This window comes from Mucilaginibacter sp. 21P, from assembly GCF_019331605.1.
In the GTDB taxonomy this organism is placed as follows: Bacteria; Bacteroidota; Bacteroidia; order Sphingobacteriales; family Sphingobacteriaceae; genus Mucilaginibacter; species Mucilaginibacter achroorhodeus.
Genome location: NZ_CP063061.1, coordinates 2,305,028 through 2,362,698 on the forward strand (window position 1 = coordinate 2,305,028; position 57,671 = coordinate 2,362,698).

Annotated in this window: 56 protein-coding genes and 1 pseudogene (2 of these 57 running past the window's edge); 33 read left to right on the plus strand and 24 right to left on the minus strand. The window is 40.7% G+C overall.

Going from position 1 to position 57,671, the window contains the following annotated elements; all coding sequences use genetic code 11:
- On the minus strand, positions 1-113 hold the 5' end (the start) of the coding sequence (locus tag INP83_RS10540; RefSeq protein ID WP_146271772.1) for a DUF6089 family protein. It extends 1,243 nt beyond the left edge of the window; 113 of the gene's 1,356 nt are visible here — the first part of the coding sequence; its start codon is at positions 111-113; its stop codon lies off the left edge, out of view.
- A 340-nt stretch (positions 114-453) separates the two neighbouring features.
- On the opposite strand from INP83_RS10540, the gene INP83_RS10545 reads away from it, so the two are divergent.
- Positions 454-1,032 (plus strand): nitroreductase, encoded by a 579-nt coding sequence (locus INP83_RS10545; protein ID WP_219127414.1) that lies wholly within the window; start codon positions 454-456, stop codon positions 1,030-1,032.
- 176 nt (positions 1,033-1,208) lie between these two features.
- The gene (locus INP83_RS10550; protein WP_146271776.1) at positions 1,209-2,003 is read left to right on the plus strand and encodes a murein L,D-transpeptidase catalytic domain family protein; all 795 of its coding nucleotides are present in this window, start codon (positions 1,209-1,211) and stop codon (positions 2,001-2,003) included.
- A 51-nt stretch (positions 2,004-2,054) separates the two neighbouring features.
- Here INP83_RS10550 and INP83_RS10555 read toward each other — a convergent pair whose 3' ends face one another.
- Entirely contained in the window at positions 2,055-3,623 is a 1,569-nt protein-coding gene (locus INP83_RS10555) for a L,D-transpeptidase family protein (RefSeq protein WP_219127416.1), read from the minus strand.
- Between the two features lie 104 nt (positions 3,624-3,727).
- On the opposite strand from INP83_RS10555, the gene INP83_RS10560 reads away from it, so the two are divergent.
- Complete coding sequence (locus INP83_RS10560) at positions 3,728-4,255, plus strand: DinB family protein (protein WP_219127418.1); 528 nt, start codon at positions 3,728-3,730, stop codon at positions 4,253-4,255.
- On the opposite strand, the gene INP83_RS10565 is transcribed toward INP83_RS10560, so the two are convergent.
- From INP83_RS10565 to INP83_RS10595, 7 genes are all read right to left on the minus strand, one after another.
- Positions 4,248-4,868, minus strand: a complete 621-nt coding sequence (locus tag INP83_RS10565) for an HAD family hydrolase (RefSeq protein WP_219127420.1) — start codon at positions 4,866-4,868, stop codon at positions 4,248-4,250. The genes INP83_RS10560 and INP83_RS10565 overlap by 8 nt on opposite strands.
- Before the next feature lie 16 nt (positions 4,869-4,884).
- Complete coding sequence (locus INP83_RS10570; RefSeq protein WP_219127422.1) at positions 4,885-6,117, minus strand: MFS transporter; 1,233 nt, start codon at positions 6,115-6,117, stop codon at positions 4,885-4,887.
- Between the two features lie 76 nt (positions 6,118-6,193).
- Positions 6,194-7,285, minus strand: coding sequence for a chorismate synthase (aroC, locus tag INP83_RS10575; RefSeq protein ID WP_219127424.1), 1,092 nt, complete (start codon positions 7,283-7,285; stop codon positions 6,194-6,196).
- Between the two features lie 244 nt (positions 7,286-7,529).
- A complete protein-coding gene (gene aroA / locus INP83_RS10580) occupies positions 7,530-8,831 on the minus strand; it encodes a 3-phosphoshikimate 1-carboxyvinyltransferase (RefSeq protein WP_219127426.1) in 1,302 nt (433 codons plus the stop codon).
- Positions 8,832-8,937: 106 nt separating this feature from the next.
- Positions 8,938-10,065, minus strand: a complete 1,128-nt coding sequence (locus tag INP83_RS10585) for a chorismate mutase (protein ID WP_219127428.1) — start codon at positions 10,063-10,065, stop codon at positions 8,938-8,940.
- Between the two features lie 139 nt (positions 10,066-10,204).
- Complete coding sequence (locus tag INP83_RS10590; RefSeq protein ID WP_219127430.1) at positions 10,205-11,104, minus strand: prephenate dehydratase; 900 nt, start codon at positions 11,102-11,104, stop codon at positions 10,205-10,207.
- Positions 11,105-11,381: 277 nt separating this feature from the next.
- Positions 11,382-11,876 (minus strand): hypothetical protein, encoded by a 495-nt coding sequence (locus tag INP83_RS10595; protein ID WP_219127432.1) that lies wholly within the window; start codon positions 11,874-11,876, stop codon positions 11,382-11,384.
- 423 nt (positions 11,877-12,299) lie between these two features.
- Between INP83_RS10595 and INP83_RS10600 the strand changes: the two genes are divergently transcribed.
- The 17 genes from INP83_RS10600 to INP83_RS10680 all read left to right on the plus strand — a co-directional run bounded on the left by INP83_RS10600 (position 12,300) and on the right by INP83_RS10680 (position 30,923).
- Positions 12,300-13,484, plus strand: coding sequence for an ABC transporter ATP-binding protein (locus INP83_RS10600; protein ID WP_255563295.1), 1,185 nt, complete (start codon positions 12,300-12,302; stop codon positions 13,482-13,484).
- Entirely contained in the window at positions 13,471-14,382 is a 912-nt protein-coding gene (locus INP83_RS10605) for an FkbM family methyltransferase (protein ID WP_146271798.1), read from the plus strand. The genes INP83_RS10600 and INP83_RS10605 overlap by 14 nt, the downstream gene beginning before the upstream one ends.
- Positions 14,372-16,156 (plus strand): glycosyltransferase, encoded by a 1,785-nt coding sequence (locus INP83_RS10610; RefSeq protein ID WP_219127436.1) that lies wholly within the window; start codon positions 14,372-14,374, stop codon positions 16,154-16,156. Before INP83_RS10605 ends, INP83_RS10610 begins: the two co-directional genes overlap by 11 nt.
- Entirely contained in the window at positions 16,156-17,106 is a 951-nt protein-coding gene (locus INP83_RS10615; RefSeq protein ID WP_219127438.1) for a glycosyltransferase family 2 protein, read from the plus strand. The genes INP83_RS10610 and INP83_RS10615 overlap by 1 nt, the downstream gene beginning before the upstream one ends.
- Positions 17,106-18,260, plus strand: a complete 1,155-nt coding sequence (glf, locus tag INP83_RS10620) for a UDP-galactopyranose mutase (protein ID WP_219127440.1) — start codon at positions 17,106-17,108, stop codon at positions 18,258-18,260. Before INP83_RS10615 ends, glf begins: the two co-directional genes overlap by 1 nt.
- 64 nt (positions 18,261-18,324) lie before the next feature.
- A complete protein-coding gene (locus INP83_RS10625) occupies positions 18,325-19,401 on the plus strand; it encodes a hypothetical protein (protein WP_146271806.1) in 1,077 nt (358 codons plus the stop codon).
- A complete protein-coding gene (locus INP83_RS10630) occupies positions 19,392-20,609 on the plus strand; it encodes a glycosyltransferase family 4 protein (protein ID WP_219127442.1) in 1,218 nt (405 codons plus the stop codon). The genes INP83_RS10625 and INP83_RS10630 overlap by 10 nt, the downstream gene beginning before the upstream one ends.
- On the plus strand, positions 20,606-21,538 hold the full coding sequence (locus INP83_RS10635; RefSeq protein ID WP_219127444.1) for a glycosyltransferase: 933 nt from the start codon (positions 20,606-20,608) through the stop codon (positions 21,536-21,538). Before INP83_RS10630 ends, INP83_RS10635 begins: the two co-directional genes overlap by 4 nt.
- Positions 21,531-22,535 (plus strand): acyltransferase, encoded by a 1,005-nt coding sequence (locus tag INP83_RS10640; protein WP_219127445.1) that lies wholly within the window; start codon positions 21,531-21,533, stop codon positions 22,533-22,535. The genes INP83_RS10635 and INP83_RS10640 overlap by 8 nt, the downstream gene beginning before the upstream one ends.
- On the plus strand, positions 22,510-23,436 hold the full coding sequence (locus INP83_RS10645) for a hypothetical protein (RefSeq protein WP_219127447.1): 927 nt from the start codon (positions 22,510-22,512) through the stop codon (positions 23,434-23,436). The genes INP83_RS10640 and INP83_RS10645 overlap by 26 nt, the downstream gene beginning before the upstream one ends.
- Positions 23,418-24,395 carry a glycosyltransferase family A protein gene (locus INP83_RS10650; RefSeq protein WP_186458756.1) on the plus strand — a complete coding sequence of 326 codons (978 nt, stop codon included), beginning with the start codon at positions 23,418-23,420 and terminating at the stop codon, positions 24,393-24,395. Before INP83_RS10645 ends, INP83_RS10650 begins: the two co-directional genes overlap by 19 nt.
- Positions 24,392-25,423 (plus strand): glycosyltransferase family 4 protein, encoded by a 1,032-nt coding sequence (locus INP83_RS10655; protein WP_146271818.1) that lies wholly within the window; start codon positions 24,392-24,394, stop codon positions 25,421-25,423. Before INP83_RS10650 ends, INP83_RS10655 begins: the two co-directional genes overlap by 4 nt.
- 297 nt (positions 25,424-25,720) lie before the next feature.
- Positions 25,721-26,647, plus strand: a complete 927-nt coding sequence (locus tag INP83_RS10660; protein WP_219127449.1) for a glycosyltransferase family 4 protein — start codon at positions 25,721-25,723, stop codon at positions 26,645-26,647.
- Positions 26,634-27,842, plus strand: coding sequence for a hypothetical protein (locus INP83_RS10665; protein ID WP_219127451.1), 1,209 nt, complete (start codon positions 26,634-26,636; stop codon positions 27,840-27,842). Before INP83_RS10660 ends, INP83_RS10665 begins: the two co-directional genes overlap by 14 nt.
- A gap of 65 nt (positions 27,843-27,907) precedes the next feature.
- The gene (locus INP83_RS10670) at positions 27,908-29,137 is read left to right on the plus strand and encodes a glycosyltransferase (protein ID WP_219127453.1); all 1,230 of its coding nucleotides are present in this window, start codon (positions 27,908-27,910) and stop codon (positions 29,135-29,137) included.
- The gene (locus tag INP83_RS10675) at positions 29,134-30,303 is read left to right on the plus strand and encodes a glycosyltransferase family 4 protein (protein WP_255563296.1); all 1,170 of its coding nucleotides are present in this window, start codon (positions 29,134-29,136) and stop codon (positions 30,301-30,303) included. Before INP83_RS10670 ends, INP83_RS10675 begins: the two co-directional genes overlap by 4 nt.
- 212 nt (positions 30,304-30,515) lie before the next feature.
- Positions 30,516-30,923, plus strand: a complete 408-nt coding sequence (locus tag INP83_RS10680) for a hypothetical protein (RefSeq protein WP_219127455.1) — start codon at positions 30,516-30,518, stop codon at positions 30,921-30,923.
- A 127-nt stretch (positions 30,924-31,050) separates the two neighbouring features.
- On the opposite strand, the gene INP83_RS10685 is transcribed toward INP83_RS10680, so the two are convergent.
- Together INP83_RS10685 and INP83_RS10690 are read right to left on the minus strand one after the other, a co-directional pair.
- A complete protein-coding gene (locus INP83_RS10685; RefSeq protein WP_219127457.1) occupies positions 31,051-31,464 on the minus strand; it encodes a hypothetical protein in 414 nt (137 codons plus the stop codon).
- A gap of 302 nt (positions 31,465-31,766) precedes the next feature.
- Positions 31,767-31,946 carry a hypothetical protein gene (locus INP83_RS10690; RefSeq protein ID WP_219127459.1) on the minus strand — a complete coding sequence of 60 codons (180 nt, stop codon included), beginning with the start codon at positions 31,944-31,946 and terminating at the stop codon, positions 31,767-31,769.
- A gap of 117 nt (positions 31,947-32,063) precedes the next feature.
- Here INP83_RS10690 and INP83_RS10695 point away from each other — a divergent pair, with 117 nt between their 5' ends.
- The 3 genes and pseudogenes from INP83_RS10695 to INP83_RS21180 form a co-directional block, all read left to right on the plus strand.
- Positions 32,064-32,297 carry a hypothetical protein gene (locus INP83_RS10695; protein ID WP_219127461.1) on the plus strand — a complete coding sequence of 78 codons (234 nt, stop codon included), beginning with the start codon at positions 32,064-32,066 and terminating at the stop codon, positions 32,295-32,297.
- 2 nt (positions 32,298-32,299) lie between these two features.
- Positions 32,300-32,470: a hypothetical protein gene (locus INP83_RS21175; protein ID WP_255563297.1), complete on the plus strand. Its 171-nt coding sequence runs from the start codon at positions 32,300-32,302 to the stop codon at positions 32,468-32,470.
- A gap of 15 nt (positions 32,471-32,485) precedes the next feature.
- Positions 32,486-32,836 (plus strand): annotated as a pseudogene (locus INP83_RS21180) (lipocalin family protein); the annotation flags it as partial.
- A gap of 23 nt (positions 32,837-32,859) precedes the next feature.
- Here the strand turns inward: INP83_RS21180 and INP83_RS10705 are convergent.
- From INP83_RS10705 to INP83_RS10725, 5 genes are all read right to left on the minus strand, one after another.
- Positions 32,860-33,441, minus strand: a complete 582-nt coding sequence (locus INP83_RS10705) for a mechanosensitive ion channel family protein (RefSeq protein WP_219127463.1) — start codon at positions 33,439-33,441, stop codon at positions 32,860-32,862.
- 2 nt (positions 33,442-33,443) lie between these two features.
- Positions 33,444-34,703, minus strand: coding sequence for a hypothetical protein (locus tag INP83_RS10710; protein ID WP_219127464.1), 1,260 nt, complete (start codon positions 34,701-34,703; stop codon positions 33,444-33,446).
- 81 nt (positions 34,704-34,784) lie between these two features.
- A complete protein-coding gene (locus INP83_RS10715; RefSeq protein ID WP_255563298.1) occupies positions 34,785-36,350 on the minus strand; it encodes a DEAD/DEAH box helicase in 1,566 nt (521 codons plus the stop codon).
- Positions 36,347-37,078, minus strand: coding sequence for a DUF3891 family protein (locus tag INP83_RS10720; RefSeq protein WP_219127466.1), 732 nt, complete (start codon positions 37,076-37,078; stop codon positions 36,347-36,349). Before INP83_RS10720 ends, INP83_RS10715 begins: the two co-directional genes overlap by 4 nt.
- A gap of 210 nt (positions 37,079-37,288) precedes the next feature.
- Positions 37,289-37,672, minus strand: coding sequence for a hypothetical protein (locus INP83_RS10725; RefSeq protein WP_219127468.1), 384 nt, complete (start codon positions 37,670-37,672; stop codon positions 37,289-37,291).
- 375 nt (positions 37,673-38,047) lie between these two features.
- Between INP83_RS10725 and INP83_RS10730 the strand changes: the two genes are divergently transcribed.
- The 3 genes from INP83_RS10730 to INP83_RS10740 all read left to right on the plus strand — a co-directional run bounded on the left by INP83_RS10730 (position 38,048) and on the right by INP83_RS10740 (position 41,748).
- Positions 38,048-39,100, plus strand: coding sequence for a sensor histidine kinase (locus tag INP83_RS10730; RefSeq protein WP_219127470.1), 1,053 nt, complete (start codon positions 38,048-38,050; stop codon positions 39,098-39,100).
- Positions 39,097-39,849, plus strand: a complete 753-nt coding sequence (locus INP83_RS10735; RefSeq protein ID WP_219127472.1) for a LytTR family DNA-binding domain-containing protein — start codon at positions 39,097-39,099, stop codon at positions 39,847-39,849. Before INP83_RS10730 ends, INP83_RS10735 begins: the two co-directional genes overlap by 4 nt.
- A 78-nt stretch (positions 39,850-39,927) precedes the next feature.
- A complete protein-coding gene (locus tag INP83_RS10740) occupies positions 39,928-41,748 on the plus strand; it encodes a DNA topoisomerase 3 (RefSeq protein WP_219127474.1) in 1,821 nt (606 codons plus the stop codon).
- A gap of 1 nt (position 41,749) precedes the next feature.
- Here the strand turns inward: INP83_RS10740 and INP83_RS10745 are convergent, their stop codons facing one another.
- The 6 genes from INP83_RS10745 to INP83_RS10770 form a co-directional block, all read right to left on the minus strand.
- Positions 41,750-42,559 (minus strand): helix-turn-helix domain-containing protein, encoded by an 810-nt coding sequence (locus INP83_RS10745; RefSeq protein ID WP_146271844.1) that lies wholly within the window; start codon positions 42,557-42,559, stop codon positions 41,750-41,752.
- Positions 42,560-42,581: 22 nt separating this feature from the next.
- A complete protein-coding gene (locus INP83_RS10750; protein WP_146271846.1) occupies positions 42,582-43,553 on the minus strand; it encodes an aldo/keto reductase in 972 nt (323 codons plus the stop codon).
- A 167-nt stretch (positions 43,554-43,720) separates the two neighbouring features.
- Complete coding sequence (locus INP83_RS10755; protein ID WP_146271848.1) at positions 43,721-44,857, minus strand: TIGR03364 family FAD-dependent oxidoreductase; 1,137 nt, start codon at positions 44,855-44,857, stop codon at positions 43,721-43,723.
- A complete protein-coding gene (locus tag INP83_RS10760; RefSeq protein WP_146271850.1) occupies positions 44,854-46,164 on the minus strand; it encodes a DUF5690 family protein in 1,311 nt (436 codons plus the stop codon). Before INP83_RS10760 ends, INP83_RS10755 begins: the two co-directional genes overlap by 4 nt.
- The gene (locus INP83_RS10765; RefSeq protein WP_146271852.1) at positions 46,151-46,855 is read right to left on the minus strand and encodes an HAD-IA family hydrolase; all 705 of its coding nucleotides are present in this window, start codon (positions 46,853-46,855) and stop codon (positions 46,151-46,153) included. The genes INP83_RS10760 and INP83_RS10765 overlap by 14 nt, the downstream gene beginning before the upstream one ends.
- A 74-nt stretch (positions 46,856-46,929) precedes the next feature.
- On the minus strand, positions 46,930-47,517 hold the full coding sequence (locus INP83_RS10770; protein ID WP_146271854.1) for a helix-turn-helix domain-containing protein: 588 nt from the start codon (positions 47,515-47,517) through the stop codon (positions 46,930-46,932).
- A gap of 159 nt (positions 47,518-47,676) precedes the next feature.
- Between INP83_RS10770 and INP83_RS10775 the strand changes: the two genes are divergently transcribed.
- The 4 genes from INP83_RS10775 (at position 47,677) to INP83_RS10790 (ending at position 54,490) form a co-directional block, all read left to right on the plus strand.
- Positions 47,677-48,270, plus strand: coding sequence for a phosphonate degradation HD-domain oxygenase (locus INP83_RS10775; protein WP_219127476.1), 594 nt, complete (start codon positions 47,677-47,679; stop codon positions 48,268-48,270).
- 178 nt (positions 48,271-48,448) lie between these two features.
- Positions 48,449-51,733, plus strand: coding sequence for a SusC/RagA family TonB-linked outer membrane protein (locus INP83_RS10780; RefSeq protein ID WP_219127478.1), 3,285 nt, complete (start codon positions 48,449-48,451; stop codon positions 51,731-51,733).
- Positions 51,734-51,751: 18 nt separating this feature from the next.
- Positions 51,752-53,350, plus strand: coding sequence for a SusD/RagB family nutrient-binding outer membrane lipoprotein (locus INP83_RS10785; protein WP_219127480.1), 1,599 nt, complete (start codon positions 51,752-51,754; stop codon positions 53,348-53,350).
- 48 nt (positions 53,351-53,398) lie between these two features.
- On the plus strand, positions 53,399-54,490 hold the full coding sequence (locus INP83_RS10790) for an alkaline phosphatase family protein (RefSeq protein ID WP_219127482.1): 1,092 nt from the start codon (positions 53,399-53,401) through the stop codon (positions 54,488-54,490).
- Between the two features lie 67 nt (positions 54,491-54,557).
- Here the strand turns inward: INP83_RS10790 and INP83_RS10795 are convergent, their stop codons facing one another.
- Positions 54,558-54,926, minus strand: coding sequence for a chorismate mutase (locus INP83_RS10795; protein WP_146271863.1), 369 nt, complete (start codon positions 54,924-54,926; stop codon positions 54,558-54,560).
- Between the two features lie 10 nt (positions 54,927-54,936).
- A complete protein-coding gene (locus tag INP83_RS10800; protein ID WP_146271865.1) occupies positions 54,937-55,236 on the minus strand; it encodes a hypothetical protein in 300 nt (99 codons plus the stop codon).
- A gap of 701 nt (positions 55,237-55,937) precedes the next feature.
- Between INP83_RS10800 and INP83_RS10805 the strand changes: the two genes are divergently transcribed.
- The 3 genes from INP83_RS10805 to INP83_RS10810 all read left to right on the plus strand — a co-directional run.
- Positions 55,938-56,852, plus strand: a complete 915-nt coding sequence (locus INP83_RS10805; RefSeq protein WP_219127484.1) for a hypothetical protein — start codon at positions 55,938-55,940, stop codon at positions 56,850-56,852.
- Positions 56,853-56,854: 2 nt separating this feature from the next.
- Positions 56,855-56,989 carry a hypothetical protein gene (locus INP83_RS21185; RefSeq protein WP_255563299.1) on the plus strand — a complete coding sequence of 45 codons (135 nt, stop codon included), beginning with the start codon at positions 56,855-56,857 and terminating at the stop codon, positions 56,987-56,989.
- 220 nt (positions 56,990-57,209) lie between these two features.
- Positions 57,210-57,671, plus strand: the 5' end (the start) of a protein-coding gene (locus INP83_RS10810) for an IS630 family transposase (protein ID WP_219127486.1). 1,002 nt of this gene lie beyond the right edge of the window; 462 of the gene's 1,464 nt are visible here — the first part of the coding sequence; its start codon is at positions 57,210-57,212; its stop codon lies beyond the right edge, outside the window.

Genomic DNA, 57,671 nt, shown 5'->3' on the forward strand with positions numbered 1-57,671 from the left:
GGCTGTACGTAATTTTTAGTGTCTAAATTAGCGTCGGGGGTTTGTGCGAATAATTTGCCACCAATTATTAGGCATGATGCCAATAACGATGCTTTTTTTAAATGTAATTTCATATTGATTGTTTTTAATAAAACTATCGTAGCTACGTTATATAGTACGGGTTACAGGGCATAGTCAACAAAGGTGCCATAGAGCCTTTTGTTGTAAAAGAAGCCCGGAAATGACCATGGGTAGTGCTTAAAAGTGCCTCTAACTATCTTCTAATAAGCATTTAAACAAATGTGGGTTTTAAGATACCAAACAGTAGTTGGTATGCCGATGACGCGAGTTAAACAGTTAAAAAGTGACTAAAAAAATATACAAAAACCTAAAAACAGGCTACTAAATGCGCTATTGAATTACTTGCTGCAAGCCAAAAAATCGTAATTTCGCCCACTTTAAAACATCATAGTAATGGATAATAATTTTTCAGTAATAGCAAATAACATCAAGGCCCGCCGTACCATTAAGCCATCTACCATGAATGGCCATAAAATACCCAACGGCCACATCGCATCAATTATAGAACTGGCAGACTGGGCGCCTAACCACGGTAATACTGAGCCTTGGCGTTTTATTATTTTTGAGGAACCGGTACATTACAGTAAGCAGCATGCCGAGCTTTACAAGGCAGCAAATCCCGGCGAAAGCTTTAACGAAACTGTTTACAATAACTTAAGCAATCAGGCAAATGCAGCATCACACGTTATTATAGCTTATCAAAAACGCGGCGACCTGCCTAAAATCCCTGTTTTTGAAGAGATAATTGCTACATCGTGCGCTGTGCAGAACCTGCTTTTAGGTGCTACCGCGTTAAACATAGGTGCATTTTGGAGCACCGGTGGTATGGTACTTAAACCGGCCTTTGCAGAACATTTTGGCTTAGGTGCAGAAGATTCTGTATTAGGTGTACTGTTCTTAGGCTATACAGACCAGCAACCGGAAGGTAAACGCAAGGTATCTTTGGAGGAAAAGATCACTTGGAATAAATAAATTCCAGACCTCTTTTCCGATAATCTTTAAAGCAATAAATTGTCATTAAAGTAGTAAATTAGACTTTAGTGACAATTTATTTCTGTTTTAAGCGTATATTTGAAATACTTGTAATAATTGCAGCAACCTAATCTGCGTTACCCGAACATAAACTTATTGATTAAACCGGATAAAGTATGAGGAAAAACTTGTGGTGGATTGTTTGCGTTTTATTTGTTATATCTGTAGCAATTATAAGCTGGAAGCCGGCAGACGCAATTAAAAACAAATCATTAAAATCATTTACTGCTAAAGAACTTTTTGCAAAGTATGTTGCCGATGTGTACAATACGGCCAATTTGCAGCAAAGCGGTATGGATCTTTCTGTTTTCCAGAAAGCATTTACAGGCTATTTAAATCTGAAACTGAACAACAAACTGCACAGCGTTAATTATTTAACCGTTGTTGATTTTAATAAATCAAGCCGTGTTAAACGCATGTGGATAGTTGATATCCTCAACAGATCCCTTGTCTTAAATACCTGGGTTGCACATGGGCAGGGTAGTGGGGACGATATGGCCAGCCGTTTTTCCAATACAAATGAATCGCACGAGAGCAGTTTGGGCTTTTACCTAACTGACGATATTTATTTTGGCAAACACGGCCGTTCTTTACGTTTAGATGGGTTAGAAGCTGGTATAAACAGCGCAGCACGTGCCCGTGGTATTGTTATACACGCTGCAGACTACGTGTGCCAGAATACGATCAACCAGATTGGCCGGTTAGGTCGTAGCTTTGGTTGCCCTGCAGTATCACCGGAGGTATCAAATACGGTGATCAATACTATTAAAGGTGGTTCGTTATTGTATATTAACGGTAACGATAGCAACTATACGTCAAAACTGCTTGACGATACTGCACCAACCAATTTTGTAATGCAGGAAACACCTGCAGTTGATACCCTTTCTGCATCGACCATAGCAAAACTATAACCGCTTATTAGGCATAAAAAAGGGCCTCCCGAAAATCGGGAGGCCCTTTTTTTATAATGAGGCAAGCGTTGCCAATGTATCAGTATCCGCAAGGAACTTTTTGAGGTGACCGTAAAGCACGGCATCTAAGCCATATACATCCGGGCGATATTGTAGTGTGCCATTTGCATCAACCCAACAGGTTACATATGTGATATACACCGGTACTTTTTTAGATAGATCTAAAGTGGTAGGGGACGGCTTAGGCTCATCCATATCTTTGGCAATGGTATCGTAAGCCGGGGTATCGCCAAATAGGTTTTTAGCCAGTGCCAATGGATCGCCAACACGTACGCAACCGTGACTTAAGGCGCGCATGCTTTGATTAAATGCGCTCCGGGCAGGTGTATCATGCAGGTAAACACTGCTATTATTTTTGAACAGGAATTTGATCTTTCCCAACGAGTTCTGATCGCCTGGGCGTTGTTTAAACTCATACTGACCAGGTTTTGCGCTCCCCCAATCAATGGTTTCCGGGTCTTCCACTATCTTACCATTCTTGTAAACATCAATCCCTTTGTTTTCCAGGTAGTAGGGGTCTTTACCGGCCTCAACCATTATCTCTTTGCTGGCAATGCTTTCCGGTATATTCCAAACCGGGTTCACTTGCGCCGCGTAGATCTGGCTGTTCAATTGTGGCGTCTCTCTTGTAAAAGGGCGGTCAATTTTATAGCTCTCGTTATATTCAGCTAATGAGATGGTATTGTCTGTATTACGACCTTCGCCAACAATAACTTTCATGTTTAAAGCTGATTGACCATTCTCCATTACATCCAGGCGGTAATCAGGAATATTTACGATCACATATTTTTCTTCGTATGGTTTATTTCTCCAACGCAAACGTTCCATGTTCACTACCAGGTAGCGTTGAGTTTCTTCTTTACTCATGCCCTCAGCAGCACCACCTGCCATCAACGCCTTTTGCAACGCCAGGTATTGTGGGTTTTTAGGTTGAATGCTATCTAAAAATGCCTTTAAGTTGCTTGCTTTCAATGTAGCAAGCATTGATGTACTATCCGGGCGTTTGGTAGCCATGTAATAACGCTGGTAGATCTTGCGTGGGCTAACCATACCAAATTGCAAAGCATTTGAGTAGTTAAGCAATGAGTTAGCAGTCAAGATTTCTAACTGGGCAATGTCGCGGTAAGCCTCATCAAGGTTCTTGATAGCTTTTTTGTCTTTAAATTTCGCTACGAGTTTTTTGATCTGCTCGGCCTTGAACATACCCGGATCCAGACCATGCTGGCCGGCCTTTTCAAAATAGTTAGCAGTAAGGTCAACATCGCCATTAAAAATATGGTCCATCACAAAAACAGGATCATAGTTGTTGTCTTCATAAAATGCAGTGATGATCTGCGGCTTACTAAGCTGCACTTTTTGTTTTTGCAGCATATCTTTAAATACTACTTCAAGCCCTTCGGGTGTAGCATCTTTAAAAACTTTATTTTGGGTCTTTTTAAAAAGTTCGGCACCAAGATCTGAGCGGCTTTTTTTAGTACAGCTTTGTATAATGAGGCCTGCCGCAATAAGCAGGGTTACGGATAAAAAATGGAATGACTTTTTGAGTGTATAGTTACGCATCTTTGAAAAATGTTTAAGTAGATGAAACGCTGATTGCAATACTTATTCCAAAAATAATTGCCCTTGGCCGACACGATCATAAACCGCCGGTTTTATATTTGAATATGCATGATAGAAATCTTCCAGAGGTTTGGCTGCGCGGCCCGCTCGATAACATACCTGCATTGTTACAGCCGGTTGCACATGCTTTGCTTCAAGCCAAAGAGGAAATAGGCATCTTAATGAAAGATTTTCCTGATAAGTTGCTTTGGCAGAAGGTAGCCGGGATGGCATCGCCCGGGTTTCATCTACAGCATTTAACGGGTGTTATCAACAGGTTATTTACTTATGCACAGGCTGAGCAGTTAAGCGAAATGCAATTAGAATACCTTTCAAACGAAGAAAACCCGACCAATAAAGTATACACATCAGCAGAGTTGGCAGATGCATTTTACCGCCAGGTTGATGAAGCGATAAGGGTATTATCGGCAACAGATACTAACACACTTACCAATTTCAGAGGGGTGGGCCGTAAGCAACTGCCATCAACAGTTATCGGCTTATATACGCACGCTGCGGAACACACCATGAGGCATTTGGGGCAACTGATCGTAACCGTAAATGTGCTTAAAGCAAATAAAGCTATTAATTGACGATGCCTGCAACGTCGCGGTAATCCTTAGCGCGATAAGTGGCGTGGCTGTCTGTATAACGGTCTTCCGGGTCGAATAAAAAGGTATCGATACCTACCTCTTTAGCAAATTTGATCTCAGATTGCGGATCATCACCGATGATCAGGATTTCTTCAGCATCATAACCGTTATCCATCATTATCTGCCTGAAGATATCACCTTTGTTCAGGTTAGATTGCTCCGGGTCTACCACGTAAACCTTTTTAAAATCTCCGTTGATGCCCAATTGGTTAACCTTGCTCAATTGTAATTTGGTAAAACCTGTTGTTACCAAAAACTTTTCTGCTTTGATTTTGCGCAAAGTTTCATACTCCGGATAAGGTTGCATGGGTTCATCGTAGGTAGCATCGCGAAGCAGATCAAGTCCCTGTTGTTTTACATCTTCACCAAAACCAAAATCTTCAGCAACATACTGGTATGGGCGGCGGGTAAGTTCTTCCTTGGCTTTAAGGGCAGCTTGTTCATCATCCAGGCGCTCATCTATCAGCTTAAAAAGCGGCTCAAATAACTTTGCAGATATGGATTTAACGGGGTAGATAGTGTTATCAAGGTCTAATATCAATGCTCTTTTCATACTTTTGATTGAAGGATCAGATACTCATGTTTGGTTGCCTGTCGTTCGGTTTATGGTAAGCTATCCTGTACAGCAGCCATAAACAGCATGCAACAACCAGGCAAATGCCGCCAAGAGCGTACCACAATAGGGTAAAGCTTCCCCATAAAATAATTTGCCCGCCTAATATTGGTGCCAACACCTGCGCTGCCGACCACGACATAGTATACAACGCTGCATATTGCCCGCGGTTTCTTTCGCCGGAGCGTAAGATCCAAAATGTGTTCATAAAAGGCATGCTAACCATTTCCCCGAATGTGATGATACCGACTACCAAAGCCCCCGAAGCAGCATGCGGCGGCAATATGTTCAGCAATGTGAAGCCTCCGCCTGTAACCAGGATGCCGTAAACAATATATTGTAGCATATGGCGGCGGCCTTCCAGGTAATTGATCATCACCAACTCAACCAGTGCGATGATGATGCCGTTTGATGCCAGCAACAAACCGATAATCCGGGTATTGAAATGCCATTGGATCTTTAGAAATACGGGCTCCATCACAAAAAACTGGAAGAAGCAAAGATTAAAAAATGTTATAAGCACAACAAAGATGACGAAAACCCTATCCTTATAGGCTGATGTTGGTTTAGCTTCATCAGGATGCGGTTTAGCCGGCTTAGCGACGGAGGAGCGCGGGATAAGCGCCATTAATGCCAATGCAGCAAAGATATTGGTGCAACCATCAACCCAAAATAACAGGTTAAAATTGAACGATGCCAGCAAGCCGCCAAGCGCTGCACCAACTGCCCAGCCCAGGTTAGTAGCTAACCTATGCAGTGAGTATGAGCGTGTTTTGTTTTCGGGCGCACTAAAGTGTGCTACGGCCATGGAATTGGCAGGGCGGAATGCCTCATTGCAAAAGCTTAAGATGAAAGTGGCTATCCCCAGCGATAAAAAGGTTGTTTGGTAGCCCACAACAATAAACATTACACCACCGCTTAGCAAAGTAACTGCCTGCATATCATAGAAGCCTATTCTATCGCTAAGCCAGCCGCCAACGTATGCACCAACTATGGCGCCTGCGCCAAATAAAGCCATGATATAGCCAGCCTGCGCCACACTAAAATGCAGCTGGTTAATGCAGTAGATGGTCATGAAAGGCACAACCATGGTACCGCTACGGTTGATGAGCATTACCAGGCTGAGGTACCAGTTGTAACGTGCGAGCCCGCTGTACGCTTTTTTGTAAAGTTGGATGATGGAAGGCATTGTATTATGCAGGGTTAAGGCTTAAAGCTGAAAGACCAAAGCCGAAAGCTTTTTGCTTTAAGCTTCCAGCCTTTCGCTACAATTTAGCGCTTCTGTTGCGCAGCAAATGATCTGCAATTACCAGGGCAGCCATAGCCTCAACAATAGGTACGGCACGCGGAACTACGCATGGATCATGGCGGCCTTTGCCTGTTATTTCTGCGGCGTTACCTTCGCCATCAATAGTTTGCTGATTATGCATAATGGTGGCAACCGGTTTAAAGGCAACCTTAAACTCGATAGGCATACCGTTGCTGATACCGCCCTGTATCCCGCCCGAGAAGTTGGAGCGTGTGGTTACTTTACCGTTTGCATCTTTCTGAAAAATATCATTATGTTCAGACCCGCGCATTTCGCTACCGCTAAAACCTGAACCGAATTCAAAACCGTGTACGGCGTTAATGCTCAGCATAGCTTTACCCAGGTCGGCATGCAGCTTATCAAATACCGGCTCGCCCAAGCCAACCGGAACGTTTTTGATGTAACAGCTCACTTTACCGCCAACGGTATCACCATCTTTACGAACGCCGTCAATAAAAGCGATCATCTCTTCGGCAGTGGCAGGGTCTGCACAGCGTACAATGTTTTGTTCGCGCTGCGCGATAAATTCATCAGCACTATCAATAAAAACGTTTGGCGCATCAATTTTGCCAACGCTGCTTACATGAGCAACAATATCGATGCCCTGCGTTTTAAGCAACAGCTTAGCCAATGCACCGGCTGCAACGCGTGCTGCGGTTTCGCGAGCTGATGAACGGCCGCCGCCACGATGGTCGCGGATGCCGTATTTGGTAGCATAGGTGTAATCGGCATGTGACGGGCGGAATACATCTACGTTGTGGCTGTAATCCTTTGAGCGCTGGTCTTCATTCGGGATGAGCATGGCAATGGGCGTACCTGTGGTTTTACCCTCAAAAGTACCCGAAAGTATTTTAACAGTATCGCTTTCCTTACGTTGGGTAGTGATCTTAGACTGGCCGGGCTTGCGTTTATCGAGTTCGCCCTGTATGTAATCCAGATCCACATTAACACCCGCCGGGCAGCCGTCGATAATTACGCCGATAGCCTCGCCATGTGATTCGCCAAATGTTGTTATCCTGAATAATTGCCCCAATGAGTTACCTGCCATATAGCCCCCTAATCCCCTAAAGGGGGATTTATGTTAGTTAAATTTAATAATTGTTATTCTACAAACCATGTCATTGCGAGGAGCGTAGCAACGTGGCAAACTCCTGGTGTTTATATCAACGAGGAGATTGCCACGCTACCGCTCGTAATGACATAGATTTATTATTGATCCAGTTACGTTCACAAGCGTTCAAAAGTGTTCACGGTGTTCACAAGCGTTCATGCCGTGAACGTGAACACCTCGTTTAAGCCACTTTTTCTGATCTGAAACCTACTTTTTCAAGGTCAGACCAGAACGCCGGGTATGATTTGCAGACCACTTCGGCGTCTTCTACCTCCAGTTCAGGTATCAGGATAGCCAATGGTGCAAAGGCCATTGCCATGCGGTGATCATCATACGTGCTGATGAACATACGCTGCGGCAGGTTGCGTTCGCTGCAATCCAGTTTGTAAACCTGTCCTTTCTCTATCAGCTTAACACCGATCTTCGCCAGCTCGGTTTGCAGTGCCAGTACGCGGTCGGTTTCTTTGATCTTCAATGTTTCCAGCCCGGTAAAGGTTGCCTCATGCCCTAAAGCAGCACATACCACGATAACCGTTTGCGCCAGATCCGGGCATTCCTTCATATCAAATATCTTGCGGACAATAGGTTTAGCCTCTTTTGTCAAATAAACGCCGCCATCCTTAAAAACCGATGTGATCCCGAAATTAGCCATTATCTCCGTGATAACGCTATCGCCTTGCAGGCTGTATGATGTTAATCCCGGCAGGAAAAGTTCAGCTTCGTCGCTTAAGGCTGCAATGGCGTACCAGTATGAAGCAGCGCTCCAGTCCGGTTCAACCAGTAAGGTTGTTTCTGCAAAATCCTGGTGTTCGATAGCGATAATGTTATCGGCCCATGTATGCCGGATGCCTGCCTGGTTTAACATGGCTAAGGTCATTTCCACATACGGTTTTGAAGTAAGCTCACCCTGAATGTGCAATTCTAAACCTTGCGACAGTTTTGCTGCTATCAGTAAAAGCGCAGTGATATACTGGCTGCTGATATTACCTTTTATCCCGATTACATTTGTTTGCTGCTCAAACCCAGGATGGATGTTGATTGGCGGATAACCATCGTTTTTTTCGTAATCAATCGTGGCCCCCAACTTGCGCATGGCATCCACCAGTATACCGATCGGCCGCTGCTGCATCCGTTCAGAACCAGTTAAAACGATGTTTTTGTTAAGCAAGGGAAGAAACGCTGTTAAAAAACGCATGGCAGTACCGGCTGGGCCGATATCAATAGTGGAGATTTGAGATTGGTGATCAGAGATTAGTGAATTTGTTTGACTAATCTCCAATCTCTGTTCTCTAATCTCTGATTTCAGTATATCCCTTAAAAGAACCGCATCCGCAGCGTCAGACATGTTCTCAACCTTAACTTTACCATCGCTCAGTGCTTCAATAATTAACGCGCGATTACATTCGCTTTTTGAGCCGGTAAGTTGTATGGTGCCGTTTGCAGTTTTGCCTTGTTTAGTAAGTACGATGTTATGTTTTGCCATAGTAGCTTAACCTAAATCCTCTCCAAAATAGAGGACTTTAAGTATCTTTTATTATTTGTAACCTCAATTAACCCTTTCCTTTGGAGAAGGGCAGGGATGAGGCGAATTACGCATGCGTTAAACTTTCTTTTGGTTGCTCAATACCTTCGTTCAGGATCAGACCCTGGCGACGGATAGACTCTGTGTGTACCAGCTCTAATAATTTCTCGGTAAACTCAGGGCTTAATTTCAAGGCCTTACCATAATCAGTGGTTTTCTTCAGGATCTCTTCCCAACGGTTAACCTGTAAAATGGTGATGTTGTTATCTTTTTTGTATTTACCAATTTGCTCGGCAATGGTCATGCGCTCAGCAACTTTCTGGATGATCAGGTCGTCAATTTTGTCGATTTGCGCACGCAACTCGGCCAGTTTATCTTTAACCTCTGTGTTTTTAACTTCAGCTTTACGCAGTGCCAGGTTATCAATAATGTCTGATAATGCAGCAGGGGTAACCTGTTGTTTAGCATCTGTCCAGGCAACGGTAGGGTCGATGTGCGATTCGATCATCAAACCTTGCATATCCAGGTCGATAGCTTTCTGAGAGATATAACCTATCAGGTCGCGGTTACCGGTGATGTGGCTTGGATCGTTGATAATTGGCAACTCAGGCACCAAAGTTTTTAAGCTGATGGCAACATCCCACATTGGTTCGTTACGGAAAGCAGATTTTTCGTATGATGAGAAACCACGGTGGATAGCAGCCAGCTTGGTAATACCTGCGTTGTTGATACGCTCTAAAGCACCAACCCATAAAGAAAGATCGGGATTAACCGGGTTTTTAACCATTACAGGTACATCAACACCTTTAAGGGCATCAGCAATTTCCTGAACAGTGAAAGGGTTTGCAGTTGAACGAGCACCTACCCAAAGGATATCCACACCTGCAGCCAAAGCTTCTTCAACGTGTTTTGCGGTAGCAACTTCAACAGCAGTAGGCAAGCCAGTTTCTGCTTTGGCGCGTTTTAACCACTCTAAACCAATACTGCCAATACCTTCAAACTCGCCCGGGCGGGTACGTGGTTTCCAGATACCTGCGCGTAGTGCGCTTACTTTACCGGTTTTTGCTAATAAGTGGGCAGTTGCCACCAACTGATCTTCAGTTTCGGCGCTGCAAGGGCCTGCAATCAATAAAGGCTGTTTACCTTCTTTATTTATCCAGGTATTTAAGGGCTGTATGTTTAAATTCAGTTTCATATCGTGTTTTTGATTTTTAGTCCGGAAGTTCGATAAGTCCGTAAGTCCGGTTGTTTTAATGTTTATATGTGTTATTAGTTTGTTAGTTCAAATTGTTGTCTTTGGGACTTTCCGACTTTCCGGAATCCCGACTAAAGACTTATTCCCTCTTCTTTACGGTTATGTATCGCTTAGCGTTCTTCTCTTTTGGCTTTGGTATACTATCTTGTTCGTACCGCTGATACTCTCCTAAAATGTTGAAGTTATGTGTGTACTTAAGGATCTGGCGAATGGCGTTATCAAATTGCTTGCTGTCTTCCCATTCAATGTCTACATAAAAGTTGTACTCATTACGCTTGCCTAAAACCGGCATGCTTTGAATCTTGCTCATGTTCACATTTTCCTGACTGAAGATATTGAGCACTTTAGCAAGCGCGCCCACCTCATTGTTTACCTGGAAACATAGAGAAGCCTTATTCGCAGGGCCTTTACGCTTGTTGTTCTCATGTGTGGTCAGTATCAGGAAACGGGTGAAATTAAGTTTGTTAGATTCTATCCTGCGTTCCAATACATCCAAGCCATAAAGTTGTGCTGCAAGTGTATTAGCAATAGCAACGGTATCTGTTAGCTGCTCATCACGGATACGTTTTGCGCAAGCAGCGGTATCATTACTTTCAACAATCTTCAGATGTGGGTATTCGTCAAAAAAATCAATACACTGGCGTATGGCAATAGGGTGGGATGTTACATATTTTACATCGTCAAACTTTACGCCTGGCAAAGCCATCAGATGTAGTTGAATGGGTACGTAAACTTCACCTACTACCGGATAGCTGTAGCTCATCATGAGCGAGTAGTTGGGCAATATGCTGCCGGCAATACTATTTTCTATCGCCATTACCACATAATCAGCCTCCTTATTTTTAAGCGCCTCAAATGTTTGCTTAAAAGAGTTGCATTCTATAGCCTCGATGTTTTCGCCAAAATATCTAAAGGCGGCTTCTTCGTGAAAGGAAGCGCGAATACCTTGTATGGCAACTCTTGGTTTATCAGTTTTCATAATGCCCAGTAAGCAAAAAGTCCCGGCTTGTTGGGCCGGGACTTTTCAGTTTTTTCTTTTATGTTTTTTGTACATATCAGTCCCGGCTCTTACTGCTAAAGTAAAAGTAGAAACCCCAGAAATATGCACGTTGTGTGTTCATTGTATTTGTTATGGCGTAAATGTACAAGTAAAAATTGTTTTGTCAATAGATAATTTTATTTTTGGAATAAAAATCATCCGAACAAAATTTTATTGGGTAAAACAGCTGCTTTACTTATTCTGATGCTCTTAAATACTATTGCAACACTACATCCACCTCTGCCGTAAGCTTGCTCTTGGCATTTTGCTTGTCAAAAAAGCGGGCTATTACATGGTATGTTTCGCCAACTTTAAATGGCGGCGACATAGATACTGTGGCAGTTAGCGTTACTGCACCGTTAGGATCGAGGCCGTTTTTAGCAGCTTCAGACATCACATCAGGCAATGTACCCATTACTTTACCGCTTTTATCTTTAACGGTTATCTCGCAGCCGGGGTAAGCCTTGCCATCTTTTAAAGTATAGTTGCCAACACCTGTAACAACAATAGAGAAATTGGAATTTAACGGCACTTTATTATTTTCCATGCGTTTGCCGGTAGCATCAACCAAATATGCATCGTCAGCTTTAAATCCATTATAAGATAAAGATAATCCGGTTTTAAGGTCCTTCTTAGTGCCAACACTGAACTGGCAGGCAGATAAGAGCAAGATAAAAATACCAAAGCTCGCTAACGATGTGATTTTTTTCATGGTAACATTCAGATTAAAAGGCGTTTAAATTTTTACTAACTGTAACTACTCTTTAATCTGATAAATGTTTGCCCTTTATATAAGAGTTTTATGAATTTTGATTCCCTTTAAGTGAAGCTACAACAGGATTTTTAGTAGAGGATATTTTATTTTTATAAAAACCCGAATTTATAACTGTAGCAGGATTTTAAAACTATTATCTTCGCAAATCAAAGGAGTGCCCTAACTCTGAGTCTCTATTAAGAGTTGGGGATGCCTATTGTCAACTCTTCCCTGAAAAATGGGACTGAGGCGGCGAAGCTTTAAACAGACATCAGCTTGGGTTCCAAAGCGATCAAGATAGAAAATCTTTCAAAGGCGTATCAGGTAGGCGACTTCAGTAGCGGTACCATTTCCCGTGACCTTGAACGATATTGGGCACTATTGCGCGGTAAAGAAGATCCTTTTTTAAAAATAGGAGAGACCAACGACCGTACCCAAGCGGGCGATAGCGATATTGTGTGGAGCTTAAAGGATATTAACCTTGAAATTGAACAAGGTGATGCTGTTGGCATAATAGGAAGAAACGGTGCCGGCAAAAGTACCTTGCTAAAAATTCTGAGCAGGGTTACGTCGCCAACAACCGGTAGCATAAAAGTGAAGGGTAGGATTGCCAGTTTGCTGGAGGTGGGTACAGGGTTTCACCCGGAGCTGACAGGCCGGGAAAATATCTACCTCAACGGTGCTATACTTGGCATGCGAAAAGCCGAAATAAAACGCAAGTTTGACGAGATTGTCAGCTTTGCCGGGATAGAGCGTTATATTGACACCCCTGTTAAACGATACTCGTCAGGAATGTATGTAAGACTTGCATTTGCTGTTGCGGCGCACTTGGAGTCTGAGATACTCATCGTTGACGAAGTGCTGGCTGTAGGTGATGCCGAATTCCAAAAAAAGTGTCTCGGCAAAATGGGAGATGTAAGCAAAGGCGAAGGTAGAACGGTACTTTTTGTTAGTCACAACATGGGGCTTATCAATCAACTTTGCGATACATCGGCCTATTTGAAAAGCGGCCAATTAGTATGCTTTGCAAAAACCAAGTCTGTAATAGATGATTATTTACTTGATAGACAAAATTTTAAAGAAAGGCTAAGCGTTTTTTTTAATGCCCAAGAGAGTGATGACAATGTTTTTTTGCATGGTTTTGAAATAATACCGCATTACCAAAACCAAAGATCTTTTGACTCGGGACGACAAATAGAATTAAAATTTACATTTCATATTAAAAAACCAATTGATGGCCTCAGACTGGGATTTGAGTTAATAAGCCCATCGACAGAACAATGCATTTTCAGGACCTTTCATGATGATAGCTTGTCAGAAAACCAAGCGTTACAAGAAGGAAAATACAGGATGATTGCTCATATACCCGCGTGCCTCTTAAACGAGGGTCAATATATCATTACGCCAACAATCGGGATACACAATATTAAATGGTTGTCATTTAGGGATCATCAACTTTTAATAGATATAATCAATATGACTGGTATAAATCAGCTCTATTCAGATTCCCGACCCGGATACCTTGCGTTAAATTTAAAATGGGAGATTGAACATGAAAAAAATTGACGTATACATTGTTCAAAAAGTAATTAACGTTTTAGACAAATATAATCGAAGAAGAAAAAAAAACGAACTCTCTGCCTGGGACAAAAATGTTCTGAATGCTGATAAATTTGTATATCAATTGTCTAATTCTTTAAAAATAATTCTTCACAAAGATAGCTTACTTTCAAAACTCATATTTGAGGGATTTGAGCATGATGAAGAACTATTCATTAGTCGCTTCATAAAGCAGGGAGATATATTTTTTGATGTTGGTGCAAACATTGGCATGCATACATTATTTGCTGCTCACACTCTAAACGGAACAGGTAAAGTGTATGCATTTGAGCCCACTCCAGCAACAGTTAAAAGGTTACGCGAAAATGTTGCTTTAAACAAATTGGTGGATTGTGTAAATATAGAGCCTGTAGGGTTATCGAACCAAGCAGGCGAGCTTAATTTAAATTTAGCTGCTAATGGTTATGATGCGTGGAACTCGTTTGCTAATTTAAAACATATCGAAGTAAAAGACTCAATAATTGTACCCGTAGTTACTTTGGATGAATTTATTGAAAGTTATAGTATTGAGATAAGCCATATTTCTCTCATAAAAATTGATGTTGAAGGATGGGAAATAAAGGTATTTGAAGGTATGCGTCGACTATTTGATAACAATTTATTTAAAGCGACATTTCTTATCGAATTTACTGAAGAAAACATGTTTAGAGCTGGCTACAGTTGTAAAGAGTTGTATAATTATTTAGTTGATAAAGGGTATAAGTGGTATGAGTTTGACCCTCAGAGCAACAGCATTAAATTTTCTGAACTTAAAGCCTATTACCCATATCAAAATCTTATAGCAACTAAAAACCCTGAAGCTGTTAATGCACGTTTAAAAGAAGCAAAAAAAGATGGGGCATAACTACCCTAAAATTTCAATCATCACCCCCTCCTTTAATCAAGGCAAATTTCTGGAGGAAACCATACTTTCCGTGATAAACCAGGGTTATCCAAAATTAGAATTTATAATTATTGACGGGGGAAGCACAGATGCATCTGTGGACATAATAAGAAAATATAATAAATACATAAGCTTTTGGAGCAGTGAAAAAGACAACGGCCAGGCCGAGGCGATAAATAAAGGGCTGTTGAGAGCTACCGGAGATGTGGTTACGTGGCTGAATTCAGATGACTTATATGAGGACGGAACCTTACTGTTAATTGGGGAAATATTTGCGGAGAATCCCTCAGTAAATTTCATATTTGGAGACTGCTTGTTTTTCACTGAAAAAAAAAGTTATACAAATCAAATTGATTTAAAAGATTTCGAAGCGAAGCAACTTGGGCAATTCCCCTATTCCCAACCTTCATGCTTTTTCAGGAAAAAACTAATTGATGACCAAGGCTTGTTAAACGAAAAATTTCATTATTGCCTTGATGTGGATCTTTTCATACGCTTTGCACTAAACAGTCAAATGCGTTACATAAAAAAAACGTTATCTCGATTCCGCATGCACGATGACAGCAAAACTATAAATCATTGGAATAAATTTTTAGAGGAATGGATTGTAATTTACAGTAAAACGCTAAGGACTTTAAATAATAAATTACTCATAGAATGTGCCATAGATCTCGGTATTTACGATAAAGGTACCGACGTTTATAACTCGTATGAAAAGCCTTTTAACATTGATGACCAGTATAAATCTTTTTTATATTTTTTTGAAAGGCAATTTAATAGGGCTTTTCCGAGGGGTACTTTTTTTATAAGTAAGAAAAAGCTTAATGCTATCAATAAGATATTAGCTAAAATTGATAGTGCAGACATACAAAAAGAACAATTCCCGATTAAACCTGATAAATATCTACTGGGCATAGATAAAACACTTTTACATCCTGTAAATATGTTAAGGCGAACAATAAAGAAAACAAGCAGTTTTAATGTGATAAGGGATGCTATATTTAACGTAAAAGCAAAAACAAGTGCAACAGTAAAAGCTCAAATCAAAGCCCCTAAGACAATACCCATAATTATTATCAATTATAATCAGTTGCATACGGTTGAGATGCTTATTAATAGCCTTACTATCAGAGGCTATTATAATATTCATATTTTGGACAATAACTCAGACTATGAGCCATTGCTTGCGTTTTACCGTACTACGAATGCTAATGTGATCAGGCTAAATTATAATTACGGCCATATGGCTTTATGGCGCATTTCAACTGTTAATAAAAAATTTTCGGAGGGATATTATGCCGTCACTGATGCCGACATTGTTCCTGATGAAAATTGCCCGGATGATTTTATGTCTAAATTTATAGATATATTAGATCAGCATCCCGGCGTAACTAAAGCTGGCTTCGGTTTGAGAATTGATGATATACCAGAACATTATCAATTGAAACAAAAAGTAATTGACTGGGAAAGGAAATACTGGACCACAGAAATATCCCCGGGTCTTTACGACGCCGATATAGATACAACATTCGCGTTATACAGACCATATAATAATCTTATTCATAGGAATTTTTTATCAGGAATAAGGACAGCAAGCCCCTATTTGGCAAGGCATTTAAGTTGGTATCAATGTACGGATACTTTAACAAATGAGCAGTTGCACTACATTAAAACAGCAAACATTTCAAATAGTTGGTCGCTAAAACTTTCAGAGTCTAATTACCAAGATTTTTAATGCTCGTTTCTATTATTATACCCAATTACAACCATGCTGCCTTTTTAACTCAGCGTATTGAAAGTATACTCAATCAAACATATCAAAATTTCGAGATCATTTTACTTGACGACGCTTCGAAGGATGATAGCGTTGATAATATCGAAAGATATAAGGGCCACCCTAAGATAAGTAAGGTATTATTTAATAGCCAGAACAGTGGCTCTACATTTAAACAGTGGCAAAAAGGAATAAGTTTAGCACAGGGTAAATACATATGGATTGCAGAAAGTGATGATTATGCTGACCCTGAATTTCTAAAAAGGATGTTGCCGCTTTTCGAAAGCAATGAGATGGACATTGGATTGGCCTATTGTAAATCGCTTCCGGTTGACCAAAACGGTGTAGTGTACGACGAGAGCGATTGGTGGATGAAACGTGTAGACCCGATAAAATGGGAAAAAGATTTTTTTAACAAAGGTGAAAAGGAAGTTGCCGAATTTTTGTCAGTACAGTGTACCATACCCAACGCAAGCGCTGTCCTATTCGATAAACGTTGCTTTTCTCAAATTAAATGGGAAGATATTGATTACAAAATTTGCGGAGATTGGCATATTTATGTTTCTGTCTTAAAAAAATTTGACATTGCCTATTGTTCTTCGCCGTTGAACTATCAGCGTAATCACAATCTAAACGCGAGATCCCGTTTTACTAACAAATTACTTCTGGAACAGATAAAAACTCTATCTCATATTCACAAGAATTTCTCTGTAACCAAAAGTATAGCTTATAACAAAGCACTTGACGAAAGATTGGCTTTACTTATGGCTGCGGTAAAGAACAATGCCATATCAAAAAAAACCTTTATCAGCACAATTCTTTTAATACGGAAATTTGACCATGGTTTTCTTTCGCGTTTTATTAGGGTCTTCTATGGAAAGTTACGCGGAAAAAACTTTAACTTCAGTTAATGCATAACATTCTGGTTGTTGGCGCGGGTTTTTCCGGATCAGTTATTGCGCGGGAATTGGCAGATAGCGGACATTATAATGTTTTGGTGGTTGATGAACGCAATCACATTGCGGGCAATTGTCATACTAAGCGTGATAATGAAACTAACGTTATGGAGCACGTTTATGGCCCTCATATTTTTAACACCAGCAATGAGAAGGTGTGGCAATATGTAAACAAATTTGATGAGTTTATGCCTTACACTAACAGGGTGAAGGCGGTAACAAGAGCTGGTGTGTTTTCACTACCCATAAATCTGTTAACAATTAACCAGTTATTCGGTAAAACTTTCAACCCTCGTGAGGCAGAAGAATTTGTAGCACAATTAGGGGATAAAACCATAGCAGAGCCAAGGAATTTTGAAGAACAGGCCTTAAAAATGCTTGGAAAGAAAATTTATGAAACGTTTTTTCTCGACTATACAATTAAACAATGGGGTTGCCATCCCAGAGAACTTTCTGCTGATGTTTTAAAAAGGCTGCCCATAAGGTTTAACTACGACGATAACTATTATCATACTCATTATCAGGGAATACCAAGAAACGGCTATACTAATTTGATATCAAACATTCTGGATCATCCGGCCATTACCGTTGAATTAAATACGCGTTACGAGCGGGAGTGGAATGGAAAATACCATTACATTTTTTATACAGGCGCCATTGACGCCTATTTTTCATATGCCGAAGGTAGGCTTGGCTATCGTACCATTTATTTTGAGCGTTTCATTTATAATGGAAGCGATTACCAGGGTAACCCTGTTATAAACTATTGCGACAAAAATGTGCCTTACACCAGGGTACATGAGCACAAACATTTTACCCCTTGGGAAGATCATGACAAGAGCCTTTTTTTTAAAGAATTTAGTAAAGAAACCGAAGGTGATGACATTCCTTTTTATCCTAAATCGTTACCTGCCGATAAAGCAATACTTGCCCGTTATAAGCAAAGGGCACAATCTGAGTTTAATACAACCTTTGTTGGCAGGTTGGCTACTTACCGCTATCTGGATATGCATCATGTAATTGATGAGGCATTGACCGTGGCTGAAAGCTTTATCAACTACAAAAATCCTTTGGCAAGTTTTACTCGTTTCCCGGTTAATATTGGGTAACCCAGTTTTTTGCTGGTACAGGCACAATCATGAGAACAGAAACGATCTGCTGAGATATGCTTTAATGGATTTACATATTAAAAAAAAAATAAGATATGTAGAAAGGGATATTAAACAGGCGTTAGTGGCCGGTTACAGTGAGTTTGTAACCAATGGCTCACACAGGCATATTTCTTTTCTAACGCTTAGTTATGGCAATACCTTTAAAAAAATACTGGTTGATAGCGAAGATTCCTTTATTCATTTATCTTATTTGATAAGAGAAGCAGATATTTATTTCACCGCGAGCTACAATACTGAAATACACGTACATAAAAAGTTTCCGGTAGTTTACTCCTGGCAAACTGATAACGATCTAAAGTGGTATCGGCAAAAGATCAAAACAATAATTGATGATCTGGGAGATCAATTTCACAAAATAAAACCTTTTATACCCATTGCTGCCAACTTAAGCACTAATGAAACGATACCGGCTTTAACCACTAAGATCAACAATTTAAGATATCGCATTCAAAAATTTTATGCCGGTACTAACTATTGGCTGCCTGCTTACAAGCTGTTTGAGAACCGCTACAGTCAGCTGTTGGCTTTAAGAGAAAGTACATTAAAATATGATGTTGTATTAAAAGATACGCTGTGGGGCTGGCCGTTACACCGTATAAAATTGCATAAAAAATTAGCCGATCTATCTGAAAAATATAGCATAAGCGCACATCTTAATTGGCATGAGCCTGTAATTGAGGATGGAAGCAGTACACTATTATTAAACGCAACTGATTTTCCATTTACAGTGGGTGGAGAGATAAAAGATTACGAGAGAATGCTGAGCGAAAGCAGGTTGGGGATTTTTGCAGCCGGATTCCATTGGGGTTGGCGCAATATCATGACATTTGGCTTAATGATAGGCATACCGATACTCATTGATAAGCCTCTTTTGGAGCCATATTTTGATCTTTCTGAGTTTAAAGCTTATTACAACCATGATACCGAGTGGGAAAGTATTGAAAGCATCTTAAAAGAAATAACACCCAATGAATGGGAAAAGATAAAAGAGTATAATCAGGCCGTTTATGACCGCTACTTGGCTCCCAAAGCTGTTGCGCAATATTTTTTAAACAATACAATTTCACATTGCGGTTAGGATACATTTCATTTGAACATCCTTTAGGCCAACGCGGAGGCGGTATTGGCACATATGTGGATCAAGTAGCAACTATAATGGCTCAAAGAGGGCATGATATTCATGTTTTTACTGGATTCTCAGGTACAGCTTACTCTACTAAAAGCTTAAAGAACTATGTTTTGCACTTGGTGCCCGCAAAAAGTATCGACGTTTTCAGATTAGCTGTAATACCTTTTTTTGAACAAGCAAATGATGAAAAGCCCTTTGATGCAATAGAAAGTGCTGAATATGGTGCAGATGGCATATCGATTAAGAAAAAGCACTTCAAAATACCGCTTGTGGTTAAGCTTCATACGCCCAGTTTTCTTGTAAAGCAACTCAATTTTACAAGTCCTTCTTTCACTACAAAAGCAAGATTTATAACAGGTGCTATTGTGCGGGGTAGGATGCCAAAATTGTATTGGAAAGAGCAACTTAATCATGATATAGAAAAGGAGATTTACCTTCTTGCCGATAAAGTTAGCAGCCCATCTAAAAGCTTAGCCGAAATTGTAGCCAACAAATGGGGCCATCGTGAAATTACGATTATCCCAAACCCCTATGTACCTCCGGCCGAAATACATAGCTTGAATATTTCTCAAGAAAAAGATGTTTGCAGAGTGCTGTTTTTGGGCCGGCTGGAGAAACGTAAAGGGATTTATTACTTGCTTGCCGCTATTCCTCAGATTATTGAGGTTAACCCTAATATTATATTCCATTTTGTTGGAAGCGACCAACCATCTTACAAAGATAGTTTAACTGTCAGATCGTTAATGGAGAAAAGGCTCCATGGTTATAAAAAGCACCTTAAGTTTGATGGCTTTATAGAAAACCAACAATTACATAACGTATTTTCTGAATCTGATCTTTGCATATTTCCCAGCCTTTGGGAAAACTTTCCTAATGTTTGCCTTGAGGCAATGGCAGCAGGTAGAGCAGTTATAGGCACAAACAATGGCGGTATGGCCGAGATGATAGATCATTTGAAGGACGGATATCTGATTGAACCTAATTCCCCGGCGGCTATTACTAATGCAATCTTAGCTCTTGCTGGCAACCCTTTGCTAAGGCTAAAATTAGGAACAGCCGCAAGAAAAAAAGTGCTTGCAAATTATAATGCTGAGGTAATTGGTAGTATGACGGAACAATTTTATTTGCAAGTTCAGCAAAGCCCATCATTAGCTTGAAAATATCAGTTATCATTTGTACTTACAATCCTCGGTTACAATATCTTGAACAGGTATTGCTGGCATTAAGAAATCAAACTTTGGTAAATACCGAATGGGAGTTACTTATCATTGATAATAAAAGCAGTAACCAATTTACACAGGAATTGGATTTAAGTTGGCATGCTAATGCAAAAGTGATGCGAGAAGAACAAGCGGGCTTAGCACACGCGCGCCTTAAAGGTTTTAAAAACTCCATAGCAGAGCTTATTGTGTTTGTTGATGACGATAATGTTTTAGCTGACAACTACCTTGAACTCAGCTGGGATTTTTATCAAAGCAACCCCCAAGTAGGTTGTTTTGGCGGCAAATCCGTCGCTGTATTTGAAACAACACCACCAGCCTGGTTTTGGAAAACAGGTATAAGTTTGGGCTGTAAAGATGATGGTGATGAAATCTATATTTCAGATTACCGTTCAGATAATTACAAGCTTCAAAATTACCCAGACAAAGCTCCGATTGGAACGGGGATGGTAATCACCAAAAAAGCGTTTAAAGCTTACTATCTTGAGGTGTTAAACAACGCGGATAGATTAGCATTAGGGCGCAAAGGCAAGGCGCTTACTTCAGGAGAAGATAACGACATCGTGCTAACGATAATTAAAAACTATTTTGAAATTGCATACATACCAAAACTGGTAGTTAAACATTTGATACCTACAAATAGAATTTCAACAGCTTACCTCAAACAGATGGCTTATGAAAGTAACAAATCATGGATTACACTTTTGCGACATCACGGAATATGCCCTTTTAAAACGATACCGCAATGGACAGTAAGACTCAGGAAGGTGAAAGCATGGTTTAAATACAAGGTTTGGCAATCGCCGGTTAATATTATTAAATGGCATGGAGCCTGTGGCACTTTTGAAAGTTTAGCTGATGGATAAACGAAATCACTTAATAGATCTTTTGAGATTTGTCGCCGCTACCTGGGTGGCTATTTTTCATTTCAACGAACCTATTCCTTACATTGCCAACTGGTATCGCTCTTTTTTAAAAATAGGCTATGTAGGTGTTGCCATCTTTTTTGTAATAAGTGGCTATTGCGTTTACCTTTCAGCACTAAGGTCAAAAACGCCTCGCGATTTTCTGGTACGCCGTATATGCCGAATATTTCCACCATATTGGTTCAGCATACTTTTGGTGGGGCTAAGTGTGATTGTAAGTTTAATAGTCAATAAGGCAAACTCTGTGGCGGTATTGCCAAAGAATATCTCTGGAATTTTAGCTACAATTACCCTTTCGACTACTCCATTGTTTGATGTCCCGATAATGAATTGGGTTTATTGGACACTTACGTATGAAGTTGTCTTTTATTTCTTGGTGTTCATTTCAATGTTTGCTAAACATCAATACCGCATTTACAGTTATTTATTTATATCTATTTCCGGCTTTTTTTTGCCCGTACATGAAATGTGGCCACTATTTTTTGTTAAATATTGGCCTGCTTTTGCTTTGGGGGTAGCGACTTACAGGCTTTTAAATGAAAAAACACAATTATGGCAAACTGCACTTTTATTAGCCATTTCCGTGTCGGGCCTTTTCTACATTCAAATACGACCTTATGAAGCCATAACATGTATTATAACAGCTGTGTTAATTGTTAGCAACAATTTCAAACCCCTAAAAGCAAATCCGATAAGTACCTTAGGAGATTATTCTTATTCAATCTACCTTACCCATGTTCCTTTAGGGATATTTATACTTGGAGTGGTAAAACAACAATCCATCGTACAAAATAATGTCTGGGTAAACATCGTATGGGATTTAACGCTGTACGCAGTTATTGTTTGCCTGGCTAAACTCATGTTTAAATTTATCGAGCTGCCAGCGATAAGTTTTGGTAAAAAAATCACCAATGTCACCCGGAACGCTGCTGTATAATTTATATTATCGCCCGTTAGGCTTTCTACGGAAGTTGTTTGAAGTAGGGATATTTAATTATGTTGATATCCGCCGTAGCCAAAGTAAAATGATTGCCGGATCTTTAACTATCAACGAAATTGTCAATGGTTTGGACAAAGCGACTTATGAGGTTTATTTCCTTACAGGTAAAAGGTATTGGTATCAAACTGCTTTTTGCCTGTATTCGTTGCAAAAGGTTTGCACTACAATTAGAATAACCGCTAAGTTTATTGATGATGGCTCGATAAATGAGAAGTTAAAAAAACAGATTATTAAGCAATTTCCGTCATCAATTGTTATTACTGCCGCGGATACAGAAGCTTTATTGGATGCCGGTTTGCCTTGGCAGAGCTACCCGCGTATACGTGCCAAGAGAGAGACCTATCCGCATTTGAAGAAATTAACGGATGTACATATACACTCAGGCGACTGGAAGTTAGTGCTTGATTCTGATATGCTCTTCTTTAAATATCCAAAAGAGCTGCTTGATTGGATCAATAATCCATCAAAGCCCTTTTTTCTGAAAGACCCGATAACGTCCTATCATTACTCCTTCAATTTGATGGAAGAACTTACAGGCAAGCGCATAACCCCTAACTTAAATGTGGGTGTAATTGGCTTAAATAGTAAGAAGATCAATTGGGATGCGTTGGAAAATTGGATTGCAGAATTAGAAAAAAAAGAGGGAACATCCTATCTGCTCGAGCAGGCGTTAAGCGCTATGATTGTGGCTGGTGAGGATATAATTATTGCAGACCCATCTGTGTATATGGTTATGCCCTGCGAGCAGGAAGTTAGGCAGCTAACGAGTGCTTTGCACCATTACGTTGCCCAATCTAAAGAATGGTACTACAAGCTTGCATGGAAATCGATAGCTTAAACGCTCCACTTGTATCGATAATAATACCGGTTTTTAATGGGGAAAAATATATCGGAGACACCATCCGCTCGGTATTGTCACAAAGCTATCAGCAAATAGAAGTTATCGTTATAAGTGACAATTCAAAAGATGATACGGATAAAATAGTTCAGGATATCGCAAAAGGCGGCCCGGTGAGATTGATAAGAAATGAAAAAAAAGAAGGTGCCGCTGCTTCACGAAATGTAGGATACAAAAATGCCAAAGGCCAATTTATTAAATTTTTAGATGGTGATGATCTTTTAAACGATGAAGCAATTGCAGCGCAATTGAAATTGGGGTTAAAAAATCCTGATAGCATTATATCCGGAAAATGGGGTCGTTTTTATGATAACAATCTGTCTACATTTAATTTATCAATAGAAAAATGTTGGCAAACCCTTGAGCCGACTAAGTGGATTTGCACATCATGGGAAAATGGACAATCAATGACTAACCCAGGTATTTTTCTTATCCCGCGGCAATTAGTCGAAAAAGCGGGCCTTTGGGATGAAAGCTTATCATTGATTGATGATTTTGAATATTTTACAAGAACAATACTCGAAGCTAAAAGCGTTGTTTTTTGCCCTGATTCTATTTTATATTACCGCTCTGGCAATGGTAATACACTTTCAAGCGCTAAATCAGAACAGGCTTATCGATCAGCCTACAAGTCATTAAATAAGGGCATAGATAGATTCCTTAAAACTAGAACGGATCTGAAGGCGAAGCAAGTTTGTGCAAACTTATGGAAGCTTTTCATCTATGAAATATACCCACATCAACAAGATTTGGCTGCCCAAGCAAATGTTCATCTTTCGTCATTGCCAGCGCCAACGGTAAAATTCCCAACAGGCGGTTTGTCTGAATTGCTATTACCATTCTTAGGATGGAAAATAGTTAAAACGCTACAACGGATAAGATCTACACTTTTAACGTGAAAATCGCCATAACTGCCGATCCATTCATACCAGTACCACCTGAACTTTACGGTGGTATTGAACGAATAATAGATATCCTGATCGCCGAACTGGTAAATCGCGGTCACGAAGTTACCTTATTCGCTCATGAAAATTCTAATATTAATTGTAAACTGATTCCGTATAAGACAGATAAGAGCGGTTTAAAAAACCATCTATCAAACGCCTGTACCATCAATAAATACCTATTAACAAATAAGGTTGATATAGTACACAGTTTCGGCAGGTTGGCGTATTTACTGCCTTTACTACCACTGCGCATCCCCAAATTAATGAGCTACCAGCGCGAACCTACTTTAAGCCAAATAAAAAAAGTTTCAACATTATCGAGATCAGGGAGCTTGAGCTTTACAGGATGCAGCAACTACATCGCAGATAAAATAGCGCCCTTAGCGCCGGCATATACCATATACAATTGTGTAGATGTTGAAAAATACGTGCCGAAATATGATACTAATGCAGATGCCCCTTTTGTTTTCTTAGGCCGTATAGAACCTATTAAGGGCCCGCACATTGCTGTTGAAATAGCACAGGCAACAGGCAAAAAACTTATACTTGCCGGAAATGTACCCACTGAGCATCGTACCTATTTTGAGACCATGATAAAACCCTTTTTGGGTGATCAAATTCAATACGTTGGCGCAGTAAATGACCTGCAAAAAAATGAACTTTTAGGGAAAGCTATGGCGTTGTTAATGCCCATACTTTGGAATGAACCTTTCGGTATCGTTATGATTGAGGCAATGGCATGCGGTACACCTGTTGTAGCATTGAACAGAGGAGCTGTGCCTGAAGTGGTAATTTCCGGGTTAACCGGTTTTATCGGAGATACAATGAATGAACTCATTAAAAAAATATCGCTTTTAAATTCAATAGACAGAAAAGCTGTAAGAGCAACAGTGGAAAATAGATTTTCTTCAGAAATTATTGCATCAAATTATCTTGATCTTTACGAGCAATTAATTGATGCATCAATCCCTCAATTATAGTGATAGAGCTATCAGTCAATGGATAGTTAATAATAACCTATGAGTAGTAAAGCGCGTGTTGTAATAACCTGTGGCACAAAATTCCATTCAGATTATGTTGCCGAACAGCTTTACAAATACGGTTTATTAGAAAAAGCTATAACCTCTCACCCAAGGTCGAGGTATGTTAATCGGACTAACATCCCGGCAGAGAAATTAAAGTTTCTTACTCCGATATTTGTATTGCCTTATTTTTTAAAGAAGGCAGGTACCGTAGGCAGGTGGCTGGCCCGAAGCATCGAGTACAGATTACCAGCTTTGTTTGACTACTACGCATCAAAAAATTTAAGGAAAGCTAACATTTCAATAACTTGGTCGTGGTCTGGCTTGCACACAATTAGGGCTATTCAAAAGGCTCAAGGTATAGCGATAGTTGAAGAATCCGGCTCTTGTAATCTCGAACAAAACAAGCTTCTGCAAGAAGAGTACAGTATGCTTGGGTTAGAATTCCCTGATCCCACTCCGAGTTTTATTATCAATAGAGAACTGCAAGAAGTGAAACTGGCAGATTACATACTTTGCCCATCTAACTATGTTGCCGAAACATTCATTAAAAATAATCTACCAAGGGAAAAATGTGTGATTATACCGTATGGTGTTAATTTAACTTTGTTTAACCATTACCAAGAGGAGAAACCGGAGTTTTCAATTCTATTTGTGGGTACTATAGGGGTCAGAAAAGGACTTATCTATTTATTTAAAGCATTAGAGCTTATACACAAAACCCAACCTCTGAAATGTTTGCTTATAGGGACAGTTGAAGAAAGCTTTAGGCCTATTTTTGACATCTACAAGCACCTTTTCACTTACGTCGGTCGGGTTGAGCAAAAAGAACTATCTAAATATTATAACAGTGCTTCTGCTTTTGTTTTCCCCAGCCTTGACGAAGGTATGGCACTTGTGCAATTAGAGGCGATGGCTTGCGGGTTACCTCTTATTTGCACAACAAATTCTGGCGGCGATTCTATAGTACAGGAAGGGAGTGATGGATTTGTAGTGCCTATACGCGATCACATTTTGCTGGCTGAAAAGATCTCTTTTCTGTATAAGAATCCTGAGGTGCTTAAAGATATGTCGGCAAAGGCGGTTCTGAAGGCTAAAAAGTTTACCTGGGATGCCTATGGAGATAAGTTGTGTTCCTTTATAAATCAACTGTCCGCTGATATTGGTAATGGATGTGTTTGATTCATCGCCGAAAAAAATTTGTCTGATTACGCCGGGCCATATATCTACTAATCCCCGATTAGTAAAAGAAGCCATTGCTTTATCAAGTCTTGGGATGCAAGTTCATATAATTTTTACTCAATATGTTGCTTCACAAATTCCGTTTGATGAAAATATCCTAAACAGCCACCCCAACTGGACTTACGATAAACTTGACTGGACGGGAATCACTATTTCATCAAGAATAAACAGGCTACTGGGTACGCTATTGTCCTTGCTGTCACTAAGCCTGGCACTGAAAGTTAACCGCAATTTATTTTGGCAAGTTAAAAAGGCTGTAACTTCAAAAGCAGATCTCTACATAGCCCATAACCTTGGGGCCTTACCTGTTGCTGCCTATGCAGCAAAAAAAAATAGAGCGAAATGCGGTTTTGATGCCGAAGATTTTCATCGTAACGAAACTACCGATGAGCTAAATAATGAAAAGAGGAAGTTGACCATAGCAATTGAAAATATGTTTATACCAAAGGTGGCCTATCTCACCGCTTCAAGTCCATTGATTTCAGAACGATACACTTCTTTATATAGTGCGGAAGTCACCACGGTATTAAATGTGTTTCCTAAAATACGATACGCAAGCAAAAACGAGAGGGCTGGCGATGTTCTGCAATTATTTTGGTTTTCACAAACCATTGGCCCGGGGCGCGGGCTTGAAACAATAATTGAAGCCATTAATATTAGTAAAACAGCGGTTAATCTGCATTTGCTTGGACAAATTTCGCACAGCTACGCCGAAATTCTAATTAGTAATGCCGACTTGGAATATTGTAATATTGAATTTCATAAAACCGTTTCTTCCGATGATGTGTTTAGGCTTGCCAGTAAATTTGATGTTGGATTTGCAGCAGAACCTAAAGTACCTGCAAACAGGGATATCTGCCTTACTAATAAGCTTTTCACTTACCTACAAAGCGGTTTGGCTGTTTTTGCCAGTAATACTTCGGCCCAAAAAAAATTCTTTGAAGCACACAGTGGTATAGGAGAGCTGTATTCTGATGAACACCAGCTGGCAGAATTTATATCAAAATACCATAATAACCGGGAGAAATTAGCAAATGCCAAGAAGCGCTCCCTGGCGTTTAGTATTGATGAACTGAACTGGGAAATCGAGAGCCAAAAATTTATTAATGTTATACAAAAAAATCTTAGTGCTTGAGGCGTCTGCTAATTATATCACCTTACTTTCCACCTAGTAACGCTGCTGATATACATAGGGTGAGAATGAGCCTGCCTTATTTTAAGGAATTTGATTGGTTGCCTACAGTGGTTACAGTAGCGCCAAAATATTCAGAACAATCTAAAGATGATCTTTTAGAAAAATCTCTTCCAAATGATTTCCCAGTGCACTATGTTAGGGCTTTTGACAAAAAAATAACGTCCAAGCTTGGGTTAGGTAGCATCGCGCTTCGCTCGCTTTATTATTATTATAAAAAGGTTAATGAGCTGTTAAGCAGAGAAAATTTTGATTTGATCTATTTTTCTACCACTCAATTTCCGGTGTGTGTGTTGGGCGCTTTATGGAAAAAGAAGCTTGGAATACCATACGTTATTGACTTTCAAGATCCGTGGTTTTCCACTTATTATGATGACAAACCTAAAAGTGAACTACCACGCAAGCACTGGTTTTCTTATAGGCTTAACAAATATCTTGAACCCATATCTGTAAAAAATGCGGACGGATTGATAAGCGTATCTGCAAAGTATATTGCAGATTTAAAAGCACGATACCCGGAGGTAATAAATATCCCCACTGCTACAGTGATCTTTGGGGCAAGTGAAATCGACAGGCAAATAGCTTTTGAGAATCAGCATCGTTTTCCCCAACTTTTTGATAAACGTTTCAGAAATTTAGTTTACGTAGGCCGCGGAGGACATGATATGCACAAAGCAATTAATTTAGTTTTTGAAGCTGTAAAACAACTTTTTGTAACTTATCCTCATTATACTAAGATACTTAAGTTGCATTTCATAGGAACAAGTTATGCACCGAAAGGTGCCGGTACTCTCACCATTACACCATTAGCTGAACAATATGGTTTGAGTGAAACGGTAGTGGAGATTACTGATCGTGTAGGTTATTACGAGGCTTTAGCGGCTTTAGATAATGCTGATGCGCTTTTTGTACCCGGCTCGGATGATCCAGCTTATGTAGCGTCCAAACTCTTACCTTTTTTATTCGCCAAGAAGCCTTTATTAGCAATTTTTAATTCTAATAGCCCGGCGATCGAATTACTTACTAAATTTCGAATAAAGGACACTTACATGTTTGATAAGGATAAAAACATTGAAGAGAACGTCAAGAATTTCTTAGTTAGCATGATCGAAAATGCAAATACGGTTCCCGATTATCCGGAAGATGTCACTGAAGCCTACAGCGCAAAGGCTCTCACAAAAAAACAAACTATACTGTTTGATCAAGTGATTAACCACAAAGCTAACGCAACAAGTTGATAAGATTAGCTGTAATTACTACACACCCCATACAGTATTATGCGCCGGTTTTCAAGCTCTTAAATCAGAGGCAGCAAGTAGAGATCAAGGTGTTTTATACACTCGGGAAAATAGCCAACGAAATTGACCCAGGCTTTGGCCAAAAAGTTAATTGGGACATTCCCATACTGGAAGGATATAGTTACGAATTTGTAACAAATACCTCTAAGAAACCTGGTTCTGATCATTTTAACGGAATAATAAATCCCGACTTGCTGACCAGCCTCGAAAACTTCAACCCGAGCGCCTTGCTCATTTATGGTTGGTCTTACTACAGTCATCTTAAAAGTCTCAGGTATTTCAAAGGAAAAGTGTCCGTTATATTTCGCGGGGATTCTACGCTACTTGATAAACAAGGCCTTATAAAATCAATTTTGCGTCATGTCTTCCTAAAATGGGTGTATGGTCATGTTGATTATGCCTTATACAATGGCACTAACAATAAAGCTTATTTTAAAAAGTACGGTATGAAAGATAAGCAATTGATTTTTGCTCCTCACGCGATAGACAACGAAAGGTTTGCTGAACAAAGATCTGCAGAAGTTGAAGCCTTACGATCTGGTCTAAATATCCAAGAGTCTGACATACTTCTATTATTTGCCGGTAAACTTGAGCCCAAAAAGAGCCCGACGTTGCTCCTAAAGGCTTTTTCAACTCTCAATAATCCAAAAGTGCATTTGCTTTTTGTTGGTGACGGAGAGCTAAAGGAAACCATTGTTAAAGACTCATCTTCCATGAAAAATGTTCATTTCATAGGGTTTACTAACCAGGCCGATATGCCAATTATTTATCAAAGCTGTGACCTGTTTTGTCTGCCATCCCAGGGGCCGGGTGAAACCTGGGGACTGGCTGTAAACGAAGCGATGGCATGTAGCAAAGCAATACTTGTGTCTGACAAAGTGGGGTGTGCTGTAGATTTGGTAGAACCCGGTTACAATGGTTTACTTTTCAAAAGCGGGGATATCAACGATCTGTCTGAAAAGCTAAAAAATCTCACGTCTTCCAAACATCTCCTTAAAACCTACGGTTCCAATTCCTCAGAACATATACAAAACTGGAACTTTTTAGAGATAGCAAAAGCAATTGAAACGGTTTGCTTTGCTGTAGGTGATAACTCACCTTCCTAACACACTTTATTTTGTTCTTCTTTCCTGTTATCCCTTTACAGGCAGCCTTTCCCGTTTTCTCTTATTATATTTCTTAATTAGCTACTTGATGTGCAACTGTTAACTGTATTCTCTAACTGTTGTTCCGCTTTCATGTCAAGAGATTTTGGCCATCCTTTGTAACTGAGGGTTAATATCCTCAAATGCATTGTTAGATAGTTAATTTAGAGAAGATGACACGCCTACGGGTTATCAAAATAACCATTATCCTGTTATTTGCTTTGGTTTTACAACCATTCAAATCTAAGGCTCAATCAGGGCAGGGGTGTTATATAGCAAGTCTTAGTACTATATATATCAACAATATACCCTTAACTAATGTATTTTTACTTTCTGGCGCCGGCGCTACCAATTGTCCGGTTGGTTCAACGGCAACAACTCCCGTTTATATTATCTCCGGAAATAGTAATACAGATTGCTTAGTTGTTGCTTCTGCGGGTGGGACTGTTTTGGGGAACGGCAAGTATCGAAATTACGTCACAGCCTTTTGCCCATTGGATGACTATGTCAATTGCATTTTTCTCGTTTTGGCTTTTGTAGTTTTATCAAGGTTTTCAAAAGCAGAATTAAGATCAATCTAATGTTATTGAGCTTCTAAATTGTGTACTATATGATTTTTATTGAAAATAAAAATACGATTGAAATATAACCACCTTTGTACCTCGATTGATAATGGTGTAACAATAACATATTGTTAAATCAGATGAATTATAAAGCCAGATCGAAGCGATTTTTAAAAACTCGGTAACTTAGAAATCCACAAAAGATAAATAAAAGCGTAATGTGGTTATCTAATGGGACGTTACAAGTATTATTACTATCTAACCAAGTTACAACACCGCCATAATTTCCGACTCCTACTACGTCACAAGCTTTATAAGGACTCACAAAATTTAATTGAGAATATAATACTCCACATTGAGGGTCGCCAGTGTAAGTTCTCCGAGCAAATGCACCTGTATTTTTGTACCAGGCATTTGATGTTGAGGGATTAACTGAGGGATTATTTATATTCGGATAAACTGTGTTACCAAATAACAAACAACCAGTTCCGCCTAATGCAGAAATACAAAAACTAATTCCAATAAATGATAACAATATCGGCTTGATTAGCTTAAGCATTGTATCTGCAATTAAAGGGTTAAAACCTAAAAACAAAACAAATGCCCAAGAACAAATCGCATTGAGAAAGCAAGTCCTAAAAGTTGTAAATCGATGGTTCACAGAAGAAAAACCAATGTTTTTTTACTTGCAGAAGCAATGAAAGTTGATAAGCAAGGATAATAAGCCATCAACACAAGTTTTCCATGCAGAATAATTCCCCGGATTGGGATGGTAATTGATGAAAAGTTACCACAGTTTTGTGATTACTTCTCGTGAGATAAGTAGGCTGGTTAACTCACTGAAATAGGAATCTTGTTATTCTATTCACTTCTTTTGATCACGGCGTTATCACCTTCTGCCGGTAGTTCGCCTTTTTGACTGTCGTCGTCTGCCAGATTGTTAGCAATAGCGGTGCGGACATCATCCAAACCGTCAACGCCGTTAATGGCGTTAAGTAATTGCTTTACCTGCTGCGTTGTCGCTTCAAATTGTATGGTCATACTTAATCTAAAAGCAAACTCTGAGCCAGTATATGTTAAAAAAAATCTTTGGTAAAACAATCTTGCTCAATGTTGTTGCTTATTAATAAGCTCAAATAATTAATACCAGCAGATGCCATGGCAACAGAAATAAGCACCACTATTAAAGCAGATAACGGAGAAATGCAAACCTGCGTACTTAAAGAAAAGATCAATAACCAAAACGGAAGATTGGTTTATCGTTTTAAGAACCAGCACACAGGCGTTGAATATTCGTTAGTTAAAGAAGGTGGCAATTGGCGGTCGTTAAATACGAACACAATACCTGAGCCTGTTTTTAACGAACTGTGCAGTTTTGCCAATACGCTTTAAGGATGAAAAATCAGCTATTACTGTTGGCAGGCATTGCAGGCGCTGCTGTTATTGTTGTTAAGCTCTCTTCATGTGTTTCCATCCCTCGGGGCGCTCATGCGGTTAAGCCGTTTGATCAGGAGAAGTACTTAGGTAGATGGTATGAGATCGCTCGTATGGATTTTAAATTCTAGAAAAATCTCGATCACGTAACAGCCACTTACTCAAAAAATGATGACGGCAGTATCAAAGTAGATAACCGCGGGTATAATTTTAAGGATAAAAAGTGGAAGGAAAGTATAGGAAAGGCTAAACCAGTTGGCCCGGTGAATGAAGGAAGATTGAAGGTATCATTCTTTGGACCTTTCTATGCCGGTTACAATGTTATTGAGATCGACGAAAACTATCGTTATGTTTTAATTGCCGGCAATAATCTTAAGTATCTGTGGCTGTTATCAAGAGACAAAACTATGCCTAAAAATGTAATTACAAGGTATCTTAATAAAGCCAAAGAGCTCGGATACGACACTGAAAAACTGGTTTGGACTAAGCAAAATTAAATTTACGCGCTTTGTGTTACAGATTAATCCTTTGATTTTACTTTGCCCTCCGGAATATTAATTTTTTGTCCATCGCGCAGGGCATAAAAATGAGGAGACATGATCTCGATGCCTGCTTCATGAAAAGTGTCCTGTATACATTCGTACAGTCTGGAATATATTCCTGCTTGCTTATTTGGGTGTTTTGTATAAGCGTTTAGTTGATAGCTTACAAAATAATCGTCAAGGCTTACCTGAAAAACAAAAGGTTCCGGTTCAGCCTCAAGTAGATCTACCATCGAGGCTGCTTTTTTCAATAATTTATAAACTTCCCGCCAATCAACATCGTATCCAATCGTCACTATCGTGTGTAAGATCAAGCCTTTGTCTTTAGCTTCACTGCTGTAATTAACGGTATGGCTGTTCATTACAGTGGAATTAGGCACAGATATTATCTCGTTTTTTATGGTACGTAAGCGCGTTACCAATAACGATTTCTCTATAATGTCTCCGCTAACCTCACCAATTTTTACGCGGTCACCAATTTTAAAAGCTCTCATATAGGTAAGTACCAATCCGGCTACGACATTACCTAATGCACCGGCCGAACCAAACGTAAACAGCACACCTACAAAAACTGATACACCCTTAAAATGGGCGAGTCTGAACCGGGCATGTACGGAAATATCACGATCAGCATAAAAGCGAGAATCAATATCCTGATGATCTGATAGGTAGGATTTGCCCAATCTGAATAGAACCCTGGGATCTTTAATGCACCGCGTTCTACTTCAACCTTCAAAAAATGGAAAAAGCGTATAACATACCGAAATACTACAATGAGAATAATTATGGTGATCAGGTTAGGGAGGTATGCCCAAACAGCGTGCATGATTTTCTTTAACGGGTCTGTTGCGTAGCTGATAAGTGTTTCAGAAAAATTATGCGTCCACGGAAAAATCCTGAAAATCACAGGCAGTGCGACGTAAATGGTGATCAGTATCAGTATCCATTTTAAAGCAGTAAGTACATTGATCAAAACAGCAACTTCCCGTTTACTGTCAAAAAGCTCATATCTCCTAATGTGTATCCCTTTTATAACCGATCCTTCGAGGCTTTTTACTTTATTTTCTAATCGCCTGAACAGTTTGCTTAACAGAACAACGATAACCAGCCAGGAGGCTATCACCAACATTGAAAGTGCGATCTCTTTTGTCAACGTTTCCCAACTTGTTTCGTTACGATAATCAATTACTGCTTTATTTATGACGGCCTTGTACTTGTTTGCAAGCTGTATCGGTGTACTATTGAACCATAAGGCATCTTCTTCTGTAACAGATGTTACTATAATGTCCTGATATACCAGGTCAACGGTGGTTTGTGATTTATTCAGTTGAAGGGAGTCTGGTTTAAAACCAAAATCTTCATATAGCCTAACGATACGTTCAGAAATAGCTTTCGCGCGTTCCGCAGGAGTAAAGCTTCCTTGTTTACTATAAACTATAAAGAGTGTATCCAGGAATGGCTTAACAGGGAAACCCTTTACAAAGGTTTTTAGGGAGTCTATTTGTTTTTTTTGTTTAGCCTTTCTAAGCGAATCTGCCGTACGGATCTCGGTAAGCTGTTTAAGTAATTCAGATTTTTTTAGGTTATCTGTTGATTTAAGGGAATTTAATTCTGATTGAAGCTGAATTTTTCGCAGTGAATCTTCTTCGTGTGCAGCCTTTAATTGCTGAAGTTCAGTTGATTGCTTTTCTAATGCAACATTCCTTAACGAATCTTTGCGGCTCCGGATGGTATCTGTTTTTTGATCCTGACTAAAACTTAAAGCAGAGTAGAAAACTAAAAACGAAAGTGACAGGAAATATCTGGTAAAAGCTGCAACCATATTATCAAAACGCTTAACTTCAAAATTGTTTGGATAAGCACGCTTAGCGCCGCTGCCAAGTTTCTAAACTTAAACTTTTAATTACGCTGATAGCGCAGTTGGTTCAACGGTGTTTCTTTTTTGCATCACCTTTGTTACCATGGTTTTAAGTTTGTTTTTATAATCCTGCTTTAGCCAGTCGGTATAGTTTTTAGTAACCTTGCCCAGGCACTTTGCATATTGTTTAATTCGCCAGTCAATCTCTTTCTCCAAATCATCCGTTAAAGCCAGTGCTTCGCTTACCGAGTTGCTATTTTCCATACACATAATGGCATGCTGCCTTACAGATTCTCTGATCACGGTGCTTCCTTTTTGGTTTTCATCAATTGCCTGTTGATAAGCTTGCTGTATATCGAAGCTTAACTGCAAAGTGTTTGGGAATTTAGCTCTCAAGTCGGGAGATATACCGTGTGCCTCGCCGGCGGTCTGGGTATGCAAGCTTTCCGCAAAAGCTTCGGGGCGCTCAAATATCAATTGCCAATCGAGTGGTGCCTGCCACTCGCCAAATCGGTCTGTATTGTTGCCCATGTCAATAATTGAAAATGTCTTTTTATTAGGTAACCGCCTCGCTCCGCGACCTATCATCTGGTGGTAAAGGGTGATAGAGGTTGTAGCGCGATTCAGGATTACCGTTTGTACGGTTGGCTCGTCAAAACCGGTTGTAAGGATAGAAACCGATGTAAGTATAGCATTTTTGGTTTTCTTGAACCATTGCAATATCTCCGCCCGTTCCGTAGAGGATGTGTGGTTATCCAGGTGCTTTATTGCATACCCGGCATCTTCAAAATACTTGCAAACATTTCGCGAAGTAAATATACCGTTGTTAAAAATGAGTGTTTTCTTGTTTTTGCTATGCGATTCGTAGGCGTGCAACAACAGTTCCAGCATGGCAGGAGAGGAGTAGAGCGCATCTGAAGTGCTTATGGTGAAATCGCCGTTAATACCTGTTGCCAACGAATTAAGCTCGACATCGTAACGCCAATTGCTTGGTTTGGCTAAAAAGCCGCCGGATATTAAGTCGTTGATGGTCTCACCAACAATCAATTCCTGGTACGTTTTATACATGGGCATATCAGCATTTGAACTGAAAGGCGTAGCCGTTACCCCAATTACCATTGCATTGGTGAATTTGCCTAAAAGCTTTTGAAAGGAATTATGGTGGGCTTCATCAATTATAACCAATCCTACAGTTGCCGGGTTAACTATGCCATCCTTAATGCGGTTCCTCAAGGTCTCCACCATTGCTACGTAACATGTTGCTGCGGTAACTTTAGGCAAGCGTTTCACCGTGCTGTTGATGGTCTTATTGTTAACGCCTAATTTTTTTAAAACGTTTGATGTCTGGTTACAAAGCTCAATGCGGTGAGTGAGCACCACTACGTTTTGTTGATAATCAGCTATAAATCGTTTTGCTATCTCTGCGAAAACTCTTGTCTTTCCGCCACCTGTGGGTAACTGGTATAACAAGCACGCTTGTTTATCTCTATGCTGGATGCGGTCAAACAGCTTATCTAAGTCGCGTTGCTGGTAAGGGTACAAGTCAGCTGCTTTGTTATTACTATTAACTTCAACTGTATTCTGGTCGTCGTTCATCAACATATCGGTCATTGGTAAAGATTTTTAAAAGTCCAGGTTTTTATAATTGGTTCGCAGTTTTGGTAGGCTGCTTTAAACTCTTCATTGTTTTTGTAAGAAAGTTGTTTTAAGGTTCTCGCCTCACAGAAAATATCGAACACGTCTTGGTGGAACGGCCAGGGAGAAACGGCCAGCGAACCATCATTGTTGGCTGTAAAAGTGTACATCTCACCATCAGGGCCTTTGCTTATCTCAATGGCGCGGCCTTCAGGCTGTATCTGGTTCTGGCATAGCAACAGCGAAAGAGCATCGCACCACTCCAAAAGTTGGTAATCATGTTCTAATTGTTCTGCGGTCAAACCAACAGTTTTTATCCATTTTTTCCGTTGCTTCTGTTGTTCGGTTATAAACTGCTTTATCTCTTTATTGGCACCGGCATCATCGCAAAGAAAATCAAGATGCCGGGAACTCATCAGTGCGATATAGGTGCTTTTGTTGTAAGCTCTTATAATGGTTTCCTGGCAGTGCTGCAGGTCCATTTTTCGCATGGCAAAGTTAAGCGGGCCACCATCTGGGGTAAGCAAGTCGGATTGCGCTAATTCTACCTGTGCGTCATCATGTTCTGCAATAGCTATAAGTGTTTCAATCCATCTGCTGGTTCTAACACTGTGTTGCCATTGCTGTGCTACAGAAGCTGCAAGCAGCCCGTGCGCGCGTTGTGAAATAATTTCCCAGCCTTGTTCGGTGTAATTTACTATCATGCTGATGCACTTGATTTTAGAAGTATCTCATTCGGTAAAGGAAGGGGTAGTTCCTAAAAGCATCGGCTGATATATCGAAACATTTGCCAATGTCATGCCAAAACTTGCAGCTGAACATTAATCATAAAGAACTTGTAACTGCCTGATCAAAATTTCACAAACAAAAAAAGACCGGCACATGGCCGGTCTTGATCATTTATTTGAGGGGTTTTATTCAAAAATGAAATAAGATTTTTTTCCATCCAGGTCAAGTACGCGCACCTGCTTTTCTATACTTTGTTTGCCGGTAGTTACAATCAATGTGTAATCACCCAATTCCAGGTTAGAAATGTTGAATGCTTTTGTTTCCCCGGTTTTTGATGATATGGCTTTCTTAAATAGGTTGTTACCCTCACTATCATTTATCTGCACCATCGGTTCTTTCTCAAGGTTGTCAGTAACAGATACAGTAACTACCATTTTAGATGTTAGCCCATTGATCACAACTGCTTTATCTATGTCGTTGCCGTTGGTTTTAGCAGGTGCAGCGTTTGCAAATAGAGTACCTAAACCTAATACTGAAAATAATGCTGTAATTACGATTGACTTTTTCATGATGTTATGCTTTAAAATTTTTGTTTTCTATGATTTGTTAAACAAAGAAACATAGCAATAACGGATCTGTAAAACGCGATAGACGAGTGTGTTACATAAGTAGATAGGATTGCTTTTTTTCTCTCTACAACCGTTAAATTCGGCTGCTGCGCAATGCTTTTTACCGCCATCTATCAATTTTTACCGTTTATCTATTATTAGAGGCCTTTCGTCGATTATGATTGCCGATACCGTGGCATAATTGCTCTTTTGTCGCTGTGGTGCTGCTTCAAACATGAGATTGAGCTACACTTTAGTTGATTATGCGCCTTGGGTGAGATCGGGGCGCATTTTTTATATATATTAGTCTTTACCAATTATTAGCTTCACTATTTGATGACATCGCGCCGGTACACCAAACTATTTGTATCGCCCCAGTTTTGGGTGATGGTATTTTTGCTGGCCTTTGTTTGTACGCCACTTATATACCCGGTAAAGTTTCCTGTTCAGTTTTGGGTTAAACAAGGCTTTGGTTTTGCCATTTGGAGCGGGGTGTTCTTTTTAAGCGGTCAAGTGCTTGCTCCTAAAGTTATTTTTAAAGGGCAAATATTGTTATCTATCATTATCGTGATAGCCTTGATGATAGGGGTGGTGTGGTTAGATACTAAACTTGATGAAACGCTGCACCTGCAACAAGCTATGGATAAAACTTTCGGTAAAAAGCAGCATGGAACGCCGCATTTAGGTAGTTTTATCACACTGGTTGTTACATTACTTTTAATAGGTATTGGTACAATTGCCGCTGTAGTGCGTCGTTTTCAGGCAGATAAAATCAGGGAACAAGCACTGGAGCAGGAAAAGGTGATCTCAGAACTATCTTTTCTAAAAACACAGATCAACCCACATTTTTTCTTTAACGTATTAAATACCATTTACGCACTCATTGGCAGTAACAACGCCAATGCTGCCCAAGAGTCGGTTTATACACTTTCACACATGATGCGTTATGTGCTTTATGAAACCAAGCACGATCAAACCACGCTAACTAAAGAGATAGCCTTTATAAGTGATTATATCAAGCTGATGCAATTGCGCTTACCCGAGAGTGTGCAAGTCATATTTGAAAAGCCCTCAAATCCTACTGATACCAGGTTATCTCCCATGCTTTTTTTGCCTTATATTGAAAATGCATTTAAGCACGGTGTAAGCTCTCTTTATCCAAGCTACATTTACATCGAACTTGTTCAGATAGATAAAGAGTTGATGTTTGAGATCCGCAACTCGTTATTTAACGAACAGCCGGAGGATAAGGAAGAAAGCAACGGCATTGGCTTAAAGAATACCAAACGCAGGCTTGATCTTTTATATCCCAATAAATATTCCTTGCAAATAGATAAGAACGAAGACGCCCGGGAATTTGTGGTTAAACTTAAACTTGAGTTGCAATGATCATTAAATGTATTGCAGTAGATGACGAGCCTATTGCACTCAATCTTGTAGCATCGTATATTGAGCAAACACCCTTTTTGCAACTTGTGGACAAATGCACAAGCGCCATTGCTGCCCTAAGAATACTTCAGGAAAATCCCGACATACAATTACTATTCTTAGACATCCGCATGGCCGACCTGAGCGGGATGGAGCTTGCCAAGATCATAGACCAGGGTACAAGCAGGAAAGACCGCAGGATAATATTTACAACTGCATATGACCAGTATGCCCTCGAAGGCTACAAAGTTGGCGCTTTGGATTACCTTCTAAAGCCATTTAATTTTGCAGATTTCTCACGGGCTGCGGCAAAGGCATTCGAATATTTTTCGATGTTTGAAGAACAGAAGATCAGCCCCGTAGTGCAAATGGCAAGTAATCAGGTAGAAAAGAACTATATCTACTTAAAAGTTGAATATCAACTGGTAAAGGTTGATACCGATCGTATTTTATACATAGAGGGACTTAAAGATTACGTAAAAGTGTACCTTGATAACGAAGCCAAACCTATTCTTACGCTCACCAGTTTAAAAAACCTTGAGGAGAAGTTGCCCACTGATAAATTTAAAAGGCTTCATCGTTCGTACATTGTTGCGCTTGATAAGGTAAAAGCCGTTACGAAAAACTCTTTGCAGGTGGCAGGCATCACTGTACATGTAAGTGAGCAGTACAGGGATGTTTTTGCTGATTTTTTGCGTGGGTGGGTTTAAATTTTTCAATCATGCAGACTTAACTTTTCAACACTTGTTGCCTCAGCCTGCGCGTTTAGGTAGTTTCGGGGCTGTACTATGAAAGTGATCATTGCCGAAAAGCCGTCTGTTGCCCGCGAAATTGCCCGGGTATTTGGTGCCACCACCAAACGCGAAGGATACATTGAAGGCAAAGGTTATACCTTCACCTGGGCATTTGGCCACTTACTGCAACTGGCACCGCCGCAAGAATATGGTTACTACGGCTGGAACGTTCAAAACCTGCCCATGCTGCCCTCAAAATTCAAACTATCAGTACGCAAAACCAAAACCAGGGATGGCGTGGTTGATGATCCTGCAGCACGGAAGCAACTTGATATTATCCGGTCGTTGTTTGAGGAAGCCAGCGAAATTATTGTTGCAACGGATGCCGGGCGCGAAGGCGAGCTTATCTTCAGATACATCTATTATCATCTTAAATGTAAAAAGCCGTTTAAAAGGCTATGGATATCATCGCAAACAGATGCGGCTATTAAAGACGGTTTCCGTAATCTCAAACCAGGTACGGATTATGATACCCTGTTCTATTCGGCGCATTGCCGCTCACAGTCAGACTGGTTGGTAGGCATGAATGCAACGCAGGCATTAAGCCTGGCATCGGGCAATAGGGCGGTGCTGTCATTAGGCAGGGTGCAAACCCCCACGCTGGCCATGATTTGTGCACGATACCTGGAAAACAAAAATTTTGTCCCCGAAACCTATTACCAGGTGGCGATACAACCCGATAAGGATGGTATAACCTTCAGGGCTATTTGCGACCGCAGATTTAAAACCAAGGAAGAGGCCGATGAGGTTTTGAGCAGGGTAGAAGATGTGGCATCGGGCTTCCCTGACGGTGGACTGGTTTTAAGTGTTGAAGCTAAACCACGAAAAGAACCGCCGCCGCTTTTGCACGATTTGAGTAGTTTACAGCAAGAGGCAAACAAGAAAAAAGGCTTTACTGCCGACCAAACCCTTGCCATACTTCAAAATTTATACGAAAACAAGCTGGTAACATACCCGCGTACCGGGAGCCGTTACATAGGGGATGATGTGTTTGCACAAGTTCCTGATCTGATCAGCAAATTTGAAGATCATGCCGATTTTGGGAAACAGGCCACGTTGTTGAAAGATGCTAAGCTGAGTAAACGAAGCGTAAACGCTAAAAAGGTGACCGACCACCACGCGATACTGCCTACTGGAGAACGCCCTAACCATTTAACAAACGATTCGCAAGCCGTTTATGATATGGTAGCCGGCCGTATGCTGGAGGCCTTTCACCAGGATTGTATTAAGGAGATCACCCGGATTATAATTCAAAGCGGCGAGAAATATCAAGCCAGTGGCACGGTTATAAGCATACCGGGATGGCGGGCGGTGTTTAATGATGCGGATGAGGAAAAGAAAGACGAAGAAAATGCATCGTTACCAAAAGTTACAAAAGGTGAGCGTTTGCCCATCCGCCAAAAAGCGGTTTTAGAAAAGCAAACCAAGCCGAAGCCGTTATACAACGAAGCCAGCTTGCTTAAAGCCCTGGAAACAGCAGGTAAGGATATAGATGACGAGGAATTGCGTGAGGCTATGAAAGAGAGCGGCTTAGGTACGCCGGCCACTCGCGCGGCAATAATCGAGACGCTTATTAAACGATCATACATCAGCAGGGAGAAGAAGAATCTGGTACCTACTGCAACAGGCCTTTCAGTTTACGAAGTGGTAAAGAGCCAACGCATAGCGCAGGCAGAATTGACCGGCTCATGGGAGAAACGACTGGAAGAAATAAGGGGTGGAGCATCCGTCACAGCCTTTCGCGACGAGATAAATGCTTACACGCGGGAAATAACAAGCGAACTGCTTAAAGCAACTATACCTGTTAAAGCTTAGCTTACGCTACTTTTGTTGGTGCGCTCCCGTAATGTTTTTTATAAGCGTGAGAAAAGTGAGATAAGGTCTCGAACCCAAGATCGAGATAGATTGCAGATGGCTTTTGCTGTTTGTGTTCTATGAGGTGCCTGGCCTCAGTAAGTCTGCGTTGTTGCAGCCATTGCCGCGGTGCCATACCAAAGGTTTTGCTGAAATCACGTTTAAAGCCGGCAAGGCTTCTACCGGTAAGTTCTGCAAATTTTTCTATCGGCATATTGAAATGGAAGTGCGTATTCATGAAGCTTTCCAGGTCTATCTTATGCGGTTCCGAAAAGTCGAATAAAAAGCTCCGAAGCTGCGGCATGGCGTGCAGTAAAAGCTTCACTGCTTCACGCACTTTTAAAATACCAATGTCTTTAGTCAACATTTCACTCGAGCTCTCTATGTAAGGCATGATGGACTGGAAAAACCCCTTCAGATATTCGTTAGGCGCGATGAGTAAATTTCTTTCGCCGATGTATTTCTTATCTATCTCTATCTGTTCTTCTAAAGCTATTTTTCTAAGGATATCCTCCTGCAGGGTAATGATAACGGTTTGGTAAGGCTCGTTCGGCAGCGGGCCTTTTTGTATCTCTGCCAGTTGATTCTTACCGATAAGCATCATTTGGCCTTTTTGCATGGCGAGCTTTTGATATGCGGTTTCCAGGCAAAATTGCCCGGAAACCTGCATTACCAAAGTATTGTGTTTAAAGAAACCTATCTTTTCTTTGCGCTTAGTGGCAAGGTAGGCGTAAAATATTATCCCCGGAATAATTTCGGTTGGGTTTACCATGTTTTAAATATATGAAAACAGCTTAGCGTTGCAGGTAAGTGCCACCTAAAATTGCTCCCGGCGCAAAATGAGTGTTCAACAAGGCCATCTCTTCATCGGTAAAGGTAATGGCCATAGCAGCAATATTTTCGGGCAGGCGAGATCTTCGGCTCATGCTCACCAGAGGCATAATATAATCGCCCTGGTGGTTTACCCATGCAATGGCAAGTTGGGTAGGCGTTATTCCTTTATCATTTGCCATTTGTTTCAGCAGTTCAATTTTCTCAAGATTTTTAACAAGGTTCTCACCCTGGAAACGTGAGAAATGATTTTGGTACGCATCTGCAGGAAGCGGGGCCGTCATGTTACCGGTTAGCAACCCTTCGGCGGTATTGGCAAAGGCGATTACCGCAATGCCCAACTCTTTGGCGGTTGGCAATAACTCCTTTTCCATTTCTCTGTCAGCTAAAGAATAACCGATCTCTAAAGCAGCTATCGGGTGGATGCTGTTTGCTTCGCGTAGTTGATCTGCATTAATTTCAGAAACGCCAATGTGGCGAACTTTTCCCTCCTTAACCAGATCTGCTACTGTGCCGATGATATCTGCAACGGGTACGCTACCATCCATACGTGATGGTTGGTAAAGGTCTATAGTTTCTACGCCTAAACGCACCAACGAATAATTGATGAAATTTTTGATGGCTATAGGCCTTAGGTCCATACCTAACCATTGCCCATTGTGAAATATGGCACCGAATTTTACGCTTACGAAAGCGTCTTCCCTGCGGTCTTTTATCGCCTTACCTACCAGCAATTCATTATGGCCTGCACCGTAAAAATCTCCGGTGTTTAAAAAGTTGATACCGTTATCAAGCGCAGCGTGTATGGTGGCAATGCTTTCATTTTCGTCATTTGCCTTGCCACCCCAAACTGATGACATGCGCATACAGCCTAACCCAAGTTTAGAAACCATTGGGCCGCCGCTACCTAAAGCTATTTTTTTAATTGTTGTCATGATCTTATTTGTTTTTGTTTAACAAAGATGCAGCCAATGGGTGATGCAGAATGTCTTGTACGGCTCAAATTACTTGTTCGTAAAGCTCATGTATAAAAGTATAGGCAAACAAAAAAGGAGCTGCCCTTGCGGCGCTCCTTTTAAAATTAAATCAAGTTGGTTATTCACTAAACGGAGCCAGCACGAGCCGCTATCACTTGTTCGCAAAGTCCGAAAGATAGTGTCATGCCGTTACCGCCAAGTCCATTAATGATGGTTACCCCGGGCTCTACATCTAAAATCAGTTCTGTTTTACCATTAGTGAGCTTTGCATAGATGCCGTTCCAGGTTTGTATCACCCTTGTATCCTTTAAGTTTGTAAAGGTTTTAAGGTAATCTACTATCATTTTATTTATAAATTCTTTATCGAAGGGATCATGCACCAATCCATACTCATGCGAATCGCCAACTGTAAGTTCGCCATACTGGTTTTGCGAGACCATCACATGGATGCCCCATTTCAAATATTCTGCATAATGCTCCTCATACCGTGCGCGCAGCGCGGGTAAAGAAGCAGCGGCCTGGAAGCCCGGATAGTGTACCATTGATAAGCTGCCACACAGCGACGGCCCAATGCGCCAGTTATTTGGCTGAGCCGCCATCCGCATCATTTGTAATTTACATTTAGTAATAGGAGTGGCAGCGAATATTTCCGGATAAAGCGTTTCAAACTCGGTACCACTGCAAATGAAGATCTCATCTGCCTGATAGGTTTGATTGCCCGTTTTAACCGTATTTGTTTTAACCTCACTAATGGCTGTATTCCAATGAAAGTTTACACTATGCTTTTCAGCCAGGTATGCAGCCACAGTACCTATAGCCTCGCGAGACTCGATGATCATTTCTGTACCGCTCCAAAGCGCACCTTTCAATCCATTGGTATTCACAGCCGGGGATTTTTGCAGCGCTTGTTCCGCTGTTAGCAGCGCGCAATCTCTTAAAGAGGCATTAACATCAACATATTGCTGCATTACCTGTAACTCATCATCATGATAGGCCAGGTGCAATGAGCCCACTTCATCATGCCAGATACCGGCCTCGCCACAAATCTGTTTCCAAATGCTTCGTGATAGCATGGCGCGATCAAACAATTGCCCGGTAGGTTGCCCTATTGGCCAAACCATACCAAAGTTGCGGATAGAGGCACCAACTGCCCGCTCATTACGTTCAAAAATGTCTACTTTATAGCCTCTTATAGCTAACGCCCTTGCTGTGGCTAAGCCAACTATACCAGCGCCAATTACTATAGCGGTTTTGTTGCTCATACGGTAAATAATGATAAGTTGTTTTTCTCTTTAATGCCTTTACGCGCACTTTGCATGAAATAAATAAGTGACAATGTGCCGCTAATGCCGCCAATGATGGATAATACCAATAAGCCGTCCTTAAAAAATAAATTCCAGCTAATGTGCGGGTTCCCCAGCTCTTTCAGTAACAATACGCTTATACTGCCCAGGTAGCCAATGGCATCGGCAACGTACATAATAAAACCTACGTTACTTTTGTAGTGGAAAGACGCGATCATCCTTTCAAAAAATATGGCATTGTAGGGCACATAGCCTGCGTATAGGCCAAGGCCGGCAATGGTCATCCACCAGATAGGGCTGATAACGCCGGCGTTAAAAAATATTGTTGCCAAACCTGCCAACAGGCAACCGCATATAATAAAAATATGGATAACAGCGAACGCTCTCAGGTTATTTCTGATGAGGATAAGCAGACTGATGCCCGCTAAAACTGCAACAGAGATCACCGAATCGATGCTGGCAAAAATGCCATTGTTTTTAATACCTAATCCGTGCCATATCTCAACTTCAAAGTTATCGCGGATATCACGCATCACGGTGAGTAGAACGTAAACAATAACTGTTAAAATTATACCGGGTAAAAAGCGAATTAAAAAAGCTTTGCGTTCAGCGGCGTCCATCGGTAAGCGCTCGGTACGTAAAGCCTTATCTTCCGCCGTTGGCGCCGGCATCACTTCTAAAAATAGTACAAACAATAGTAACGGGACCACGAAAAAAGCACCGGTTATAAAAGGCATGGTATATTCGCTTACGTGCATGTTGCTCATGATATTGCGGGCAACCGTTTTTACGAACCCCGAAGCAAATATTAAACTGATGGATAACACCGCAGCCATAAATTCGGTAGCCTTGCGGCCTTCCAGGTAACCGAAAACCAGGCCCCATATCATCCCCAGCGGGAAGCCGTTTATAAACAGGCAAATGATGTTATAAGGTGCCGGGATAACAGCAAAGAGGAGCAAAGCAAGCCATGAGATAGCTATGAGCATCAATATACTTTTACCCCGGCTTTTCGATCTCACCTCCGCTATAAACCTAATGCCGTAGAACTTACTAAGCATATAACCCAGCACCTGCGCTATCACCAGCCAGGCTTTGTAATCTACGTGCAGGTACTGATGCCCCGTAAACGTGCCTGCCGCAAACGCTTTTCTGAAAGCATACATGGATGTGTATGCACCAAAAGCAGCCAGCCCGGCCAAAACCGAAGTAAGCCCATAAGGCCATTTTGAAACGCGGTTGCGTAAATGGTTAAGCAATTGCATCGCTCTTTTCAGTAACTATCGCTACAACGTCTGCTATATTATCTATGATGTGGGTAGGTTGATAGGTCTCCAGTTGTTCACGGGTAAAAGCACCTGTCGTAACCGCGATGATATATTTGCATCCTACATTTTTGCCTTCGTTGATATCAACCTCTGTGTCGCCAACTTTTGCAACTTCTGCGGGGTTAGTAACCCCTGCTTCTTTCATAATATAATGGATCATTGCAGGATCCGGCCTGCCGGCTGGCACTTCATCAGAGCATATCATGTAATCGAACAAACCGCGCTCACGCCATTTAAGATTGTTAATGATGCTATCGGCAATAATGCGCGAGAAGCCGGTGTTCAAACCAACCTTGATGCCTTGCTCGCGTAAGTAAAGCAGCGTTTCTTCTGCATTGGGCAAAGCTTCCAGATCGGTTGCATTGCGATAATGATTTACAAGGGTATCTACAAAATATTGATGAATGGCGCTTACTAACTTATCCGTTGATTTATTTGGGTCAGCCTCATGGCGTTCAAGCATGGTTCTTATAGCCAGTTTTTTTTCATAGCCCATTAAAGGTGCTATCTCATGCAATGGAACATCGTAACCATATTTTGCAAGAGACGACTTAAAAGTGTCCATCACTCCGCTTTCATCCGCCACTGTTGTGCCGGCCATATCGAATACCACAAGTTTAATAGGCATGCTAAATTGAATTTTTGTTTAGCAATATTAAACATTGTTTATTAAATATAAACTAAGCTTGTGTTAAGAATACTTTAACCGCTTGCAGTATTCTCAAAAAAGTAGATCACCAGCATGCTTGCTTTACCTTTGCCAATATTGCGGGGGGTATGTGGTATCCGGCCGTCAAAGAGCATGCTGTCACCTTCATTTAACTGATAAGTGGTATCGTTTCCGAATAAGTATTCTACGTCTCCTTTAATTATATACTTGTATTCATACGCCTCTGTCTCAACCAGGGGGCGATGCGCATTGGGTTCAAGCTCAAGTATTACGATGTCGACAGTTGAGTTTTTTATAGATTGGGTAAATATGCGCTGATAACCAAATCCTTCTGCATGCTCTTTCTCAAAACGTTCGTAATCACTTTTGCGCTTTATGATCAGGGGAAACTTTTGATCGGCATGACGGATATCTTTAAAGAACACATTGAGGTCTATATCCAAAGCTCTAACTATATCTATTAATACGATAAGTGAGGGTATGGTACGGCTGTTCTCTATTTGTGATATAAGGCCTTTACTTACATTGGCTTTGGTTGCCAGTTCTTGTACGGTGATGTTTTTTTCGCGGCGTTTTTCTTTGATACGATTGCTTATTTGTATCAGGATATCGTCTTCCATTGCTTAATTAAGGTTGTTGGAAGGCGGCAAAGTATAGATTATAAAAACATAAGTCAAGTAAAAATAAGTTTACAGATGTTAAAAAAAGTTAAGTTATATTTAATCATCTGTGGTTAATAAGCAGTTAACATGTCGTTTTTTCTTTTGTAAGATATTAAGATGGAATTAGAGAAGCTTACCCCGAAAGAAGTAGTAGAAAAAGTTTTTGCCCTGTACGAGCAACATGGTGATGAAGACTACATAGGTGAACCGGTATCGCAATTAGAACATATGGCCCAGGCGGCAGATCTCGCCAAAGCCGAAGGTTACGATGACGAGGTGGTGCTGGCTGCGTTCTTTCATGATATAGGCCACCTGTGCGCAGCAAAGGGAGAAGCAGAAAGTATGGATGGCATGGGAAACGTTGACCATGAAAAGCTGGGCGCCGATTATCTTATAGGCTTAGGTTTTTCTAAACGTATGGCTAATCTGGTGCAGGGCCACGTAATAGCTAAACGTTACCTTACTTTTAAATATCCCGATTATTACGAAAAGCTTTCCCCGGCGAGTCGTACAACATTAAATTTCCAGGGCGGCGTAATGAGTGCTCGCGAGGCCGAAGCATTTGAAGCGGATCCGGATAAGGACCTGATCATCCGCTTTAGGCATTGGGATGATGAGGCCAAAATAGAGCACATTCCTGTAACCAGCATTGATGAGCTGAAAAGGATGGCACTTAACCATCTTCAAAAGAACAAAGCTACTTTACAATAATCAGTGTTAAATTAATTGCACTTGTTTGTAATGAAACCGTTAGTAAAAATGCCCGCTCTTAACATTTAACCCCTTAAAGTTTAAAGCTTCCTTAACTTAGGCTTAGTTTAATAATAATAAACAAAGTTTAGTATTGCTGCTGATAAAATCAAACTAACAAACAGATTTTAAAAAGCAGATGAAACAAATTTACCTTTATCTTAAAAGAGTGGCTATCGCTGTGATATGCTGCCTTTCACCCGCAATTTTGTTCGCCCAGAACAAAATTTCAGGTACAGTAACAGATGAGACCAAACAGCCCTTACCGGGCGTTAGCGTTATGTTACAAGGTACCAACCAGGGCACTACAACCGACCTTTACGGCCGCTTTATCATCAATGCCTCGAAAGGACAGGTATTGGTTTTTAAATTCTTAGGGTTTACAGAGCAACAGGTAACCATAGGAAGCACAACCAACATGATAGTTGCCCTTAAAGGCGATAGTAAAACCCTTAACGAGGTGGTAGTTACCGCCCTTGGTGTTAGCAAAGACGCCCGCAAGGTCGGTTACGCCGTGCAAACCGTAAACGGCAGCGATCTAACTTTGGCCCGCGATCCTAACCCTATAACAGGCTTAACCGGTAAGGTAGCTGGTTTATCGGTAGGTGCATCCGCCGAGTTGCTTGGCGCACCAAGCGTGAGGTTGAGAGGTAATGCTATATCACTATATGTGGTAGATGGTTTTCCCATCAACACCGACACTTACAATATCAGCCCTGATGATATAGAAACTTACACCGTGTTAAAAGGCCCGGCTGCTGCCGCGCTTTACGGCAATCGTGCTCAATATGGTGCAATTTTAATAACAACTAAAAAGGGTAATAAAAACAAAAAAGGCTTAACGGTTGATATCAACAGCTCAACCGTAATAAACACCGGATTTTTGGCTTTCCCACGTGTGCAAAAATCATACGGCGCAGGTGAAAATACGTTTTACGAATTTGTGGATGGTAAAGGTGGTGCACCGGGTGGTGTAGATGCCGACTATGACGTTTGGGGACCTTATTTTGCAGGTCAGTTAATCAAACAGTATGATAGCCCGGTTATTAACGGCGTAAGGCAAGCAACTCCTTATACCGCTCGTGGTGCTAATAATCTTGCAAATTTTTTGCGTACAGGTTACCAAACCAATAACAACGTTGCTTTAACTGCAAATGGCGATACCTATAACATCCGCCTTTCAGCATCTCAACAACACCAGAACAGCTACATTCCTGAGCAATATCTTGATATTGCTAACGCTAATATATACGCTTCGTTCAATCCAAACTCACGCTGGAAATTTGAAGGTAACGTAAACTTTAACCGCCAAACTACAGACAACTTCCCGGATGTTAGCTATGGCCCAAACAGCTTGATATACAACGTGGCTATCTGGACAGGTGCCGACTGGGATGTTAACGCACCTGATATTAAAGCTATCTGGCAGCCGGGTAAGGTAGGGGTACAATCGCAATTTGCTGAGTACACCCGTTACCACAACCCCTGGTTAATGGTTAAGGAATGGACGCGCGGCCATTACAAAAACAACACCACCGGTTATTTGTCAGCTAACTTTAAGATCAATAACAACCTGAATGCAACCCTGCGCTCACAAATTGATACTTACGGCTTGCTGCGTACAGAAAAGATGCCTTACTCTGCCCACCCATATGGTCGTGAAGGTAACATGGGCGACTATCGCGAAGATCGCCGCAACTTGTTCGATAACAACACAGAGTTAATGATCAACTACGATTATACCATTGCCAAGTTTCTTAACTTATCAGGTTTGGTTGGTGGTAACATGCGTAATTTGAGCTACAACTCAAACTGGGCTTCAACAGATTATCTGAACGTACCGGAAGTATACTCTTTCAGCAACTCCATGAACCCTGTTCAGGCAAGCAGTTTCAGGTCTGATATGCGCGTTCTAAGTGCTTATTATTCATTGGATGCAAGCTTTGGTAAATACGCTACCTTATCAAATACTTTACGTATTGATAAATCTTCAGCGTTTCAAACACCAACTACTTATTTATACCCAAGTGTATCATTAAGTACAGTTATTTCTGATTATGTGCAATTGCCTGAATTTATTAGCTATTTAAAAGCTCGTGGTTCATACTCCAACATCCGTTCTGATGCTACAGCTACAACAATAGGGCCTGCACCATTCAGTTCTATCACGGCTTTAGGTGGTAGTCCAAATACTTCTAATCCATTAATGACCAACCCGCTTGGTTACGGTACTGTTTATGCGTCGCCTTACAACGGCCCATCTTACGCTTTGAACACATCGTTTACTACAGGTAAGGTGTATAACAGCCAAACTGCTGGTTACGCAACAGACTACCTTTTTCAATCAGGCATCAAAACCTCAACCCGCGTAAACTACGAGGAAGGTTTGGATATCAAATTCCTGCAAAACAGATTGGGTTTAAGTGCTACCGCCTTCCAGTATGTGGATGGTCCGCAGATCTTGGCTAATGCCATCTCAACTGCATCGGGTTACACAATTGAGTACGTTAACGCCTTAAAAACCAAAAAGACCGGTTACGAGCTTTCTTTACAAGGAACACCAATAAAAGATATAAGCGGTTTTAGCTGGAATGTTTTGGTGAACGTATCTACATTTAAGGATAAGTATCTCGAATTACCTAAAGGACAAGATACTTACCAAACATTCTTTAGAGAAGGTGACCGTACCGATAAATTGTATGGTACCGCATTCGTAAGAACACCGCAAGGCCAGGTTATTAATGATGCTGCTGGTAAGCCTCTTATTAACCCTGTGCCACAGTATCTGGGTAATATGAATGCCAATTACGCATGGGCTGTAAACAACAGATTGCAGTACAAAAACTTCAGTATGAGCTTCCAGTTTGACGGCTCTGTAGGTGGTGTAATGGTTGATTATATGCACAACAAAACCATGCGCGGAGGTGCAAACATTGAAACCGCCGAAGGCGCTTTGGGTGCTGCCCGCTACCAGGATTGGTCAAACTACGGCAAAGCCGGTTATACCGGTAGCTATGTAGGTGAGGGTGTACAAATTTCAAATGGTGGTGTTATCAACTATAACTCAACTACAGGTGCGGTACTTAACTACGGCGACCTGCAATACAAGCCAAACGGAACCAAAACCTTTGTGCAGGATTACGTAAGTAAGTATTACGGAGCAGACGAGGCTAACCTGATGAGCAAAACCTTCTCAAAACTGCGCGAGGTTACATTCGGCTTTACTTTCCCTAAACAATGGCTTCAAAAGTCGTTCATCCAAAAGGCATCAGTATCTGTTTATGGTCGTAACCTGCTTTACTTCTATAAAGACAAACGCTTTAAAGATGTTGACCTTGACCAGTATAACTATGCTACAAGCTTAAGTGGGTTACAATCGCCAACTGTGCGTAGCTACGGCCTTAACCTAAATGTATCATTCTAATAACTGATAGCAGTAAACATGAAAACGATATTAACGAAATATATACTGCCTGCGGCGCTGCTGCTTTCAGTAACAAGTTGTAAAAAAAGCTTTGACGAGCTTTCGCAAAATACCAACGTACCCAATAACGTACCGGCATCACTATTATTTAACGGTGTACTTACCAGCACAGCCGAGCTGCCCGATGGTCAAAAAGAGATCTATAGCCAGTATTACTTATATAACTATGATTATTACGGTAATAACCGCTATGATTTTGGATCGGGCGACGATTATTACCGGGTACTAAAGAACGTGACTGTGATGGAGAAAGCGGCTGCCGCAACCGGCGGTGCTGCCATTAATCCTTACGAAGCTTTGGGTAAATTCTTTAAAGCATACCTGTTCAGTAAAATGAGCCTTGAAATGGGTGATATCCCGATGAACGATGCTCTGAAAGGTTTAGATAATCTTGAACCAACTTACGATCCTCAAAAAACGGTTATGATGCAATGTTTGGATTGGCTGGAAAGTGCCAACAGCGATCTGGGACAATTAATTGCCAAACCGAGTGATTTTGGAACGGGAGAAGGTGCTACCTTAAAAAACGATATTTACTTTGGTAACGATCTTACAAAATGGCAAAAAACCGTAAATGCACTTTATTTACGTTTACTGGTACAGCTAAGTAACAAAACCGGCGATACTGACCTGAAAGTTACCACCCGTTTTGCAACCATTATTGCCAACCCATCTAAATATCCGTTGATGCAAAGCACTGCCGATAACATGCAATACACCTTTGTTACGCCAACCAATTTTTATCCAATGAACCCGAACAACTTTGGGCAAAGCGGTTCGCGTAAAAATATGTCATCGACATATGTAGGTTTGCTTACATCGCTTAAAGATCCACGCGTATATGTTACTGCGGAACCAGCACGCGATCTGGTTGATAAACAAGGTAAAAGCGCTAATGACTTTGCTTCTTTTGTGGGTGCCGACCCGGGCGAAGACCAGGGAACAATGTACAATAATGCAGGTTTACAGAAGTACTCTTTCATTAACCGCAAGCATTTTTATTCAACCTACACCGGTGAGCCAAGCGTACAAATAGGCTATCCTGAGTTAATGTTTAACATTGCTGAAGGTATAAACCGTGGCTGGACAAGTGGAAATGCTGAGTCTTATTATCAAAACGGTATTAAGGCATCTATGGCATCATACGGCATTCCAGAGAATGGTGCGTTTACGGCGTATTTCTACCGCCCGGGTTCAACAAGTGTAACTGTTGATGGTAATTATGATACTTTCCAGATACCGGTAACCTTCAACAACTATTACAGCCAAACAAGTGTAAAATACCAGGCGGGTACCGCAGGTTTAACACGCATACTTCAACAAAAGTATATAGCGTTGTTCCGCCACTCAGGTTTAGAGTCGTACTTTACATACCGCCGTACCGGTATACCAAACTTTACTACAGGGCCGGGTACGGGTAACAGCTCGCGTATTGCTAAACGCTTCCAATATCCTGAAGCTGAGCGTACTGCCAATGCCGCAAATTATCAAAAAGCGTTACAGAGCCAATACGGTGGTAACGACGATATAAACGGTATTATGTGGATATTAAAATAATTTACATTTACAGGGCGGCTTAATAAACCGCCCTTTTTTATTTTCGATATGAAAAAAATGATCACTATTGCGATGTTTTTTGTCATCGCTTTTAACGTTCATGCGCAATCTCACAAAACACAAAACATCATCATTGTTACACTTGATGGCATGCGCTGGCAGGATGTTTTCCGTGGTGCTGATTCGGCCCTTATCAATTCAAAATTCACAAACGATAAAGACGAGGTGAAAAAGAAGTTTTGGGCGCCTGCCGCAGCAGAGCGTCGTAAAATGCTTTTCCCTTTTCTGTGGTCGGTTGTGAGTGAGAAAGGGCAGGTATATGGCAACCGCGATTTGGGTAATAAAGACGAAGTTGCAAACCAATATCGGTTCTCTTACCCAGGCTATAACGAGATCTTCACCGGGTTCCCTGACGTTCGCATGAACACCAATGACGCCATTGTAAACCCAAACATGAACGTGTTGGAGTTTATCAATAAACAAAAGGGATACGCCGGAAAAGTAATAGCTTTTTCTTCCTGGGAACGCTTTCCTCAGATACTGAATGTTAACCGTTCGGGCTTACCTGTTTATTCAGGCTATGCTGATCTGAAAAACGCAGATGCTAATGCCCGCTTAAAGTTTCTGAATGATCTTCAAAAAGATGTACCGCGCTATTTGGGCGATTCGACACGGTCAGACTTTATCACTTACGAGTTTACCAAAGAATATATAAAGCAATACAAACCACGTGTTGCCTACATGGCGTTTGACGAAACTGATGATATGGCGCATGAGGGTAATTACAAAGCTTACCTGGAGCGAGCAAGGCAAGAGGACGGTTTTATCAGAACCATTTGGGAAATGGTACAGGCAGATCCTTTTTATAAAGATAAAACTACACTACTTATAACCTGCGACCATGGCCGTGGCGAAATGCCGCTTGATAGCTGGAGAAACCACGGTGCTGATGTAAAAGGAGCTGAGCAAACCTGGTTTGCGGTAATAGGCCCTGATACCAAAGCCTTAGGGGAGATAAAAACACCCTCAAGTACTTACCATAAACAACTGGCGCAAACCATAGCGCAATTGCTTGGACTTGATTTCAAAGCCAACGCAGGTCATGAAGTGGGCGAAGCTATTACAACTGTATTTAAATAAATCTTTAAATTAAAAGGGGAATTATCCTGATGGATGATTCCCCTTTTTTTGCCCGGCAGAGGGTGTTTTATTTTGCTTTATCTTTTATCTCATTCTCAATCCTTAGGCTTTCTTTGTGTATGGCGTTCAAAAGCTCTTTGATAAAGTCTTCTGAGAGGCCTTGAGTTTTACCGGCCGCTGTAGACCTGTTTAAAACTTCCTGGAAACGAGAAGCCTGTAGTGGAGGGATATGATTCGCCGCCTTGTATTCACCAATTTCCTTTACCAACTTCTCCCTTGTTCCAATTATCTCGATCAGCTTTTGATCAAGGGAGTCGATCTTTTTTCGGTTGATCTCCATAATGTTCGGAACTTTCGGCGGCTCTGTTTGTGCATAAGATGACATGCCCATGCATAATGACACAAAGGTTGTAGCAATAATCAGGATGTGTTTCATAAGGTATACTTTAATCGCGCGGTGAAGTATTTAGCCTGCTTTTAGAGTAAGTTTTAGATTTGGAATGGGTAATATCAACGCGATCTATTTTTAAGATGTCGCAAACAAAGTCCAATTTAATTGAATGGAGGAAATGAGCAACAATTGCTTTCTCCAGATTGCTATTGCGTTTTGAGTTGATGGATTGTTTTTCTTTTAGAAGGATCCAGATAGCAAACACCATGGCAACGGCGATCAGGAAAATAGCTAAACTCCCCCCAATGCCCGAGGGTGAAAATAACATATTTGCTTTTTCAACTGTAGATGCCATGGTATATTAAACGCACTCTTATTAAGAATGTTTTTAGTGCAACAGTTAAAATTTTGTATTTACAAGTATGATAGTTTAATTTGAGTAGCCGACAATTAGTTTCAAGGCAATTTAATTCAACAAAAAAGCCTCAGCAAAGTGCTAAGGCATTGATAAGTAACAGGTGACCCCGGAGAGATTCGAACTCTCGACCCAATGATTAAGAGTCATTTGGAAAATATTTATATCGTATTGAAAATCAAAAACTTATAAGTTGTTACCTGTTTCGTTGTAAAACATTTGTAAAACATTTACGCAAAAACAAGTGCCTGCCTCGCCCAGGAATTATAAATATACTTAGGATTTATGTAATAGTTATATCAATATTTCACAAAAATCTTGAGCTCATAACGATTAACCAATTGATTTTCTTTTGAAGAAACCTATTAATACTGCATAATTAGGAGCTTTTTGGTACTACCGATAAATAATTGCCTATCTCCATACTGCTAATGATGGCTCTAAAGTAATTACTCGTGTTCGAAGTCGTCTGTTTTGAGGCTATGTAAGTTCCATCCGTTAATTACGCGTCTACACCTTGCTTATGTGATTGTCACGAATTTATCGCGTGCGCGTTGGGTGCTAAAGTTTGCGGGTTTACTCGGTGGGGTTGGTAAATTGTTTATTCCTTGCTACATTAGCAAGCAGCCTTAAACCACATTATGCAAAAGTTAGACTTCGTAAAAAACATATCCGAACTATCAGATAGATTGAAATCATGGGAAATAGTAAACACATTTGAGACAGGATTTAGAACACCTTCAAACAACTATGACTACAGGCATGTCTTGCCGCTTGTATTTGAATCTAAAAGCAATTTCGACGCTATAAGGTTCGACCCCAGATTCTTAGTCCTACTTGCAAACACACAAGCAGATGAGATATATTCTCCTACAAAACTAACTCAACTTACTCAAGGCCTTTCTCATACCACCGCTAATAATATATTGGTAAACCCGGTACTAGTAAGCCTATATCTTTTCCATAAGTCGTTAACAGGAATTGAGGATATTGCTAAGTCAGTTTTAGCTGGCAAAATAGCTACCCAAGACTATCAAGAATCATTAGAAGATGGTGTAATACTTTTTCAAGTTGTCATCGAGGGCGACGGGCTTAGTACTGAAAAGTATATCAAAATCATTACAGCGATACAGGAATTAATTGAAACAGTAGCGAAGCTTTCAAATAATGCGGATGCAGATCCAGAAATTGTATTGCTGGATAGCGGAAGCGACACAAACATTGGTGTAAAAACGGCTGCCGAAACCGCAAAATCTGTTTTTTTAATTTTCAAAGAGATTTGGGATTTTATTGTAAACTTCCGGCATTATAAACAAGAAAAAAACAACAAAGCGTTATTGGAAAGTCTGAGTATCAGAGAAGAAATTAAGAAAAAAGTTAACGCTGGCATCATATCGGAGGATGAAGCAAAAGAATATGTGCATGTTATAAAAACCCGTACAGACGATTTGATTGGCATGAAAGTACTTCCAAAACAAATCGTTATAGACACCAATGAGATCAGTAACAAAAAGTTAATAGAGGAGTTCGAAGGCACAAAATTACTTGGAAATTAAACATGCACTCTCTCACCGGCCCCGCTCAACTCCTCAAACCGGCAGTTAATCAAATATCAACCGGTTACCAGGTGATACTTGGACAGGAAGATAATGGGGTGATTGGCGTTGGTGATACTGTTGAGAATTGGAATTAAAACATCGCATTTACCTTTCAAAAGCAGATGAAGATGATTACCTTGTAGATTACGTGAAGTACGTACTGGCCAGTTTACCATAATCAACCGCGATTAAGGGCTTCGTTAGCCAGTTTAGAGCGGTGAAAAGATAAATGTTATGTGTGCTAAGCAGATACATAAACATAAAATTGATAAGATCAGGCAAGCTGTTATAGACGGGAACTGCGGCTTAAAAGAGATGGCTCGTAAATTATGTATCTCGACAGACGCCGTATGGAGATATAAATTGTACTTCGACAAATTGAAGGCCGAAGATCCCATAAAATTACAAGACAAGCAAATTTACCCCAAGCGGCCACCTCACACTCAAAAACCTTCGGCCAGGTTAATCCATTTTCAAGAAGTTATCGATAGGTTTCATAATGCTTTTCCAGTAGGCACCGAACGTTCGGTCATCTGGAGAAGTTATTACAAGGAATTTCCAAATGGATTTAAGTACCTCAGATTCATTTTTTTCTACAACAAATATCTTGAAGAAAAAGGCATTACTCATATTTTGCTTGATAAAATAGAAGAGGCCGACATCCCCAAACTCACGAAATGGCGTAACAGCAATGATCACAGGCTTTGGCAAATATCGATGGTGCTGAAGTTTGCCACTGAGGGTTTCGGTGCTTTTGAAATAAAAAACAAGGTCTAC

Bases quoted from the DNA above. Each gene is read 5' to 3' on its own strand.
- INP83_RS10545 (WP_219127414.1), top strand. From the start codon at position 454: ATGGATAATAATTTTTCAGTAATAGCAAATAACATCAAGGCCCGCCGT.
- INP83_RS10550 (WP_146271776.1), top strand. From the start codon at position 1,209: ATGAGGAAAAACTTGTGGTGGATTGTTTGCGTTTTATTTGTTATATCT.
- INP83_RS10555 (WP_219127416.1), bottom strand. From the start codon at position 3,623: ATGCGTAACTATACACTCAAAAAGTCATTCCATTTTTTATCCGTAACC.
- INP83_RS10560 (WP_219127418.1), top strand. From the start codon at position 3,728: ATGCATGATAGAAATCTTCCAGAGGTTTGGCTGCGCGGCCCGCTCGAT.
- INP83_RS10565 (WP_219127420.1), bottom strand. From the start codon at position 4,868: ATGAAAAGAGCATTGATATTAGACCTTGATAACACTATCTACCCCGTT.
- INP83_RS10570 (WP_219127422.1), bottom strand. From the start codon at position 6,117: ATGCCTTCCATCATCCAACTTTACAAAAAAGCGTACAGCGGGCTCGCA.
- aroC (WP_219127424.1), bottom strand. From the start codon at position 7,285: ATGGCAGGTAACTCATTGGGGCAATTATTCAGGATAACAACATTTGGC.
- aroA (WP_219127426.1), bottom strand. From the start codon at position 8,831: ATGGCAAAACATAACATCGTACTTACTAAACAAGGCAAAACTGCAAAC.
- INP83_RS10585 (WP_219127428.1), bottom strand. From the start codon at position 10,065: ATGAAACTGAATTTAAACATACAGCCCTTAAATACCTGGATAAATAAA.
- INP83_RS10590 (WP_219127430.1), bottom strand. From the start codon at position 11,104: ATGAAAACTGATAAACCAAGAGTTGCCATACAAGGTATTCGCGCTTCC.
- INP83_RS10595 (WP_219127432.1), bottom strand. From the start codon at position 11,876: ATGAAAAAAATCACATCGTTAGCGAGCTTTGGTATTTTTATCTTGCTC.
- INP83_RS10605 (WP_146271798.1), top strand. From the start codon at position 13,471: ATGAAAAAAATTGACGTATACATTGTTCAAAAAGTAATTAACGTTTTA.
- INP83_RS10610 (WP_219127436.1), top strand. From the start codon at position 14,372: ATGGGGCATAACTACCCTAAAATTTCAATCATCACCCCCTCCTTTAAT.
- INP83_RS10615 (WP_219127438.1), top strand. From the start codon at position 16,156: ATGCTCGTTTCTATTATTATACCCAATTACAACCATGCTGCCTTTTTA.
- glf (WP_219127440.1), top strand. From the start codon at position 17,106: ATGCATAACATTCTGGTTGTTGGCGCGGGTTTTTCCGGATCAGTTATT.
- INP83_RS10625 (WP_146271806.1), top strand. From the start codon at position 18,325: ATGGATTTACATATTAAAAAAAAAATAAGATATGTAGAAAGGGATATT.
- INP83_RS10640 (WP_219127445.1), top strand. From the start codon at position 21,531: ATGGATAAACGAAATCACTTAATAGATCTTTTGAGATTTGTCGCCGCT.
- INP83_RS10645 (WP_219127447.1), top strand. From the start codon at position 22,510: ATGTCACCCGGAACGCTGCTGTATAATTTATATTATCGCCCGTTAGGC.
- INP83_RS10650 (WP_186458756.1), top strand. From the start codon at position 23,418: ATGGAAATCGATAGCTTAAACGCTCCACTTGTATCGATAATAATACCG.
- INP83_RS10665 (WP_219127451.1), top strand. From the start codon at position 26,634: ATGGATGTGTTTGATTCATCGCCGAAAAAAATTTGTCTGATTACGCCG.
- INP83_RS10670 (WP_219127453.1), top strand. From the start codon at position 27,908: ATGAGCCTGCCTTATTTTAAGGAATTTGATTGGTTGCCTACAGTGGTT.
- INP83_RS10680 (WP_219127455.1), top strand. From the start codon at position 30,516: ATGACACGCCTACGGGTTATCAAAATAACCATTATCCTGTTATTTGCT.
- INP83_RS10685 (WP_219127457.1), bottom strand. From the start codon at position 31,464: ATGCTTAAGCTAATCAAGCCGATATTGTTATCATTTATTGGAATTAGT.
- INP83_RS10690 (WP_219127459.1), bottom strand. From the start codon at position 31,946: ATGACCATACAATTTGAAGCGACAACGCAGCAGGTAAAGCAATTACTT.
- INP83_RS10695 (WP_219127461.1), top strand. From the start codon at position 32,064: ATGGCAACAGAAATAAGCACCACTATTAAAGCAGATAACGGAGAAATG.
- INP83_RS21175 (WP_255563297.1), top strand. From the start codon at position 32,300: ATGAAAAATCAGCTATTACTGTTGGCAGGCATTGCAGGCGCTGCTGTT.
- INP83_RS10710 (WP_219127464.1), bottom strand. From the start codon at position 34,703: ATGGTTGCAGCTTTTACCAGATATTTCCTGTCACTTTCGTTTTTAGTT.
- INP83_RS10715 (WP_255563298.1), bottom strand. From the start codon at position 36,350: ATGACCGATATGTTGATGAACGACGACCAGAATACAGTTGAAGTTAAT.
- INP83_RS10720 (WP_219127466.1), bottom strand. From the start codon at position 37,078: ATGATAGTAAATTACACCGAACAAGGCTGGGAAATTATTTCACAACGC.
- INP83_RS10725 (WP_219127468.1), bottom strand. From the start codon at position 37,672: ATGAAAAAGTCAATCGTAATTACAGCATTATTTTCAGTATTAGGTTTA.
- INP83_RS10730 (WP_219127470.1), top strand. From the start codon at position 38,048: ATGACATCGCGCCGGTACACCAAACTATTTGTATCGCCCCAGTTTTGG.
- INP83_RS10735 (WP_219127472.1), top strand. From the start codon at position 39,097: ATGATCATTAAATGTATTGCAGTAGATGACGAGCCTATTGCACTCAAT.
- INP83_RS10740 (WP_219127474.1), top strand. From the start codon at position 39,928: ATGAAAGTGATCATTGCCGAAAAGCCGTCTGTTGCCCGCGAAATTGCC.
- INP83_RS10745 (WP_146271844.1), bottom strand. From the start codon at position 42,559: ATGGTAAACCCAACCGAAATTATTCCGGGGATAATATTTTACGCCTAC.
- INP83_RS10750 (WP_146271846.1), bottom strand. From the start codon at position 43,553: ATGACAACAATTAAAAAAATAGCTTTAGGTAGCGGCGGCCCAATGGTT.
- INP83_RS10755 (WP_146271848.1), bottom strand. From the start codon at position 44,857: ATGAGCAACAAAACCGCTATAGTAATTGGCGCTGGTATAGTTGGCTTA.
- INP83_RS10760 (WP_146271850.1), bottom strand. From the start codon at position 46,164: ATGCAATTGCTTAACCATTTACGCAACCGCGTTTCAAAATGGCCTTAT.
- INP83_RS10765 (WP_146271852.1), bottom strand. From the start codon at position 46,855: ATGCCTATTAAACTTGTGGTATTCGATATGGCCGGCACAACAGTGGCG.
- INP83_RS10770 (WP_146271854.1), bottom strand. From the start codon at position 47,517: ATGGAAGACGATATCCTGATACAAATAAGCAATCGTATCAAAGAAAAA.
- INP83_RS10775 (WP_219127476.1), top strand. From the start codon at position 47,677: ATGGAATTAGAGAAGCTTACCCCGAAAGAAGTAGTAGAAAAAGTTTTT.
- INP83_RS10780 (WP_219127478.1), top strand. From the start codon at position 48,449: ATGAAACAAATTTACCTTTATCTTAAAAGAGTGGCTATCGCTGTGATA.
- INP83_RS10785 (WP_219127480.1), top strand. From the start codon at position 51,752: ATGAAAACGATATTAACGAAATATATACTGCCTGCGGCGCTGCTGCTT.
- INP83_RS10790 (WP_219127482.1), top strand. From the start codon at position 53,399: ATGAAAAAAATGATCACTATTGCGATGTTTTTTGTCATCGCTTTTAAC.
- INP83_RS10795 (WP_146271863.1), bottom strand. From the start codon at position 54,926: ATGAAACACATCCTGATTATTGCTACAACCTTTGTGTCATTATGCATG.
- INP83_RS10800 (WP_146271865.1), bottom strand. From the start codon at position 55,236: ATGGCATCTACAGTTGAAAAAGCAAATATGTTATTTTCACCCTCGGGC.
- INP83_RS10805 (WP_219127484.1), top strand. From the start codon at position 55,938: ATGCAAAAGTTAGACTTCGTAAAAAACATATCCGAACTATCAGATAGA.
- INP83_RS21185 (WP_255563299.1), top strand. From the start codon at position 56,855: ATGCACTCTCTCACCGGCCCCGCTCAACTCCTCAAACCGGCAGTTAAT.